The sequence below is a fragment of the Dapis purpurea BLCC-M126 genome, assembly GCF_050015975.1.
In the GTDB taxonomy this organism is placed as follows: domain Bacteria; phylum Cyanobacteriota; class Cyanobacteriia; order Cyanobacteriales; family Microcoleaceae; genus Trichodesmium.
In genome coordinates, this window is the sequence record NZ_JBNHER010000214.1 from 55849 (window position 1) to 96511 (window position 40663).

The 40663-nt window shown below is 35.6% G+C and carries 28 protein-coding genes; 17 read left to right on the plus strand and 11 right to left on the minus strand.

Features of this window, described 5'->3' with window-relative positions; all coding sequences use genetic code 11:
• Window positions 1-346: 346 nt before the first annotated feature.
• Entirely contained in the window at window positions 347-1522 is a 1176-nt protein-coding gene (locus tag ACP6PL_RS19010; protein WP_426546842.1) for a mechanosensitive ion channel protein MscS, read from the minus strand.
• Window positions 1523-1923: 401 nt separating this feature from the next.
• Here ACP6PL_RS19010 and ACP6PL_RS19015 point away from each other — a divergent pair, with 401 nt between their 5' ends.
• The 6 genes from ACP6PL_RS19015 to ACP6PL_RS19040 all read left to right on the plus strand — a co-directional run bounded on the left by ACP6PL_RS19015 (window position 1924) and on the right by ACP6PL_RS19040 (window position 14000).
• Window positions 1924-4929, plus strand: coding sequence for a plasmid replication protein, CyRepA1 family (locus tag ACP6PL_RS19015; RefSeq protein WP_426546843.1), 3006 nt, complete (start codon window positions 1924-1926; stop codon window positions 4927-4929).
• A gap of 36 nt (window positions 4930-4965) precedes the next feature.
• On the plus strand, window positions 4966-7017 hold the full coding sequence (locus ACP6PL_RS19020) for a DUF262 domain-containing protein (RefSeq protein ID WP_426546844.1): 2052 nt from the start codon (window positions 4966-4968) through the stop codon (window positions 7015-7017).
• A gap of 450 nt (window positions 7018-7467) precedes the next feature.
• Window positions 7468-8439 carry a LysR family transcriptional regulator gene (locus ACP6PL_RS19025; protein ID WP_426546845.1) on the plus strand — a complete coding sequence of 324 codons (972 nt, stop codon included), beginning with the start codon at window positions 7468-7470 and terminating at the stop codon, window positions 8437-8439.
• Between the two features lie 383 nt (window positions 8440-8822).
• Entirely contained in the window at window positions 8823-9884 is a 1062-nt protein-coding gene (locus ACP6PL_RS19030; protein WP_426546846.1) for an anthranilate phosphoribosyltransferase family protein, read from the plus strand.
• A gap of 301 nt (window positions 9885-10185) precedes the next feature.
• Window positions 10186-12030 carry a fatty acyl-AMP ligase gene (locus ACP6PL_RS19035; RefSeq protein ID WP_426546847.1) on the plus strand — a complete coding sequence of 615 codons (1845 nt, stop codon included), beginning with the start codon at window positions 10186-10188 and terminating at the stop codon, window positions 12028-12030.
• A 335-nt stretch (window positions 12031-12365) separates the two neighbouring features.
• Complete coding sequence (locus tag ACP6PL_RS19040; protein WP_426546848.1) at window positions 12366-14000, plus strand: aminotransferase class I/II-fold pyridoxal phosphate-dependent enzyme; 1635 nt, start codon at window positions 12366-12368, stop codon at window positions 13998-14000.
• Between the two features lie 389 nt (window positions 14001-14389).
• Here the strand turns inward: ACP6PL_RS19040 and ACP6PL_RS19045 are convergent, their stop codons facing one another.
• Window positions 14390-15799 carry an FAD-dependent oxidoreductase gene (locus ACP6PL_RS19045; RefSeq protein ID WP_426546849.1) on the minus strand — a complete coding sequence of 470 codons (1410 nt, stop codon included), beginning with the start codon at window positions 15797-15799 and terminating at the stop codon, window positions 14390-14392.
• A gap of 331 nt (window positions 15800-16130) precedes the next feature.
• Entirely contained in the window at window positions 16131-16370 is a 240-nt protein-coding gene (locus tag ACP6PL_RS19050; RefSeq protein WP_426546850.1) for a hypothetical protein, read from the minus strand.
• A 118-nt stretch (window positions 16371-16488) separates the two neighbouring features.
• Here ACP6PL_RS19050 and ACP6PL_RS19055 point away from each other — a divergent pair, with 118 nt between their 5' ends.
• Window positions 16489-16731 (plus strand): hypothetical protein, encoded by a 243-nt coding sequence (locus ACP6PL_RS19055; RefSeq protein ID WP_426546851.1) that lies wholly within the window; start codon window positions 16489-16491, stop codon window positions 16729-16731.
• Between the two features lie 351 nt (window positions 16732-17082).
• Here the strand turns inward: ACP6PL_RS19055 and ACP6PL_RS19060 are convergent, their stop codons facing one another.
• On the minus strand, window positions 17083-18165 hold the full coding sequence (locus ACP6PL_RS19060; RefSeq protein ID WP_426546852.1) for an NAD(P)/FAD-dependent oxidoreductase: 1083 nt from the start codon (window positions 18163-18165) through the stop codon (window positions 17083-17085).
• 130 nt (window positions 18166-18295) lie between these two features.
• On the opposite strand from ACP6PL_RS19060, the gene ACP6PL_RS19065 reads away from it, so the two are divergent.
• Both ACP6PL_RS19065 and ACP6PL_RS19070 read left to right on the plus strand, forming a co-directional pair.
• On the plus strand, window positions 18296-19117 hold the full coding sequence (locus ACP6PL_RS19065; protein WP_426546853.1) for a YaaW family protein: 822 nt from the start codon (window positions 18296-18298) through the stop codon (window positions 19115-19117).
• Window positions 19118-19336: 219 nt separating this feature from the next.
• Window positions 19337-20086: a hypothetical protein gene (locus ACP6PL_RS19070; protein ID WP_426546854.1), complete on the plus strand. Its 750-nt coding sequence runs from the start codon at window positions 19337-19339 to the stop codon at window positions 20084-20086.
• A gap of 578 nt (window positions 20087-20664) precedes the next feature.
• Here ACP6PL_RS19070 and ACP6PL_RS19075 read toward each other — a convergent pair.
• Window positions 20665-21423 (minus strand): DUF561 domain-containing protein, encoded by a 759-nt coding sequence (locus ACP6PL_RS19075; protein WP_426546855.1) that lies wholly within the window; start codon window positions 21421-21423, stop codon window positions 20665-20667.
• Between the two features lie 224 nt (window positions 21424-21647).
• Here ACP6PL_RS19075 and ACP6PL_RS19080 point away from each other — a divergent pair, with 224 nt between their 5' ends.
• From ACP6PL_RS19080 to ACP6PL_RS19090, 3 genes are all read left to right on the plus strand, one after another.
• Window positions 21648-22976: a cytosine deaminase gene (locus ACP6PL_RS19080; RefSeq protein WP_426546856.1), complete on the plus strand. Its 1329-nt coding sequence runs from the start codon at window positions 21648-21650 to the stop codon at window positions 22974-22976.
• A 168-nt stretch (window positions 22977-23144) separates the two neighbouring features.
• Window positions 23145-24014, plus strand: coding sequence for a DUF6714 family protein (locus tag ACP6PL_RS19085; protein WP_426546857.1), 870 nt, complete (start codon window positions 23145-23147; stop codon window positions 24012-24014).
• Between the two features lie 153 nt (window positions 24015-24167).
• A complete protein-coding gene (locus tag ACP6PL_RS19090) occupies window positions 24168-26270 on the plus strand; it encodes a pentapeptide repeat-containing protein (RefSeq protein WP_426546858.1) in 2103 nt (700 codons plus the stop codon).
• Window positions 26271-26630: 360 nt separating this feature from the next.
• Here the strand turns inward: ACP6PL_RS19090 and ACP6PL_RS19095 are convergent, their stop codons facing one another.
• Window positions 26631-27047 carry a helix-turn-helix domain-containing protein gene (locus ACP6PL_RS19095; protein WP_426546859.1) on the minus strand — a complete coding sequence of 139 codons (417 nt, stop codon included), beginning with the start codon at window positions 27045-27047 and terminating at the stop codon, window positions 26631-26633.
• Window positions 27022-27330 (minus strand): type II toxin-antitoxin system HigB family toxin, encoded by a 309-nt coding sequence (locus tag ACP6PL_RS19100; RefSeq protein WP_426546860.1) that lies wholly within the window; start codon window positions 27328-27330, stop codon window positions 27022-27024. The genes ACP6PL_RS19095 and ACP6PL_RS19100 overlap by 26 nt, the downstream gene beginning before the upstream one ends.
• A gap of 135 nt (window positions 27331-27465) precedes the next feature.
• Between ACP6PL_RS19100 and ACP6PL_RS19105 the strand changes: the two genes are divergently transcribed.
• A complete protein-coding gene (locus tag ACP6PL_RS19105; protein ID WP_426546861.1) occupies window positions 27466-28821 on the plus strand; it encodes an FAD-binding oxidoreductase in 1356 nt (451 codons plus the stop codon).
• Between the two features lie 526 nt (window positions 28822-29347).
• Here the strand turns inward: ACP6PL_RS19105 and ACP6PL_RS19110 are convergent.
• Window positions 29348-30763: an aldehyde dehydrogenase family protein gene (locus tag ACP6PL_RS19110; protein ID WP_426546862.1), complete on the minus strand. Its 1416-nt coding sequence runs from the start codon at window positions 30761-30763 to the stop codon at window positions 29348-29350.
• A gap of 443 nt (window positions 30764-31206) precedes the next feature.
• Here ACP6PL_RS19110 and ACP6PL_RS19115 point away from each other — a divergent pair, with 443 nt between their 5' ends.
• Entirely contained in the window at window positions 31207-32025 is an 819-nt protein-coding gene (locus ACP6PL_RS19115; protein ID WP_426546863.1) for a class I SAM-dependent methyltransferase, read from the plus strand.
• A 468-nt stretch (window positions 32026-32493) separates the two neighbouring features.
• Here ACP6PL_RS19115 and ACP6PL_RS19120 read toward each other — a convergent pair whose 3' ends face one another.
• The 3 genes from ACP6PL_RS19120 to ACP6PL_RS19130 all read right to left on the minus strand — a co-directional run bounded on the left by ACP6PL_RS19120 (window position 32494) and on the right by ACP6PL_RS19130 (window position 35501).
• The gene (locus ACP6PL_RS19120; RefSeq protein ID WP_426546864.1) at window positions 32494-33537 is read right to left on the minus strand and encodes a nitrilase-related carbon-nitrogen hydrolase; all 1044 of its coding nucleotides are present in this window, start codon (window positions 33535-33537) and stop codon (window positions 32494-32496) included.
• 445 nt (window positions 33538-33982) lie between these two features.
• Window positions 33983-34177, minus strand: a complete 195-nt coding sequence (locus tag ACP6PL_RS19125) for a hypothetical protein (protein ID WP_426546865.1) — start codon at window positions 34175-34177, stop codon at window positions 33983-33985.
• Window positions 34178-34406: 229 nt separating this feature from the next.
• A complete protein-coding gene (locus tag ACP6PL_RS19130; protein WP_426546866.1) occupies window positions 34407-35501 on the minus strand; it encodes a PstS family phosphate ABC transporter substrate-binding protein in 1095 nt (364 codons plus the stop codon).
• Between the two features lie 222 nt (window positions 35502-35723).
• On the opposite strand from ACP6PL_RS19130, the gene ACP6PL_RS19135 reads away from it, so the two are divergent.
• The 3 genes from ACP6PL_RS19135 to ACP6PL_RS19145 all read left to right on the plus strand — a co-directional run bounded on the left by ACP6PL_RS19135 (window position 35724) and on the right by ACP6PL_RS19145 (window position 40395).
• Window positions 35724-38099 carry a CBS domain-containing protein gene (locus ACP6PL_RS19135; RefSeq protein ID WP_426546867.1) on the plus strand — a complete coding sequence of 792 codons (2376 nt, stop codon included), beginning with the start codon at window positions 35724-35726 and terminating at the stop codon, window positions 38097-38099.
• Between the two features lie 293 nt (window positions 38100-38392).
• Window positions 38393-39580: a DUF4336 domain-containing protein gene (locus ACP6PL_RS19140; protein ID WP_426546868.1), complete on the plus strand. Its 1188-nt coding sequence runs from the start codon at window positions 38393-38395 to the stop codon at window positions 39578-39580.
• A gap of 92 nt (window positions 39581-39672) precedes the next feature.
• Window positions 39673-40395 (plus strand): response regulator, encoded by a 723-nt coding sequence (locus ACP6PL_RS19145; RefSeq protein ID WP_426546869.1) that lies wholly within the window; start codon window positions 39673-39675, stop codon window positions 40393-40395.
• The last annotated feature ends 268 nt before the right edge of the window (window positions 40396-40663 follow it).

A 40663-nucleotide genomic window follows, 5' to 3' on the forward strand; every position in this document is an offset into this window, starting at 1 on the left:
TTTCCCTGACTAAAATCTCGCAATAATCCGCCATAGCAATTCTGAAAAATCATCCCACAAACAGCAAAAGTAGAAATTTTACCAACCAGCTATCTATCAGGTTTTTCAAATTACTGAGGTAGAGTAATTTTTCTGATTTTCTATTCCCTGTTTCCCAAATTCCTGCTCCCGACTCCCTTCTTCAACGAACAGATATAGTCACAAATTTTCCCTGACTAAAATCTCACAATAATCTGCCATAGCAATTCTGAAAAATTATTCCATAAACAGCAAAAGTGGAAATTTTACCAACCACCTATCTATAGAGTTACTCAAATTACTGAGGTACAGTAATTTTTCTTCTTTTCTATTCCCTATTTCCAAAATTACTACTTGCTACTCCCCACTCCCCACTCCCTCTTTCAATACCTAAATTTTGACTATACTGCCAATTTTTATAAGTTTCTGTATCACTCAGAATATTCACATTAAATAAATCTATTCCCTCCTGCTCCAATAAAGCCAATATTGCCAAATTTAATTCGTCATAAGCTCTCGAATAATTCTCTATATCATTAGTAAATCCAATTACTCTAATGACACGAGCATTTCTTTCACATCCCTCAAATCTAACTGAACAAGAATCATATAAAATGTCAATTGATTTTGGTATTTCTCGAATTTTATCCCTGATATGAGCTACTTTTTTAGATGAAACACCATCAATTTTAATATACGACATAAAAGCTCCTGTCTTATTTTCAATTGGTTGTTGAGAGAAACTTTTGATGCTACCATCAATCATTTTAGAGTTAGGAATTTTCTGGGTAACTCCCTCATCGGGTATATAAATTGTTGTACTTCTCATACCTATATGTTGTACAGTACACTTCAGACCACTTGGCAGTAAAAGCCAGTGATTTACTCGATACAAAGCGTCAGTATAAATTACAATTGTCGCTACCCAATCAACAATAACATCCTTAAATAATAAGCCTAATGACAGACCAAAACCGCCGATTAAACCAAATATTGCAGTAGCAGAAGTTCCCAGTAATACTTCTCCTGCTTTTAAGGAAAAAATTACTATGGCAGTTAACCTAAATAATTTCGGAATATAGGGGCTAATAATATCATCCAATTCAGTTTCTGTTTGAGCTGATAAAATTCTCAAAACTTCTCCTAAAATTGGAGATGTACGGTAAATAATTAGTGCTACATTACCTACTATTGCTAAGTTAATAATTTCTGTGATTGTTTGATTGAATTGGGGGGAAATATAATCTGTCAGGATTAATTGTATAACCCTAAATCCCAGTAAATATATGAACCATCCGATAGGTTTTTTAATAACTATAATTAATCGATCGTCAAGGGTTGTTTTTGTATTACGAGTTAAATCCTCAATTCGCTTAATTACAATTATGCTTAATAATTGTTTTAAGGCTAATGTGGTTATTACAACCAAGACTATAAAAAATATTATTCTTACTGGTATATCCAGAATCGTGAGATTTTTGATGATTTGCCAAATTGCTTCCATAATTATCAGTAATGTTTTTCAGAAGGGTAGTTGGTTTTGAAGATATGTTATACAGTTATAAATAATGATTCTCCTGAATAGTAATGGTGAGAATATATATTTTTATATATTTTTTTCCCACACTTCTTATACCATTACTATGCACCACTATCTAAATAATTAGGTAGTAGTCAGGAGGGAGAATAAGATTTGGTATAAAACCTACAATTCCAGAACAATCAGACCTCTGCTATAAGAATAATAAATTTAAAAAGCTACCAATTATGATATAATAGAGGTTTATTCAAAAAATTAAATATTTATATAATCTGGTTGTTGATGCTAAGGAAAACTTTATCTACATATAGTGTATTTTTCTAATATAATAAAAACTTGTCACTATATATAGAGTGCATCATTCAATGAACCCAAATCCCCAACCACAAATTAATTATTTCCGAGAATGGACTAATAGCTGTGTTGATGACCAATTAATCCACCTCAATGTTGTGCCCTTAGAAGGACAACGACCTTATGAATTTTTATTTTATTCTGATGCCATTCCTCGACGCAATGATGGCCGAGTAACTAGCGAAATATTAAAGCGATACCAACATATTGAAGAAGGTGGATGGTGGTGTTCTGGAATTGATTTACTCTCAGGAGAAGAAGACCTTTGGGGTTGTTTCAAACCTAGTCAACCACGTCATACTTATGACCAAAAAAAGTTAATTAAATATGAACATCCTCCCAAAACTCCTACCAGTTTATTTGCTCTAAAAATTCCCCTACATTTATGGCAGAAAATAGCCAGTCGTTATCAATTAGAAATTCTTCCAGAAGATATTGATAATAATCAACCAGACCTCGGTTTTTGGGAGTGGTTTATCGCCCATCCTCAAATACCTTTATGTATTACTGAAGGAGCGAAAAAAGCAGGAACTTTACTAACAGCATCTTATGTAGCTATTGCTTTACCTGGAGTATTTGGTGGGTATCGAGTTTTGAGAGACGAATATGGAAATCGTATTGGCAAACCAAATTTAATTCCCCAGTTAGAAAAACTGATCGAGAATCATCGAGAAATTTATATTACATTTGACCAAGATACTAAACCTAAAACTATTAAAAATGTTAATGCTGCTATTAGAAAAACTGGATATTTACTCACAAAAAAAGGATGTAACGTTAAAGTAATTTCCTGGAATCCAGAATTAGGTAAAGGAGTTGATGATTTAATCGTTAATCAGGGAAAAAATATTTTTGATGAAGCTTATCAAAAGGCATTACCTTTAGAACTTTGGAAAGCTAAATCATTTAGTCGTCTCACATATCCCGTAAATTTGAGAGTTAATAGTCGCTATCTTTCCGAAGAGAATATTTTTGGTTCTGTTGGCAGTAATAATTTACATAAATTAGATAATCTTGATTTAGCTTATAGTACAAATTTTCCAGCCAAACTTGTAGGCATAAAATCTGCTAAAGGAACTGGAAAAACTAAGTTGTTAGAAAAAATAGTTGCTGAAGCTGTAGCTCGTAACCAAAAAGTTTTAGTTATCGGTCATCGGATACAATTAGTACAAGAATTATGTCAAAGGTTCGGACTGAAATATATTACAGAAATAGAGCCAGAATCTGACGATAAATTCTTAGGTATAGGTTTATGTATCGACTCCCTACATCCCAATTCCCAAGCAAACTTTAATCCGGAAACTTGGTCGGATGGAATAGTAATTATTGATGAAGTTGAACAAGTAATTTGGCATGGTTTAAACTCTAATACTTGTCGGCAAAGCAGAGTAGAAATTCTTAGATGTTTCAAAACATTAATGCAAAATGTTTTAGGAAATATAGGTCAAGTATTTATAGCCGATGCTGACCTAAGCGATATCTCCATAGATTATTTAGAAGCTTTAGCAGGAATAAAACTAGAACCCTTTATTATTCAAAATGATTGGTTACCTGGAGAAAAAGAAGCTTGGCAAATATTTAATTATCCAGAAACAACACCCAAAAGATTAATAGCAGATTTACACAAATATATCCGTGAAGGTGGCAAACCAATGGTTTGTTTATCAGCGCAAAAACTAACAAGTAAATGGGGGACTCGTGCCTTAGAAGCTTATTTCAAAAAACAGTTTCCCCAGTTAAAAATTCTGAGAATAGATTCCGAATCTTTAGCAGAACCAAATCATCCTGCTTATGGTTGTATTAAATCATTAAATCAAGTCTTACCAAAATATGATATTGTTTTAGCTTCTCCCTCAATTGAAACAGGAGTTAGTATCGATATTCAAGGGCATTTTACTTCCGTTTGGGGAATTGCTCAGGGGGTGCAAGGAGCAACATCTGTTTGTCAATCTTTGGGTAGAGTTCGTGAGAATATTCCCAGATATTTATGGGTGGCAAATTGTGGTTTTAATCAAGTCGGTAATGGTTCAACTTCTATAACTTCTTTGCTCAATTCAGAGCAAAGATTGACTCAACTAAATATTAGGTTATTACAACAATCAGATTTTGATAGTTTGGATGATTTAGAAGTAGGTTTTCAGGCAGAATCTTTTTTGTGTTGGGCAAAAATGGCGGTTCGTTTTAATGCTGGAATGAATCAATATCGAGAGTCTGTTTTAGAATCTTTACGAATAGAAGGGCATCAGATTAGAGAAATTTCTACAGAAGTTTTACCAGATCATTCAAAAGAAAAAAAATCTTCAGAAAATCATACAGAAATTAATGCCTTGCAGGAAGCTATAGCTACTGTAATTAAGCAAAATTATCAGACAGAATGTGAGGCGATCGCTACCGCAAAAAATATTAGTTTATCTGAGTATCAAAAACTCAAAAAAAGATTATCGAAACCAATTCAACAACAACGGGAACAACGGAAATTTGAATTAATGCTACGTTATAGCATTCCCATAACTGCTGAATTAGTTCAGAAAGATGATAGTGGGTGGTATGAACAGTTGCAACTGCATTATTTTATGACAGTAGGGCGACCATATTTAGCAGTGCGAGATAGGGAAGTAGCAAAAAAATTGTTGGAGTTGGGTAAAGGTAATATTTTTATTCCTGATTTTAATGATTGTTTATTAGGTGCAACTATTGGAGTAATGGAATTATTAAAAATACCCTCATTACTCAATGATAAACAACGGGAGTTGAAAAATATAGATCCAGATTTACAATTGTTAGGAAAAACAGCTTTGTCAAATCGAACAGAAATTAAAACTATATTAGGAATAGGATTAGCTGCCAACTCTAGTCCAATTACAATTGTCGGGCGTTTTTTGGATAAAATTGGTTATAGTTTGGAATTTTTACGAACAGAAACTCACCAGAAAAAACGATTCCGAATTTATCGTATTGTTAATCCTGATGATGGTAGATTTGAAATATTTCAGCAATGGTTGAGTGGAATAAAATAGGATAACTGAGTACCACTTTATAACTGGAAATTTAACATGGAAGACTCACTAAAATCTCTATCAAAACTATTTACAGAAAAATTGTACAGAATCCCCGATTATCAAAGAGGCTATGCTTGGACAGAAAAACAGCTAATGGATTTTTGGGGTGATTTAGACCAACTTGAAAAAGATAAAAAGCACTATTTAGGAGTTCTAACTTTAGAACAAGTGCCAGAAAAAACCTACCTTAAATGGGAAGACGACAATTGGATTATTAAAGATAAGAGTTACGAACCATACTATGTTGTTGATGGACAACAAAGGTTGACAACTGCGATTATTTTAATTCAGGTAATCATAGAATCACTTAAGGAAGAAGAAAAAATAAATTATGATTCTTCAAATAAAATTAGAAACAGGTATATTTTTGAGTCAAAAGACGAAGGGATATCTAGATCTTATATTTTTGGCTATGAGAAAGATAATCCAAGTTATGAATTTTTGAAGACCAGGATATTTCTTGAACAATCAAACTCTAGTGAAACTTTACAGGAAACAATTTATACTCATAACCTCAAATCTGCCAAGAATTTTTTTGCAGAAAATATCAAAAGCTTAACATTGGGAGATAAGGAAATTATATATCGTAAGCTTACTCAAAGTCTGTTATTTAATATTTATACAATTTCAAGTGATATAGATGTATTTGTGGCTTTTGAGACTATGAATAATAGGGGTCAACCTCTTTCATACTTAGAGTTGTTAAAGAATAGATTAATTTATCTTTCTACAAAATTTGAGGTTGAAGATTATGAAAAAAATAAACTAAGGAATAGCATTAATGAAACTTGGAAAACCATGTATCATTACCTTGGTAAGAATAAAAATAAAGCATTAGATGATGATATATTTCTATCAAATCACTTCCCAATTTACTTTGGAAAATCCTCACAATCAGATGATAAATATTTACTGCTTGGTTTTGATTTATTGTCAGCAAGTAATACCATTTATTTGGGCAAAAAAAGAGGATTTTATAGTACATATCTTTTGGAAAAAAAGTTTACCGTCAAGAGTTTGATTGAAGGGAAAAATAACAAATCAAAAAACAACAAATCTACTCAAGAAACATTAACGCTAACTGAGATTTACGATTATGTTCAAAATCTCAAAGAATCTGTAGAATTATGGTATAAAATTATTAATCCTAATGATAGTGACTTTAATACAGAAGAAAAACTATGGCTTGAGAAGCTAATTAAGCTTTCTAGAAATGATGATTTTTTTCCTGAAGCTCCCTTACTCATGGTATTTTTCCAAAAAGAAAAAGACTTAAGACAAAGAGTTAAACTTTTGAAAATTCTTGAAAAAATAGGTTTTCTCCAATTATTGAGTTATAGTCGCCACGAGTATGCTTTTTTATTTGTATATGAAGAATCTCCACTGAACATGATGAAATTAGCTACAGAACTTAGCAAAGGTGAAAAAAAACCGAAAAATATCATCGAGTCTCTGGAAGTTTTTCGGGATCGACTGATAAATAAGAAATATTTTGTATCAAGAATCAAAGGAGATTTTCAAAAATCTGGTTTTTATAACTGGCATGGCATCAAATATTTTTTGTATGAATATGAGCTTTCTCTAAAGGAACAATCAAAGACAAAACGCTATAAATTAAATTGGGATGACTTGAATTCTGAAGATGATAGTGATTTTAAAACTATAGAACATATTTATCCACAAAATCCTAGGAGAGATTGCTGGACTTCAAAATTTAATCATTATACTTCTCAAGAAAGAAAAATCTTAAGACAGTCTTTAGGAAACTTATTACCTTTGTCAAAGCCAAAAAACTCTAGCCTGGGAAATAGATGTTTTAAAGAAAAAGTTTCTAATGGCAAAAATATTGGATATAAATATGGTTCTTATTCAGAAATAGAAGTTAGTGAAAAGGATGATTGGACAGCAGAAGAAATATTAGAAAGGGGTCTTAAGTTATTGAATTTCATGGAGGAACGTTGGGGAATCAAGCTAGGAACTAGAAAGGATAAAATTGATTTTCTCAATTTAGGATTTGTAGAAGAAAAAGAAAAGGGAGAAACCTAATTATGCAAATACCTTACCCAGAAACTAAATTTGCTAGCTACATCAATAATAAAAATATTTTTCATAACACCTTAAAACCATGCAAATTCAACAAAAAAATAACTACACTTCCCCTGAATACCTAAACATTGAAACTAACTCACAAGCACGACACGAATAAATTAATGGTGAAATTATTCATATAACTGGTGGAACTCCAAATCATAATCAAATTGCCCTTAACTTCAGCGCATCTTTGGTGTTGCACAATTAGGAATGATGAAATCAGAAAGTAGATATTTTTAGGTAATTCTTTCCTCAATATATGGACAGTTGAAAATATATTATCATTCTTTAATGTGCAACCCCTAATTTTTCTGTGTTTCTCTACCAAAACTACATTTTTAGCTGTGTCTTTACAACAAATCTGCTATAATTTAAGACTACTAAAAAAAATACGATCAAAATTCCATGCGCCTAGAGCAGTTGCAAGCCTTTCTATGGGTTGCAGAAACAGGTAGCTTTCAAGAAGCAGCACTAAAATGTAACGTCACTCAATCAACAGTCAGTCGGCAAATACAAGCCTTAGAAACAGAAGTAGGTGCCCCCGTATTCCACCGTAGCAACCAAACCAAACTTACCCTAGCAGGAGAATGTTTGTGGCCTCATGCTCGGAAAATTTGCCAAGCTTGGGAAAATGCTACTCAAGAAATAGCCGAAATGCTAGCTGGAAAACAGCAAGAATTATGTGTCGCAGCTATTCACTCCGTCTGTGCTGCCTACCTCCCTCCAGTCTTAGAAAAATTTTGTCGCCACTATCCAGAAGTAAAATTACGGGTAACTGCTCTAGGAAGCGATCGCACCCTGAAAGTTCTCAAAGACGGTTTAGTAGATATCGCCATAGTAATGAATAACCGTTTATTCACTACCAGTCCTGAAATGATAATGGATGTGCTCTACACCGAACCCATAGAAGTATTAATGGCAGCAAAGCATCCCCTCACCGAATACGAACAAATACCCTGGGCGGAACTTATTCGCTACCCTCAAGTCGTCTTCAAAGATGGGTATGGAATGCAGAGATTAGTCAAAGAACAATTTGAGCGACTAGGAGCAACACTCAATGCAGTATTAGAGTTAAATACCCTTGATGCTTTCCGAGGAGTAGTGCGACAAGGAAATTTAATTGCTCTACTGCCCAGTTCAGCTTTAATAGATGCCAAACTTGACCCCACTTTGGCTATTAGAACAATAGGTATAACTCCTGCAACTTCTAAGGTATCATCAATAAAAGATTCTGTTTGGAGTCGTGAAGTGGTAGTAGTGACAACTAGCGATAGAATGGAAATTCCGCCAATAAAATATTTTTGGCAGTTAGTTAAAGAATTAATTCCAGGAGGAGTCAGGAAAGTTAAAAGTCAAAAGTCAAAAGTTAAAAGTTAAAAGTAATATCTGATTTAAAATCTTGATAATTAGTTATTAGGTGGTGGCGCATAGATGGTTATTATTTGATATTTGCGTAATATTATGTCCGATAGCATAGGTATTGTAAGGTAAGGAAGAACGAAGAAGGAAGAAAAAAAAAGGTTTAAAAGGTTTAAAAGCTGGAAAAAACTTAAATTTCCTTTAGATATTCACCCTAGCTTTTACGCAAACGATACCAGCGGACATGATATAAGTCCTATTAGCAATAAATAGAGGAAGTAAACATTAAAATGTCACTTATTTATTATGACGTTTTATATAGGTTTTATGAAGCAGCAGAATAGTTTTGATATCCTTTATAATTTAGAACTATCAACTAATTAACCGGAGAAATAAATCAGATGAGCGATCGCTTTCGAGAATTACTCAAAACTATTGGCAGTGGTACTCACACAGGGAAAAATTTAACTCGCCAAGAGGCAGCAGCAGCAATGGGGATGATGTTGTTAGGGGAAGCAACACCTGCCCAAATTGGTGCTTTTCTAATTGCTCACCGAATTAAACGCCCCACTGGTGAGGAGTTGGCAGGAATGTTAGATACCTATAACGAATTAGGGCCAAAACTTAAAAATCAACTATCTATGGGTACAGTAACAGTCTTAGGTTGTCCTTATGATGGGCGATCGCGAACTGCACCAGTCACCCCACTCACAGCTTTAATTTTAGCAACAGCAGGAGTGTTTGTTGTGATGCACGGTGGAGCGCGGATGCCGACAAAAGAAGGAATACCTTTTATTGAGATATGGCAAGGGTTGAGGGTTGAATGGGAAAAATTATCACTGATGCAGGTGCAACAGGTATTTGAGCAGACTGGTTTAGGGTTTGTTTATCTACCAGAACATTTTCCCCAGGCAGATGCTTTAGTAGAATACCGTCGAGATATTGGCAAACGGCCTCCTCTAGCAACGATGGAATTAATTTGGGCGCCTTTTGCAGGAGACGTTCATTTAGCTGCCGGATATGTTCATCCTCCCACAGAAGGTATGTTTCGCCAAGCTTTGGAATTAGAGGGCTTAAGGAATTATACGACAGTAAAAGGGTTAGAGGGAAGTTGCGATCTGCCACGCGATCGGACAGCTATTATTGGGGTGTCGATGCCATCTGGGGATAATGTCACATTTGAACGTCTGTTATTACATCCGAGTGACTATAGTTGTGGGGGAAAGGAAGTTGTATTAGGTTCAACTAGGGAGTTAGTAGAGGAGATGCAAGGAGTATTGGAGGGTAAGGCGAGTAAGTTAATGTCAGCAGCTATTTGGAATGGCGGTTTTTATTTGTGGCGTTGTGGAATTTGTACTGATCTTAATCAAGGTTTGTCCAAAGCAGAGAGTTTATTAAGCAGTGGTGAAGTTAGGGATAAGTTGAGAGAAATTAAAGCTAAATTCGGCGATAATTGGGAATAAAATGTAGTCTCAAATCTGACTTCAGGTAGATTTGTTGATTTTACTTATATTATATTTCCAAATGTACCCTCTATAAATCACTAAAAAAATGATTAAGACCGATAAAATTTTAATTAGGAGAATAAAAAAATAACCTATCTAGAGAGACACAATAGGAGGGATATTTTGCATCATTAATTAATATTGCAAAGTTACTTATGAATCTTATTGATTCCTGATTATTTCTAATTATCTGTATATCTGGGTTAAAATTTGTGTCGTGTCTTTCTGATTATCCTTGTCTTTTTATATCAAAAATAAAATGAATAGTTTAGATAAAAAATTTAAAACATTAGTAGATTTATTAAAAAACAGAGCTATCCAAAAGCCCGAACAAATAGGTTACAGCTTTTTAATAGATGGAGAAACAGACACAATTAGTCTTACCTATCAACAACTAGAACAACGTTCACGAGCGATCGCTGCCTATCTCCAATCAGTATGTCCACCAGGAGAAGTAGCCCTACTCCTCTATCAACCGGGACTAGAATATATTACCGCTTTTTTTGGATGTCTCTATGCAGGGGTCATAGCAGTCCCCGCATACCCTCCCAGACCAAATCGTTCCCTAGAGCGCATCCAAACAATTATTAGAGATAGCAAGGCCAAAATAGCTCTAACAACTCATTCTATCGTTTCCAGCCTAGAACGTCGCGCCTCAGAAACTCCAGAATTAGATAGTTTAGGTTGGTTAGCAACTGACCAGATCCCTGAGAGTTTTGCCGAGAAATGGCAAGAACCCACAATTAACGAAAATACCACCGCCTTCCTGCAATATACTTCTGGCTCCACGGCCACACCAAAAGGGGTAATGATTACTCATCAGAACCTTTTGCATAATTCCGGCCTAATTCATCAATGTTTTGGACATTCTCCTCAAAGTAAAGGAATAATCTGGCTACCTCCCTATCATGATATGGGTTTAATTGGTGGAATATTGCAACCCTTGTATGGAGGCTTTCCAGTAATTCTCATGTCTCCCTTAATGTTTCTCCAAAGTCCGGTGCGCTGGCTACAGGCTATTTCTCGATACCAAGGCACTACCAGTGGTGGGCCAAACTTTGCTTATGATTTGTGTGTCCGTAAAATTAAGCCCGAACAGATACAAACCTTAGATTTAAGTAGTTGGGAAGTAGCTTTTAACGGGGCTGAACCTATTAGTGCCGAAGTTTTAGAACGATTTACTAATACTTTTGCTGTCTGTGGTTTTCGCCGGGAAGCTTTTTATCCTTGCTATGGCATGGCGGAGGCCACCCTAATTATTTCTGGGGGTAATAAACTTTCTCCACCAGTGGAAACTACTATTGCGACTAGCGCATTAGAACAAAACCAGATCGTCTCAGTTTCTCAAACAGAAGGAACAAAAACATTAGTTGGTTGTGGTCAAACATTGCCAGATCAACAGATTAAAATTGTTCATCCAGAAAGATTGACTCTTTGTACTGAGGGAGAAGTAGGAGAAATTTGGGTTTCCGGGCCAAGTATTGCTCAGGGTTATTGGCATAAACCAGAAGAAACGAAGCAGACTTTTGAGGCTTATTTAGCTGAAGCACCCCGAAAAGAGCCATTTATGAGAACTGGAGATTTAGGGTTTCTCAAGGCAGGGGAATTATTTGTGACTGGTCGTCTAAAGGATGTGATTATTATTAATGGTCGGAATCATTACCCTCAAGATATTGAATGGACAGTCGAGCAAAGTCACCCCCTGATTAGACCAGGTTGTATTGCTAGCTTTTCTGTAGAAGTGGCAGGAGAAGAACGTTTAGTAGTAGTAGCCGAGGTAGAACGTAATTTTCGTCAACTACTTAACAAAAGTCAAAAGTCAAAAGTCAAAAGTCAAAAATATAACTATACTAATGAATCTGTTGGCTCGATAGCAATTGATTTTTTTAGTCAGCGTAATGGTAAGTCTGGGACAGAAAATTCTGATAACTCTCAGGACTTAATCAAATCTATCCAACGCTCTGTGTCAAGAAATCACGATTTACAGATTTATCGGATATTGTTGCTTAAACCAGGAGCTATTCCCAAAACTTCTAGTGGAAAGGTTCAGCGTTATGCCTGTCGCGAAGGCTTTTTAGCCGGAACTCTACAAATATTTGAATAATTCTGACTCCTGATAACTTCTAAGTTCCAATTTCTAACTTTTGACTTTTGACTTTTGACTTATAACTTCTGATGGCTGGTTCTCCCTACTTCGTATAAGATAATGGCACAATAACCATCATGCCTTCCCCAGTGTTTTTTTTGGGAGGGTCAATCAGTTGAAATAGTTAGCTATTTCAGGTAATTGTTACAACTCAAAAGTTGCTCCCCGTGACTCAGAAATTTGATTTCTGATTTTCCAGAGGGACTTTTTGACCCTAATTATGTGCCATTGCCTATTAAGCTACTAGAAAAAACTGAGTGATAAGTAATTTTAATGTGGTGCAGGAGTGAACAATGAAACTGTTGAACCAGCTTATGAATGAGCAGGACAGCCAACATCTGTCTTTAGTAAAAAATGATCCAGACCCTGCCTTGCAAGTCCCACAACTATCTCCAGTCAGAGAAAATATTAAGTCCTGGTTGGTCTCCCAATTAGCCGAACGGCTAGAGGTTGACACCAGTGAAATAGATATTGAGCGGGATTTTATTGATTATGGTCTTAACTCAATTGAAGTGGTCAATCTCTCTGGAGAACTAGAAAATCTTCTGGGTAGGCGACTGCCTCCTACCCTTTTATTAGATTATCCCACAATTGAGTCCTTAGCTGAATATTTAGTAGAGGACACCTCCGAGGATACCGGGCCAAATATTCACAAAAAATTAGAAGATGAGGTTGAGGTCTCAACTTATAATCCAACTACGGAAACTGAAGAAATTCCTTTAGAGTATTATAACTTTGACCTCTATCCAGAATATCTACAACTGCAAAAGAAATTAGCAGATATTAATTCTACTGGTATTGGTAATCCTTTCTTTATACCTCAAGAACGAATTAATAATAATACTACAGTTATTGGTGGTAGGGAACTGGTGAATTATGCTACCTATAATTATTTAGGTATGTGTGGCGACCCTTTTGTATCTAATGCTGCGAAGGAAGCTATTAATCATTATGGTACTTCCGTTTCTGCTAGTAGGTTATTATCAGGAGAAAAGCCATTACATCAGGAATTGGAAAGAGAAATTGCTGATTTTATTGGTGTAGAAGATAGTATTCTTTATGTTGGAGGTCATGCTACTAATGTAACGACTATTAGTCATTTGTTTGGGCAAAATGATTTAATTCTCCATGACTCTTTAAGTCACAATAGTATTTTCCAAGGTTGTTTATTATCAGGGGCAACTATTATTGCTTTCCCTCACAATGACTGGGAAGCTTTAGATAGGTTACTGCGCGATCGCCGTCATCGTTATAAGCGGGTACTTATTGCCATAGAAGGTGTGTATAGTACAGATGGTGATATTCCAGACTTACCAAAATTTATTGAGATTAAAAAACATTACAAAACTTTTTTGATGGTAGATGAAGCTCACTCTATCGGCACTATTGGCAAACATGGTCGTGGTATTAGTGAGTATTTTGGGGTTAACCCTAATAATGTTGATTTATGGATGGGTACTCTGAGTAAATCTTTTGCTAGTTGCGGTGGTTATATTGCTGGTAGTAAAGCATTAGTAGAATATCTTAAATATACTTCTCCAGGATTTGTTTATAGTGTAGGTATTTCTCCACCAGATACAGCATCAGTATTAGCTGCTATTCAGTTGTTGAAGAGGGAACCCGAAAGAGTGGCAAGACTACAAGAAATGTCTCGACTATTTTTGGAGTCCGCTCGTGAACGAGGGTTGAATACTGGTATGAGTAAAGATTCTCCGGTTATACCTATTATTGTAGGTGAATCTATTAAGTCGGTTATGTTATCCCAAAATTTATTTAAGCGAGGGATTAATGTTCCGTTTATGTTTTACCCATCTGTGCCACAAAATGCAGCTCGACTACGCTTTTTTATCACTTGTAATCATACAGAGGAGCAAATTCGCTTCACTATAGATGCTCTTGCTGAAGAGCTTAGTTTAATGGGTGTTTAGGGGTGTTGCTGAATTAAGGGATGAATATTAAGTGGGATAGGCATCCTGCCTGTCCCAAAATATCAGGAACGGGCAAGATGCCCATTCCACAAAACTATTAAAATCATCCCGCATTTATGCAACGCCTGTTTAGGAGCTAACTGATGGCTAATATTAAGTCTAGATAATTAGACATAATACTGTAGGTTGGGTTGAGCTAAGTGCGAAACCCAACAATAGTTATTAGCTATTCTGAAAAATGAAAGTTATATCAAATCCGTTAGCATCGTTTGTGTAAAAGCTGGGGAAATATCTACCATATTTAATTTTTCCTTCTCTTAAAGCTTCTTCCTTCTTCCTTCTTCCTTACCTTCGGTATACAATACTAATGCTACCGGACATGATTTTATTTAACAAAGCAGTTTGGGAATAATTTGCTCTTGGTGTTTTGGCTCAAGTTTTTGATAGTTTTTGATGATTTGTCCCAATATTTTTGCCATCACATCAGGGTGAAATAGAATTTTCGGAGAGTGAGTTAGCTGCATAACTTCTACATATTTTTGGTAAATTTCTGGGCATTCTACTGACAGCATTACAACCTGGTCTAAATATTGCTGCATTAATCTTGTCATCCAGTCTGGTTTACTACCTTCTGTTTCTTGCCAGCGCAAGTCTTCTCCAGTTGCCATTAACCAGGGAATAGTTGTAACTTGAGCAAGTTTTTTCTGGAAACCCTTGGTTAAACCTTCGAGACTTGGATAGTTTTCCAGACATTCGTCGAGAGTGATCGCTCCCAAAGCACCTACAGTCATACCTTGACCATAAACAGGATTAAAGGAACAGACTGCATCTCCTACCGCAACAATACCATCTGGCAACTTTGATAATTTCTCGTAATGACGCAAGCGATTTTCTGTGCGTCGATAGACATGGACTGGGGAAATTGGTTGAGCTTCTTGAAGAAATTTGTAGATGATGGGGTTTCTTAGACTACGGGCAAATTCTAAGAAACCAACTTCATCGGTAGGAGGATAATCTTTGTTTACACCCCACAAAGTAGTCACCCAACAATTGTTTTCTACTGAACAGAGGACCCCACCACGACGATCGCTTGGTGGTTTTGGTGCTACTGCTAATGCCTTCCAATCTGTCTGCAAACCCTCTGGCACCTGATACCATCGACTGCTATACCCCAAAAAAGAATTGATAACAGTTTCTTCAGGAGATTGATACCCTAAAGCAGTTAACCATTTAGGTAGAGAAGAATTTCGCCCACTAGCATCCACAACTAGATCGGCAGTTAAATCTTGTATCTGAGAATTTGATTTGAGTCGTACCCCTGTAACTCTGTTACTAACTTTACTGAGTAAACCTGTTACCTGAGTCTTTTCTAGAAATTGCAGATTATCATAAGTAGCTAATTTCTGGCGTACCATCCACTCTAACAGATGCCGACTACAAAGATAACTTTTTAACTCAGAATGAAAGCGAGGTTGCCAACCAAACAAATTATACCAAGGAAATTCGGCTGTCCAATCAATTTCAAGCGCTCCTGCTGTTTCCAATTCTCCTAGTAAACCAGGAAACAGTTGCTCTAAAATCTGTTTCCCTTTGCATAATAGCACATGGACATGATTGCTTTGAGGTACTCCTGGTCGATATTGGGGATGTTCGGGAAAGCGATCGCGTTCTATTATTGTTACTTGTTCAAAATGGTTTGTTAATACCCGCCCTGCTAGTAAGCCTGCCATACTTCCACCGATAACCACTGCATGATTACCTTTGGTTGGTTTTGGCTGGGAAATATATTTTTTTTTCATAATTTGTCATTTTTATTGGATAATTTTGCTAAAAATTTTACTATTTAAAGTCTTTATTTTACAATGAAATATAGAGTTTGACAAGATTAGACTATTATACCATTTTAAAAAAAGAATGCTCTACTTACTCAAGACTTCAATTATTAAGTAATAAATAAGTAATAGCACTGTTTTTAACAATTACTTTATAAAAAGTGAAGATATCTTATATGATGTCCAGATAATTAGTGATGAAAAAGTTTTTGTTTGTAGTTGGGCTTTAGCCCGAACTGTAGATAGGGCTAAAGCCCAACTACAAGCTTTAATTATAACTATTCAACCGGACATAATATTACATCTGAAAATTATCAACTTCTCCCTGACATATCCACGCTCCCCAAAAATAGGGATGAGCTAATGGTTTACTGTCAATTTCCAGATTATTTCCTAAGTTTAATTCAGCTAAAATATCCGGACATAATTTACTTTCTTGTAACTCTCCAATAGTAATATTAATAATATATTGCTGCGCTTCTTTCAATGCTTGGCTACGACCACTACCTGCTTTTAAATAATCTAAAAATTGCTCCATTAATAACATATTTGGGCTTTGTTTGTACGCTCTACAAACTCATTATTAATGTTTTACTGCCAGCGACGGCAAATTCACGACGGAACCCGAAAACTCCTTCTCCCGTTTGCACTATCAAATGAGACATAAAACCAGTCTCATACGTCATTTTATTTTAGTGTTTGTTGCCTATACTTTTATTATTTATCAGCAATTCATGGGTGGCCTGAGAAAACGTTATGCTCATAAGCCTTTAACCAATTTCACGGAAACTTTGGAAGCATTTCTCACGGGTATTTCTTACAACTTTTTTTGTTGGCTACAAGAAAGTCAAGACATTGTTGCTCAATATAAAGCAAATCTAGGATTTGTTTGGGGGTAATTCAGATATAATTGCTTTCCTATAAACGTATAGAGTGATTTTCATTTACTTTTTTTTTAAATCCAGATAAGGTTGTCTGTTTCATGGCAGAACATTGTTAAGTAAACGCTAGATTATACAATGACTTGAAAATATTTTACTTTATCTTTTTCCAAAAGTCCAGATAGCTAACTCAATATCCTGAAAATATACCTCAGCATAATTCCAAATGTTATTAACTTATTGATGTGGGCGTTTAACTCGAATCAATTGAGCTCTTTCGGGCAAATGATGTACAGGATAAATGGTAAAAATATTGTAGTGCAGGCATTTTGCCCGCGAGGGTGTAATGAGAAGCGCTGTAATTATCAATTATCCATTAATGAACCCCATCTGACTCAACCAATTTGCTGCAGCTAACCCAGAAGCAAAAGCATCCTCAATATTATTCCCACCACACCAGTCACCAGCACCCACTAATGGCAATGGCATTTCTGTAGTCAAACAAGAAACACTTAAAGCTTGACGACATAAAGCATAACCCCATTGGTGAACTTGCAACCATTCTGGGTTACTTAACCACGGCAACAACTTTTGTGCTGTATGCTCTAGTAATTCCTTCCCTACTGGTTGTAAGTCTGGGGTGTCAAGGTGGGTAGTCGCAAATTTAGCGCTACTTTGAATCACAAATACAGGTTGAGTAGGATGGAGTCTTTTACTACTATCAACACCTACCCAGTCGAGATATTCATCATTGGGGAAAGCGATCGCTCGCCATTCTGGTAAATTTTTCTGTAATTCTGGAGAATATCCTGCCATCACAGAAATACAAGGATCGTATTCTACAAAACGCAGATGCTCAAGAAATTCAGGCTGTATTTCCGCAACAGGTTTTTCCAAAATCATTAAAGCTTGGGGCGTAGGGATAGCTAAAACTACAGCTTTCGCCATTACTTCTGTTGGTTTTTCGGTAGCAGCATCATTAGTAATTTCCAGAGTCAAACACCAATTTTTTTCCGCTATTGGTTGCATAGTTTGTACTCGCCGACTAAACCAAATGTCTAAACCTTGGGCAAGAAATTTTCCTACAGAGTTCATTCCCTGGGGCGCAATATAACAATTTTTGGGAATAGGGAGTAGTAGTCCCTGGGGTTGAGTTAGTTCATAAATTTTATCTGTCCAAAGTTCGAGAATTGGCTCAGTATCGGGGCTATTTTTTTGACTTTTGAGATTATTAATTAATTGTGGCAAAAATTTACCTGTCGGTTCCAGGTAACGTACTCCATGATCGGCGCGACTTCCTGAGACTCGGCGAGTTGCCATGCGACCCCCCACTCCCCTAGATTTTTCCAACACCACTACCGAATAACCAGCTTTCTGTAGTTCTTGAGCGCAGACTAAACCAGCGATCCCTGCACCAATGACGGCAATATCAAATTTTTGCGACTTGTTCATAATTTTTAAGATTAAAATAAATATTTTATGTTATAATAATTAATTGGTTAATCTTAATCTTAAAGTTGGCTTTAGTTAAACTAAATTAAAGTATAATCATAGTGCTTTGTGTGCGTGGAGGGAATGTAAGTTGGATGAACTAACAGCAGCACTGGAATTGGCAACAGAAGAGGAGTTACAACAGTTAACAGGACTTTTGTTTGGGCGCGGGATCAATCCTTTGGATTATTTCCAGACTCCTCTACCAATAGATGTACAAAGTCGCGATCGCGAAGCTTGGTTAGATGCACTAGACCAGAGATTTCGTTATCTGGCAGCCGATGGTATGACAGTATTACGGGGACATACCCAGAAAGTAAGTTATCGGCAAGCTTTAATTAAGGTCTGTAGCTATCTAAAGATTCCCTATTCTCAAAAGCTTTCAACCACAGATTTAGAAGCAGAGGTATTTCTCCATGTTTTAGGTCGAACCTGGAAACGTTTGCCTCGATCCCAACAAGATATCTTAGCTCAAAATATACAAAATTCTCTGGCTGAATGTAATTTTCCTCAGCCTCTACCAATATCAATACAAAAAGATCCATTAAATTTACTCTTTAAAGGTAGTACCGCTTTTGCAGTCAGTTCGGTATTGAAACCAATATTACTAAAGCAGTTAGCTCGTCAATTCGCTATTCATTTTGCTAAATATGAAGTGGCAAAAGCAGCATTAGTCAAAGGCGGAGCAACAGCAGCAGCTCAGTTTCAAAGTCACGTCACTATGCAAATGGCTAATCGAGGGATGGCTCTTAGTGCAGCTCGTTACGGCGCAGTACGGACAGCTTTAGGATTTTTAGGGCCGATGTTGTGGACTTGGTTTTTGGCCGATTTGGGTTGGAGAGCGATCGCCACAAATTATGGTCGTGTGATTCCTGCTGTTTTTGTTTTGGCCCAAATTCGGTTGTTAAATTAGCAAGGATGTGTTAAATGTTAGGTTTTAGTTTAGAGTTATATAAAGTTCTAACGTAATTTAATAATTATAGATTTTGGTTGAATAAAATAGCAGTCAAATTAAGTCGAGCAATTAGAGAAAATTTCTATTAGAGTAATTGAACTAGAAGACAAAATTATAGTAGGATAAATTCCAGATTGTTAACCCTTGTTTTAATTACCAGTTTTTAGGAGAACAGAAATGAGTCTGAATATTCAAGGTGTAGTTAGTTCTATTAAGGAAGAGCTAGCTCCCCAGTTCGAGGAAAAATTACGCAGTTATTTAGTACAACAAGATCGAGACTGGTTAATTGAGCAAATTATACGTTTAACTTTAGATTCTTTCTATATAAAAAAGAAAGATATTAAAGCTATTCAAGAACAAAAAGCTCTAGAGCGACTTTCAAGAATAGAACGCCTCAAAGACATGGCACTGGATAGAGAAAAATTAAATGATTTTCTCAAAAAGTATGATAAAAGAAATCGCAGTCAACTAATAGAAGATGGCTATTTAATTAATAATCCTCCCGAAAAAGGAACTGACTTAATAACAGAAAAATATCGGAGTAATCAGGGAAATGAATTACTAATTCTAGCTAAAGATATACTTTTTGCACTACTATTTGGAGAAGAAAGTAATCATGTTCAATTTACTAGAATTGAACAGGAATTATTAACATTAACTGTACCCAGGTTCAAATCTAAATCATTAAATTTTATGAAGGCAACAACAGAAATTAGTGGTTTGGGCACCTGGCAAGATCCGGATAGTGTATCTAATGATTCACGAGCAGATAATATTATTTTGCAGGTCGAGTATGGAGAAATAGAAGGAGAATTAATCGGCAATGGTATTGTAACTTGCTTAAGCTTAATCAATAATCTAGAAATTAATGAGCAAATTCTCTATGCAAGAATGATAAATGTTGAAGAAAGTACCTTAATTACTTAAATTTATTAGGACTTATGCAAAATAAGGTATTTCTGTAATTGCGAGCGACTGTATCTAGCACAATTAAATTTTTTGTGACTACCATTCATCTCTAATTTGTTGTTGATATTTCATACCATTTATCAAAAGTAATGCTATAGTTGGAAACTGCCCAAATAACCATCAAAATAACAAATATTATTGAATACTTATATCACGTCAATAAATAGTATTTATAAATATAAATTCCAAGTATAGCAAAGTTTTTGAGAATTGGTATCAGAGGGTCTATACTAAGTTTGATTGCGCCTCCATACTTAGCTAAGTCTACATTTTGTAGTTCTGTTTTTAACTTAGAAGCAGCCAATAACTTTTCAATTTATTGCCAGTCTTGATAGTCAATCAAAACTTCTACAGGACGCATGGTTTCATCGGTAACTATTTTCTTTTTAAAATTTATCATAATTTTCTCCTATCTATGGATAAACTATTCCTCACAGACTTTTTGATTTGAATAGGAACGTTGTATGCAACGTCCCTACAGGGTTATCATTTTTTAGTGTAGTTCATTAACCTGAAAACTCTCCAAGTCAAGCAAATTAAACAGACATTACATCTGCTTTTACATGACTAACAGTTGCCAAAGCTTCCACTAAACTACGAACAGCAGCAACCATCGCCACTTCATTGTTCAATTTATTAATAGCACTACCAACACCAACACCAGCAGCACCAGCAGCGATCGCTAATGGAGCAGTAACATTAGAAATGCCAGAAGCACACAACACAGGTATACTTACCGCACGAGAAATTTCATAAGCGGCTGCAATAGTAGGAGCAGCTTTTTCAATTAATCCCAAAGTTCCAGGGTGAGTTGGTTTAGCAATGACAGCACCTTCAGTTTGAATAATATCAGCACCTGCTTTTACTAACTCAGTAGCTAGTTGTACTTGGCGATCTAATTCTAAAAGATGAGGAACAGTTACAGAAAGAGTAATATTAGGTAAAAGTTTGCGAGTTTCTTGAGTTAACTGTAAAACTTCCTCTGCTTCAAAGCGCATTCCTTGAGCATAAAATGCTTCATAGTTACCAATTTCAATTAAGTCAGCACCCGCTTCTACTGCTGGTACAAATTTAGCAGCTTCAATGGCAGACACACAAATAGGTAAGTTGGTTAAATTGCGTGCCATTTCTACTAAGCTAGGATCGGCAGCAATATCAAGAAAGGTTGCTCCACCTAAAGTTGCCGCTTTAACTGTTGCTGCGACTCTATCTTTATCAAAATTAGTCAAACCACTAATAACTTTTAGAGCTTGGCCATTTTTTAATGCAGTCTGTAATCTAGATTCAGTCATCATTGAACTTAATCCTTTAATCTATAATTTTCTCTACATTATTGTGCCACGGAGATAGTCCCTGTAGTAGCGTGTCTAGACTAAAATTGTGGGTAAAAAAACTTAATCCCCTAATCCCATTCCCTTGCAGGGAAGGGGAAATAATCTGCCTTATCCTTGTAGGAGATGGGTTTGGGGAACGGTCTTAATCAAACTAATAAATACTCATAAATTTAATAATTACATATATGAACAATCAACAATTTTCAGTAATCCCTGATACTTCTAACTATTGGTTAAAAAATGCTCATGTACCTGTGTGTCTTATAGAAACTGACTCAGAGATATCAAGTGACACTAGGGAAGGTTTGTCTTTAGTAAATATAGAAATTAAAAACGGAATCATCACACAAATTGTCCATTCCTCGGCAAAGTTATCTTCAACTGGGGACATTCCTACTGTTGACCTGAAAGGTGGTATGGTATGGCCATGTTTTGTGGATATGCACACCCATCTAGATAAAGGACATATTTGGGTGCGATCGCCTAACTTAGATGGTAGTTTTAATGGTGCTTTGGATGCGGGTGCTAGGGATGCGGGAAAATATTGGAATGCTGAAGACATTTATCGGCGGATGGAATTTGGTCTCAAATGTAGTTATGCTCATGGTACAAAGGCTATTCGGACTCATCTTGACTGTTTTGGAGAACAGGTAAATATTAGTTTGGAGGTATTTCAAACATTACAAAAAGAGTGGGAAGGTAAATTAATATTGCAACCTGTTTCTTTGGTTACTGGGGATTATTATCTTACTGAAGCTGGAGAAAAATTAGCCGATCAAATTGCTGATGTTGGTGGGATATTAGGAGCGGTTCCATTTATGAGTTCAGATGTAGATAATCAATTAGATAGATTATTTAGTCTGGCGAAAGAAAGACAATTAGATTTAGACTTACATACTGATGAAAATGGAGACCCTAATTCTAGGGTTTTACATAAGGTTGCTGAGAAGGCAATTAGTCATCAATTTTCTGGGAAAATTATCTGCGGACATTGTTGTAGTTTAGCTGTACAAACTCCTGAAAAAGTAATAGAAACTTTGGAGTTAGTTAACGAAGCTGGTATTAGTATTGTTAGTCTGCCAATGTGTAATCTTTATCTGCAAAATAGGCAAGATAATTATACTCCGAGATGGCGGGGTGTGACTTTATTACATGAATTGAAAAAACAGGTAATTTCTGTTGCTCTTGCCAGTGATAATTGTCGCGATCCATTTTTTGGATTTGGCGACCATGATGTTTTGGAAGTGTTTAATATGTCGGTGAGAATTGCTCATTTAGATATGCCTTATGGAGATTGGCCGAATGCTGTGACTAAGACTCCTGCCGATTTAATTGGTTTGCCTAATATTGGTAGAATTAAAGTTGGGTTGTCTGCCGATTTAATTCTGTTTAAAGGTAGGAATTTTAGCGAACTTTTATCACGGTCTCAACATGATAGGGTGGTGTTGAGAAATGGTCGAGTTATTGATACAACTTTACCTGATTATTGTGAATTAGATAGTTTGTTTGAATAGGATAAAAATTTACGGGAGTAATAGGAGGAAAATTTACGGGAGCAAGATGCTCCCACTATTAAACAATTGAATTTTGACAGATGTAGGTTGGGTTTTGCTGCGCAACATGTAAAGCGACAGCGCAACCCAACATATACTTGATCTAATCATAAAAATCGAAAAAGTTTGATGAATAAACCGAAAATAACAAAATTTTATCCTTGCCCTTGTTGTGGTTATTTAACTCTAGAAAAACCACCACCAGGAACATATCAAATCTGCCCAGTTTGTTTTTGGGAAGATACTAATAATTTTGAGGAATGGGGCACAAATTATTGTACTTTGAGACAAGCACAGCAAAATTTTAATCGTTGGGGAGTTTGTGAAGAAGAATGGGGATATTTGGTAAGAAATCCGACTGAAAGTGAAGCTAGACTGCCTAATTGGAAAACTTTAGACGAAAAATTAGAGATTTTTAAACAACAAGTTATTCAGGCTATTCAGGAAGCATTTGCTGGAGTCAAGCTAGAGGATGGAATTACTTTAATTGAAGCTCGGATGATTGATGATTATATGTTTAATGTTTCTCTAAAAAAAGAAGATAAGTACGATCGACGGCAACAACAAATTTACCATAATATTCTAGCTAAAAATGGAGGAGTATATATTTCCCAAGATTTAGTTAAAAATTTATCTGTTGAAGAATTATTACCCAATAATTGGCAGGATACTAATGATAAGTTAATTGAAAATTTATCTGATATTTTAAGCTTTTTCGATGAAAAAGGCTATCGTTTCTATCTACCTGCTTATATTTTATGGACAATCAATAATTATGAGACCTCCAATAGCACTTCTATTGACTCTACAATGTTTTCTTTAATTCCATCCTCTTTTAATCTATCTCGTAGAGAATTTTTTACCAGGGAACAATCAAAAGCAATTTGTAAATTTTTACGTTTTATGAGTATTGATGATAATTACGGTCAATATAATACTTTTGAATCATTAGAATATTGGGGGCAATTTTGTCAACCTTTAGATGATGAAGTTGAATAAGTTATTAAGTAGGAATTTCTAAGAAAAACAAACAGGATATGAGGAGGAAATGTAGTAATCAATTTTATCTAATATTATATTGTTAGAAGTTTTAAAACCAGTGGTCATTTTTCCAATTTTCCTTTACTAAATCCTTATTAATAGATACAAAATATGAATCGACGCAAACGTAAAATATTACAACGATATCAACAAGGTGAACGGAATTTCCAAGGAGCTAATCTTAGAGGTCTGTCTTTTAAGGGAAAAGATTTGTCTCATGCAGATTTCAGTTTTGCTGATATTCGGGGTACTAATTTTCGTGGGGCAAATCTAACGGGGGCGAAGTTTTGTGGAGCTAAGGCAGGGTTACAGAAACGTTGGGTGGTAGTTTTGCTTGCTAGTTCTTTTGTTTTAGTTGGTATATCACTTTTTTTGAATTCACTCATTTCAAATTTGATATTGCAAATATTTCAGTCAAGTAACTTAGAACCTCAAATTTATCGTTTGGTATCCTTAATTCCAATTATTACACTCTGGATAGCGTTTATTTGTCAAGGAATAGAAAACGCCTTCGTCCTAGTTGGAGGCTTTGCTGTAGCCGCAGGCATGGTTGGATTTATCGTTGGAGCCGGAGCCTTCGTCTTCGCCGGAACCTTTGCCTTAGCCTTAGGTGGAGCCTTCGCCGGAACCCTAGCCTTTATCCTAGCCTTCGCCGGAGCGGGATCCTTAGCCTTAGCCTTCACTGTAGCCTTAGCCTTATATGCATCTTTAGGCCCCTTGATCGAAGCCGGAGACTTCGTCACAGTTGAAGCATTACCACAAACTCTTTTCAGTTTTTACCTTGTTTATCGAGCAACAGAAGGAGATGAAAAATATGTTTTTATTGTTAACACAGCTATTGCTTTTGCTGCCATAGGTGGAACATCTTTTGGAGATGCAAATTTAACCGATGCTGACTTTACTAATGCGACTCTCAAAAGTACAGATTTTAGAGGAGCGAACATAACCCATGCTTGTTGGAAAAACACTATAAAACTCGACTGCATACGACCAGGAAAAACTTATCTAAAATATGCCAAAGTCAGAGAGTTAGTAAAAACTGGTGAAAGTGAAAATATAAACTTAAATCGCTTTGACCTCCAAGGAATTAATCTTAAAGGAGCCAACCTAAAAAATGCCAGTTTCATAGAAGCAAATCTCAACTTAGCCAACCTTCAAAATACAAACCTTTCTCGTGCCAAATTAGTAGGAACATTTTTAGACCAAGCTAACCTCACAGGCGCAACTTTAACCGGAGCTTTTCTTGAAGACTGGGGGATAACAACCACAACTAAACTAGATGGTATCAAATGCGATTATGTTTATATGCGTCTGCCTCCAGATAAACGACCAGACTTTCTCAAACTTCCACCAGAAGAAAGTTTGGATGAGCGTCTGCGCCGAAAACCTGCCGATGAAGATAAATATTTTGAAGAAGGAGAATTTGCAGAGTTTATCAAACCTTTAGTGAATACCTTAGACCTTTATCATAATCAAGGAGTAGACCCCCGAATAGCTGCATATTCATTTGAGAAACTACAAAAAGACCATCCAGAAGCAGAAATAAAAATGCGTTCTATGGAGGTTCGAGGGGAAAATAATGACAAATTATTGATTAGAGCTGACACTACACTTGAAGCTGACCATTCAGTTTTAGATAAAGAATATTTCAATACTTATAATGAGTTAAAAGCACTTTCAGGAGAACAACTTCGAGCAGTATTGGCACAGAGAGAAAAGGATATTGAATGGTATAAAGGTGTATTAAGTGCAGCAGTTAATCGCCCTAGTGTTAATATAGGAAAGTATAGTAGTAAAGGAGATACAAAAATGGCAGAAAGTAGTGGAGACCAAATTCATGCTCGTGAAATTCATGGAGCAGTTAGCAACAAAGGAGAAATTTATGGTTTAGCTGGTAGCGGAGGAGAGATTAAAGATTCTGCAAAAATTGCTCGTACAATTTATGAATCTCAGGAACCAAATTTAGCACAAGCAGCAAAAGATATTCAAGAATTATTAGAGCAACTAGATGAAACTTACTCATCAGATACAACGGCAGGGAAAATGAAAATTGCTACAGAAGTAATTACACAAATTGATAATAATTCAACTAAAGCAGAAAGAATATTCAGTGCGATAAAAGCTGGTGGAGTTTCTGCCGTTGAACAATTACTAAATCATCCTGCTAGTAGCTTTGTTATTGCAGCATTGGAAGATTGGCAAAAGACTAAATAAATTAAATAATTTTATTAGTTATTGTAATATAATATGCCGATAATCAGCGATAAAAAAGTTTTTGTTTGTAGTAGGGCTTTAGCCCGAAGTATAGATAGGGCTGAAGCCCTACTACGAACTTTAATTATAAACTCAAACGTAGATAATATTAAGTCATTGCGACTGGAACGGAGCGGAAGGAAGCAATCTCCTAGACTCTTGAGATTGCTATCCTGACGGACTGCTTCGCAAACGCTTCGCTCGCAATGACGGTTTTCATTCGGATTATATATAACATTATAAATTAAATAATTTGGTTATTTATTGTAAGTCATTGCGACTGGAACAGATTCCTTAGATGGCTTCCTATCGTCGCAATGACTACTTTTCATTATCTATCAATAAAGATGGAGAAATATGGAAAAAATTAGCTAGTTCTTGAATTTGATTTTCTGATAGTTTACATTTGCTATTCAATATTTCTAATACCATAAATTCATTGCCAAAAATAGGAACTAAATCTTGAGGAGAAAGTTGAAATTCTTCTAATAAAGCTTTCAGAAGTTCAACACCTCGAATAGTAGGAATTGGTTCGTGTTCTTCTTCATATTCATAGACTAACATTCCTAAAACTTTTAGATAGTCGCGATCTTCTTTTGTTAGGGAACCTTTGTCTAAAATAGAATTAATCCGATTTTGAGTAGCTATTAATTCAGTTTCGTTAGTTATGGGGCGAGGGGGAAATGTAGTAATTAATTCTAGATAATAATTGTTAGGAGTTTTGAAACCAGTCGTCATTTTTCCAATTTTCCTTGTCGTATTCGGAGTGCGTTAGTACAGCGCGAATAAAAATTATTTTGTACTCGTAATCAATGTAAGTAATGAGTCGATAATTATTTCCTCCAATATTAAAGACAGTAAAATTTCCAACTAAGTCTGCTGAAGGAAAGATTTGCCGTAAATCATTAAAGTTTTGAAACTCTGCATCTGATACCCTATTATACCATAGCAAAAGTCCAGGTTTAGCATTAGAATGTTTTTCCCAGTATTCTCTCAGTGTCCTCCGACTGATAATACGCATAAAGAGCGATCGCTACTTATTGATGTTATTCAATTATATCACAATATCTTTCAAAAAACTTCTTATTATCACAGCAACTACTTTTGAAGCAATTCTATATAATAATGTTAAAATAATCTTTTACTCAAAATTCCAATGACAACAACTAAAACAATACAAATAAATTGGGATGCCCTAGCATCAGAACTAACAGATATCGAAATTATTACCGAGCCAAATCAAGTAATTAAACTTTCCTTAGACTATTATCATTTCAGCCCTGTTTTACAATCGCAACTGAAAGATAAAAAGGCTGATTTAATTGTACGTCCTACCAATGAAGCAGAGGTTTTACAAATAGCTAAAACTTGTGTTAAATATCAAGTACCTTTAACAGTTAGAGGTGCCGGAACTGGTAACTACGGACAATGTATTCCTTTGGAGGGAGGGGTAGTTCTCGACACTACAAAAATGAATAATATTAATTGGATTAAACCTGGTTTATCTTGCGTCGAACCAGGAGTAAAATTAGTTGCTTTAGATAAAAAAGCCAGAGAAATTGGTTGGGAAATCAGGATGTTTCCCTCAACTTATCGCATCGCTACAATTGGTGGATTTATTGGTGGTGGTAGTAGTGGAATAGGTTCAATTAATTATGGTGGATTGAGAGATAGAGGTAATGTTTCTGCTGTCCGAGTTGTTACGATGGAAGACGAACCAAGAGTTATAGAATTGCGCGGCGATGATGTACAAAAAGTTAATCATGCTTATGGAACAAATGGAATTATTACTCAATTAGAAATACCTTTGGCTCCTAGTTATCCTTGGGCAGAATTAATTGTGACTTTTGATGATTTTATGACCTGTGCAAAATTTGCTCAAGCATTGGGAGATAGTGATGGAATTGTCAAAAAATTAATTACAATTTTTGCTTGGCCGATACCTAGTTTTTTTGCTGGTTTAAAAAATTCAATTCCTGAAGGAAAACATTGTGCTTTTTTGATGGTATCTGAATATAGTTTAGAATCTTTGCAAGATTTGCTTAAAGAATTTAAGGGCGAAATTTGTTATGAAAAAACTGGTGAAGAGGCAAGTAAAGGTACACCGATATATGAGTTTACTTGGAATCATACAACTTTACACGCTCGGAGTGTAGATACAAATTTGACTTATTTACAAAGTGGTTTTCCAAGTGATAAAAATCTGGCATTTGTAGAAAAAATGTATCGGCATTTTGGCGATGAAGTAATCATGCACTTAGAGTTTATGAAAATGGATGGTAAAACTACACCAGTCGGTTTACAAATTGTTCGTTATAGTTCGGAAGAAAGGTTGAATGAAATTATTGAATATCACGAGGAAAATGGGGTAATGATTTTTAATCCTCATACCTATATTTTGGAAGATGGAGGAATGAAAACTACAGACTTTGAACAGTTAGAATTTAAGCAAAAAGTAGACCCTTATGGTTTATTAAATCCTGGAAAAATGAAAGCGTGGTTAGATAATTGATAATTAATAATGGATAATTGATAATTAAATAAACAAGATTTCCGCACTTGGTTCAATCCTCTCGGTTTTAACCAAAGATAATTAATAATTACAGTGCTTCCTATTCATCCTTATTTATAACTATTCAACCAGACATAATATTAGCGCGTATCTACAAAAAAAATAGCCCCTAAGTATATAGGGACTACAACTTAATGAAACACACACAAACACATACATAAATAAAAGTAGAAGAAATTATTGATATTTTTTTTGAGGTACTCCTTAATTGCTAATCTCTATGTTTTAATCATCTCCTAAATTTTGGCGAAGTGGGATAATGTGCATGAGTCATCACAAAAAACCTTGTTCCTGTGAGTGGACGTGCAAAAAAATGCACGTTATATCATGTCTGGTTGAATAGTTATAAATAAATGAGGGACAAGTCAGGAGTCAGGAGGAGAGGGAATTACAAACATGAGCGTAGTTACAACGATTGGAGAATTTTTTTATGTCCAATCAAGCGGATTTGATATTACGCTTGGTATTAATCAAACCACCAAGGATTAGGAACAGAATTTACTTTAGTTAAAATCGCTTTTTTCCGCAAAAATCTTTTCATACCATCAGCACCCATTCGGGAATTACCTAAACCAGAAAACTTAAAAGAATTTTTTTCTCCTTCATTTATTAACGCTGTTAAACCTGCATCATTAATACTAATTCCACCAGCATTTATCTGATTAGCAACTGCTAAAGCTTCAGTTTCAGAACCTCCAAATACAGCAGCACTTAAACCATAAATCGTATCATTTGCTAACCTAATTGCTTCTTCGACAGTAGCAAAAGACATAACTGGTATTATCGGTCCAAAAGTTTCCTCAGTCATTATTTTCATACTATGATTTACTTGACTTAAAACCGTAGGTAAACACCAGAAACCACCATCTAACTTTTCTACATTTCCTCCACAATGAATAACTGCACCTTTGCTCACTGCATCTTCTAAATGTTCGGTAATAATATCTGCCTGTTTATCTGAAATAATCGGTCCAATTTCTCCAGATTCAATATTAGGATAATTTAACTTCAGACTTTTGGCTTTTTCGGTAATTTTAGTAATAAATTCTGTAAAAATTGACTCGGCTACATAAATACGTTCAATCGATAAACATGACTGTCCTGCATTAACAACTGAACCCCATAAAAGTGCCGATGTTGCTAACTCTAAATCTGCTGACTCAAGAACTATTGCTGGATCTTTTCCTCCTAATTCTAAACAAGCTGGAATAAATTTTTTTGCCGCTGCTTCGGCAACTTTTTTACCTGTGGCAACACTACCAGTAAAACAAATAAAATCTACATATTCTATTAAATTTGCACCAGTTTCTCCAGCTCCTTCAATAAAAGTAAAAATATCCTGCAACAATGGAATAGTAGCTATAGTTTCTAACAAAGGTTGAATAAATCTAGGAGTAATTTCACTCGGTTTAATTATAACAGCACAACCAGCAAGTAGAGCTGGAATTGCATCTATTAAAGATAACAATAGGGGGAAATTCCAGGGGCTAATAATACCAACTAACTGATAAGGAATTAACTGATTTTGCAGTTGAATAAATGGAATTGTTGTAGTTTTTGTTTCCCCAGTTGCTAATAGTTCTGGTGCTAAGTTGCACCATCTATCTATACTATTAATTACAGAGTCAATTTCTATTCTTGATTCTATGAGTCTACCTGTGTCATTGACTAATGCTTTGGTTAACTTTTCTTGGTCAGCTAAAATAGATTTTTTCCACTGTTTAATTGTCTCAACTCGTTTTTCTATTCCTAACTGTTGCCACTCAATTTGTGCTTTGCGTAAACTGACACATTTAGCAGCAATTTCTGCTGCTGTTGAAGGAGTAATAAAATAATCTATTTTTCCTGTCCGTGGGTTGCGCACTTGAACTTGATTAACCATAAACTATGCTTCTTTTTTTTGATTTAGTAAATTTTAGGAATTACGAGCATATTATACCAATTTCATCAAACAATATGACAAAATTGTGCTTATTAGAAACAGGGTATGCCATTTCAGTTATCAGTTATCAGTTGTCAACAAGTATCTACTAAATTGGGGTTGCTGATTAGGTAATGCTCTTCAAGATTTATAAACTTTACAACTATAGTTTTTTAATAGATTTTTAAGATAAAAGCATGACGCATTTACCAGGGCCAATAAATTAGTATATACTATAGCAATCCTATTTTATTGGTGGTAAAAATATTATTGCTTTTTAGGTTTAAATGCCTAACAGATTATCCATTTTTAAAGAGATAATTATCAATTATTCATTATCCATTATTAATTAATGAATGTAGTATGATAGAGTGAAAAAAAACTGTCCAAATCAGATCAAATAAATGACTAATTTAGCCAAAGAATTTAGAGAATTTGAATATAATGCGTGGCAACAATCTGTAGACCAATATGATAATTCTTTTGGTTCTCTAACCAATCAAATGATTCAACCACTTCTGAATGCTGTGAACCCCCAAACAGGAACTAAAATACTTGATGTTGCTACTGGACCTGGTTATGTAGCTGCGGGTGCTGCTAAACTTCAATGTCAGGCGATCGGATTAGATTTTTCTGATGCGATGTTAAAGAAGGCTAAACAACTTAATCCTGACCTAGAATTTATCCAAGGAGAAGCCGAATCTTTACCTTTTAAAAATGAAGAATTTGATGCTGTTGTGATGAATTTTGGCATCTTACACTTGGCTGAACCTCAAAAAGCAATTAATGAAGCATTTCGAGTGCTGCGTCATCCAGGAAAATTTGCTTTTACTGTCTGGGATGTCATGGATAAATGTATTGGAATGAAGTTAGTTTATGAAGCAATTCAAGCTTATGGTAATTTAGAAGTAGATCTTCCTGAAGGACCTCCATTCTTTTATTTTAGTGAAGAACAAAACTGTATTTCTGCATTACAAAATGCAGGTTTTTCTCATCTTTTAGTAAGTAAATTTTCTTTGACTTGGGAATTAACAAATGCTGATGAATTGCTTGATGCTTTTTATCAAGGCACGGCAAGAACAGGTGGTTTGCTTCGCAATCAAACTGAGGAAAATCTTGCAAATATTAGGACTAATATTCGTCAAACATCACAGCCTTATTTTGATAAAAATAAATTGGTTTTACCTATGTCTGCTTTAGTAGCATCAGGAACAAAATTATGACTAATTTAGTAGGATTTTGAAATACAAATTTTATTGGGTAATTTCATTAATGGATAATGAATAATTGATAATTGATAATTATCTCTGGTTAAAACCGTGAGGGAATATGTATAAGGAAATATTATTTCCTCTCTTGGTCGATTGGATATGGGGAGGAGACCTTGCCATCCCATCCTAGGTCATGCTCCGCAAACGACCGCTTTTTTTCCCATGAAAGGGGAGGGTTTTAACCTGAATTATTTAATCCCCATTCCTTAATTATTAATTATAAGGAGGCTAGCTGTTAACAGCTATTGCTTTTAGTAGGCATTCAAAACTTTATTAATTGAGCCAGAATTAAATCTTACTACAAAATACTTTAAAGTCTATATTTATTTAAACTCCGTCCTTAAAAGGAGTGTCTTATTCTGCTTGATCTGACTGTTAATAGCTGAATGCTTACATTATTAATTATTAATTGTTGAAGTATTAGATAATATCCTGTTTTGCCAACTCTTCAATAGTTGCAACTTGAGTTTCAATAAAATGTTTTCGTTCCACAACTCCACTATCCATAGTATTAGGAGGATAACCATGAAACTGACGATAACTTTCTGCATAAGCATCCCACCGTTGTCTTGCTAATAAATTTTTCATTCCCACTTGATGGCGATAGTTGCGCAGAGCAGTAATATCAATTTCTGCATAAGCTGCCATACTTTCCCCTTGCCCAGTTTCTGCTAATACTAAACCTCGATAGTCGAGAATTTTGGAACCCCCATCAACCGAAGCTTCAGCAATAGGAGTATTGGCAATACCAGCAGTATTAGCAGAGACAACATACATCATATTCTCCACAGCACGGGAAACTTTTGCTGCTTCTTTAGGCGATCGCGCTTGCCCATAAATTTCCGAGGTAGGATGGAGTAAAATTTCTGCCCCCCGCATCGCCAAACATCGCGTCACTTCTGGGAATAAAATTTCATCAGAGGCGACAGCAGCAAGATTACCGATCGCTGTTTTCGCCACAGGAAACACACCCTCTAAACCGTAACAGTCAAGATATTTATCCCAAACATCGTGGGGAGTAGGAGCAAACATGGAGTTGAGACGACGATAGCGTAATACCATATTGCCACTGGGGTCAAAAACAAAGCAATTTTGAAAATATAGTTCGGGAAAATTGGGGTCAAGTTCGTAAGCATTGCCTGCCAGAAAAATAGCATTCTTTTGGGCAATTTCTCCCAGGCGATCATAAAGTGGGTCATTCATTTCTAAACAAGCTTTGTCCGCCCAACTTTTCAAAGACTCCGCCATCGGGAAACTTGTAAGGAAATATTCTGGTAACTGGACTAATTTACAGTTAGGCCCAATAAATGCTTTACTAGCAGCTATTTGTTGGCCGATGCGATTAATAGTTTGTTCGATGAGCGATCGCGCTTCTGAGCGGTCATTGGCCTTATTTACAGCCTCAGCCTTAACTTGGAGGGCCAAAGCTTGGAAAGGGGGTATTTGGTGAATGGATTTTGTCATAATTTACTAACTAATACCAATTTCAAAAAATATTGCTATGTTAACCTTTTCTAAAAGTCCTATTTAGGGTTTGCTGAAAAAGTCTTATGGGTGAGGGTAGGAGTCAGGAGTCACGAGGAGTGGGAAATTTAGAGGAGGCAGAAGGAAGAATTATCCCTGGATTTTTCTGCCTCGCGTCAACCAAAATCTTAACTTTTTGCAGGTATAGACAACAAAAACCTTGTACTTTTTGAGGACCGAGAAAGGCTAAAACCTTTATCTGTCAATGCTTTTATATTTAATCAGCAAACCCTATTTAAACCCTTGTGCCAGCAAAAGTCCTAAAGCTGATAACTGGTAACTGGTAACTGATAACTGATAAAAAGGGGCGTAAAATATTACGCCCCAGCAAAATATATAACTGTAGTTAAAGTGTAAGAACGAAAAATAGTCTACTCAAGATAGCTTAGGAAGCTGGATCTTGATCTTGATTTATTTGCCGTTCTATAGTCTGAATGGCCGCATTAAGTCCAGCCAGTCTGGTTTCTAGGTCATCTCGCATCCACTTGAGGAATTTGAGTTTATTCTCCTGCTGGGCCTTACGAGATTCTGGTTGAAAAAAGTCCCAACCACAGCAGGACTTAGCAAAGAATGGAAACATGGACAATACTCTCAACTCATCCTTACTTAATATTTTGAAACAAAAATTCTGGAATAGTAAGGAATAATTACCTAAATTCAGAAGTTAGAAGTTAGAAGTCAGAGGTTAGATAGGAGGGAAAGTCGTCAGATTGGCGATATACAGAAATTAATTTCTTGCTGTGATTATATTTGAGAAGCATTCAGAATCTTTCCGCCAGTAATGGGAACCACTTTACTTTTGACTTTTTTTAACTGCCACCCATCTCCTTTATTTCTTTTTCAGACAAATATTTTTCAGTAAGCTTAACACCAACGGCAGATTCTCCTTCAAAAACTGAGCCAGTAGTCAGTTCTTCAAGACGCTTCTTTACTTTTACTTGTATAATTCCTGATATAGGAACATAACCCACTTTAGAAATAATCTCTTTGTTAGTCACATCTATTTGGTAATCAACAAAAGCTTGAACAGGAGGCATTGTTTCTAGGGAATTTTTATTCACATATAAAAATAATGGACGAGATAGGGGAGTATAAGCACCATTAGCGATCGTCTCCTGACTTGGTTCGATACATTGACCACTACTATTCTCAATACTAATCAATTTCAAAACATCTTTGTTATTTTCATAATAGGCAAGACTAAGGAAACCCAAACTACCCCAGTCAGATTCGACGCCCTGAATAATAATATTATCATCTTCGCTAGCTTTAAAGTCCTTTCGGCTTTTACCTGCTGCTCCAACAACAGCATCAGTAAAGTAATCATAAGTGCCAGAGTCAGTATCAGGAGCATAAAGACGCAGGGGTTCTTCGGGAAACTTCTCACGAATTTGTTTCCAGTTGGTAATTTTATCAGCATCATCAGGCTGCCAAATTTTTTTTAATTCCTCTATAGTTAGACAGTCTGACCAGTCATTGTACTGGTTGGCAATAATAGAAATAGCATCAAAGGCAATAGGAATTTCAACGAACTCTATTCCGTTTGCCCGACACAGATCGATCTCAGACTTTTTAATGGGACGGGAAGCATTTGATATATCCGTGTCCCCAATACAGAACTTTTTCAGTCCAGAACCAGAACTAGATATTCCCACAATTACCTCAAGATCAGGATTATCCTGCATAAAATTTTGAGCCATTGTATCGGAGATGGGAAAAATGGTACTTGAACCATCAACTAGAACATAGCTTCTTATCTCTTCTTCTTCTGAAGTTACTGCTGCGGAGGGAGTCTCAATAAGTTCTGTTTTCTTCTCCCCACCCACACAGGCAGTTACTAGCAGGAGTAAGGCTAATGTAAAATAATGAAGATACTTGTATCTTAATTGAATTCCCAAGTTCATAGATTTTTTTGATAATGGTGTTTTTATTTAACAATACAATATATAATTTTATCACTGGTAAATATTGATGAAAAATTAATTTTTTCCTAAAATTTAGATTGGATTTTTAGGTAGTAACTACCATTGTCATAGAACTACCTAAAGAAAAGAAACTCTGAATTTAACTCAAAAATCTAGATAATATTTTAACTTACTCTTACCTAAAAATCAGGAAATATAATTATGATTGCTCAATCTAGTATGTATTCATCACCTCTACAACAAGCTATTGACCGTCATCCCTTAACTGTGACTCCAGAAACTCCTCTGGTAGATGTACTCAAACTAATGAGCAAGTTACATAATAGTTGTGCTTTGCCCAATGTGAATACATCTGAAAATGAGCAGGTCGATCAATCAATATTATTAAACCAAGAAAAAGCCACAAGTGTTTTAGTAGTAAAAAATATATCTGTTGAGCAAGAACAAAAGCATAATTCACAATCTTCTCTATTAGGCATATTTACTGCCAGTGATCTTGTCAAATTAATTGCTACCAATAAATTTAATAATCTACAAAAATTATCAGAAGATGTGCATATTAGCGAGGTAATGACATCTAATGTTATTACTCTCAAAGAATCAGACGATCAAGATTTATTTACAGCTTTGTCTCTGTTCCGGAAACATAAAGTTAGTCATCTACCAGTCCTAGATAGTAAAAGTCAAATAGTTGGTGTTGTGACACCAGAAAAAATTCGCCAAGTCCTACAACCTTCTAACATGCTGAGATCAAGACGAGTAAATGAAGTAAAAAATGATAGTGTTACAGTAACAATCTCAGGAACAGCATCATTGTTGAAAGTTAGTCAACTGATGGCAGAAAATAAAGTGAATAGTGTAATTATTACACAGAAGAAAAAAGTGCAAACACAAAGTATCGAAAAACCGATTGGTATAATTGCTAATGATGAGATTGCACAAGCCTATTTTATTGATATGGATTTGGCAAAAGTACCTGTAAAGAAGGTAATGAAAACTCAAATGAATTTTCTGCAACCAACAGATTCTCTATGGGATGCTCATAAAAAAATGTTGCAGGCACAAGTGCAACTATTGATAGTATGTAGCGAACAAGGAGAGTTACTGGGAACAGTAAATCAGACAAGTTTACTTCAAGTCTTAGATCCGACAGTAATGTTTGGATTAGTCAGAAAATTACGAGCTGATGTCAATCAACTACAAGCAGAAAAATTTGAGTTGTTACATAACCGAAATGCAGAACTAGAAAAAGAAGTTCAAGCCCGAACAGCAGAAATACAGGAACAGTTAGAGCGCGATCGCCTCTTGGCCAAAATTGCTCTCAGGATTCATCAATCCTTAAATCTAGATGAAATAATTAATGCTGCCGTTACAGAAGTGCAACAATTTTTGAAAGCTGATCGAGTGGTACTATTTGAAGTCAAATCTCCAAAAGTAACGAAGATAGTTGCTGAGTCAGTAGATAATAGTTGCCATTCTTGGATGGGCGATCGAGCTTCTTCTGAATGCTTAATGTCAAGTCTAAAAATTAAGAAAAATAAGATTCAGGCAATTGCAGATATTGAGCAAACAGATTTAGCTATAGAACAAATTACGAATTTGCAAAAAAAGCAGGTAAAATCTTTCTTGATAGTACCCATTTCTCAAGATGGGCAATTATGGGGAATTATGTGTACTCAAGAATACTCAGGCATTCGAGATTGGCAACCATCTGAAATTGATTTATTGCAGCAAATAGCAACCCAGTTAGCGATCGGTATCCAACAAGCTCAACTTTATGAACAAGTACAAACTCTCAACACAGACTTAGAAAGACAAGTACAAGAGCGTACTGCCGAATTGGAACAAAAAGTCAAAGAATTAGAGCAACTTAATATTCTCAAAGATGATTTTTTAAGTACTGTTTCCCACGAATTGAGAACACCTCTATCAAATATGAAAATGGCTATTCATATGCTGAAAGTATTCCCTATTTCAGAAAAGGGTGAAAGATATTTGAATGTTTTAGATACAGAATGTAAAAGAGAAATTGAATTAATCACCGATCTATTAGATTTACAGCGCCTAGAAGCAGGTACAGAATCCGTTGCTTTAGATACAATAGATTTAACAATTTGGCTTCCTACTATCATGGAACCTTTTAAATCACGGGTGAAAGAACGGCAACAAATTCTCAATACTACATATCCTAAACAACTACCTAAGATCCGTTCTAATAACAATAGTTTAGGCAGAATTTTAGCAGAACTTCTGAATAATGCTTGCAAGTATACTGAAGATGGTGGCGAAATCAAATTTTCAATTGAATATAACCAGAAAAAAAATAGTAAAATAAGCCCATCAGAAACTCCTGCTCCCATCAAATTTATAGTTAGTAATCCATCAGAAATTCCTGAATCCGAGTTACCTAAAATATTCACTAAATTTTATCGAGTGCCTAATGCCGATCCTTGGAAACAAGGTGGCACAGGTTTGGGTTTAGCTCTAGTAAAAAAATTAGTAGAACAGTTGAATGGAAATTTATTTGTCACCAGCAGTAATGGTTGGACAACTTTTACCGTAGAAATGCCCGCTTGAAGTCAAAAGTCAAAACTTAGAAATTAGAAATTAGAAGCTAAAGTCACAGCAATAATCACGGCAACAAACCCAGTTTCTTATTTAGGTGCTTCAGCAGTTAACAATTAATAATTACTTCTTCCTAAAAAGGAGAAGATTGACACTATTTGGAAAAATTTTGATTTTTTCCCCTTAAAAAGGGTAGGCTTTAAACCAAGGTATTTAGTTAATAATTATTAATTATTAATTATTAATTATTAATTATTCGGTAAGTCCTGATAAATTAATAACTGTAGTCAATAACTGCATTAAAGGTGCGTTCAGGGAAAAAAATACAACAGCAGAATTCTAACTCTAAGGATTGGTCATGGCCACTATGGCCAATTTTACCCTTATATCCCTATGGGCAACGGCGGACGTTAAGAAAAGAAATAGTTAAAGATACAATCTGGACTTTTGATCAACTTCAAGGTATCTTCTATGTCACTGTGCCAATTAGGATGACAGTAGTCAGAATGATTGGAGGCGGTTTGTTTGTCTATGCCCCAATAGCACCAACCAGGGAATGCGTCCGCCTTGTCAATGAATTGGTAGAAAAATATGGAGAAGTTCGCTACATTATTTTACCAACTATTTCTGGCTTAGAACATAAAGTATATGTGGGACCATTTGCGAGAAAATTTCCCACGGCAGAAGTTTTTGTCACGCCCAACCAATGGAGTTTTCCTCTAAATTTACCCTTGAGTTGGTTGGGTTTGCCAAGAAACCGCACCTACCTACTCCCTGCTAACAGTGGAGATGCACCTTTTGCAGCAGAATTTGACTACGCGACTCTTGGACCTCTTGATATTGGTTTGAGACCTTTTGCAGAAGTAGTATTCTGGCATAGTCCATCCCAAACCTTACTGGCAGTTGATACTGTTTTATCTGTACCTGCTGAACCGCCGGAGGTTTTGCATTTAGATCCCTATCCTTTATTATTTCATGCTAAAGATGATGTGTTTGATGTGGTAGAAGATACTCCGACAAATAGATGTATAGGGTGGCAAAAAATATGTTTGTTTGCATTGTATTTTCAGGTGGATGCTTTAGATGTAGTTCCTACTGGGGAAATATTGAAGAATGTGGGAAAAGCAGGCGATCGCTCGAAGCGTGCATATTTTGGTATCTTACCGTGGCGGTGGAAGTCTGACTGGCAGCGTTCTTTTACACAATTACGACAGGATGGGCGGTTATTAGTAGCGCCCATATTGCAAACTCTGATTTTAAATCGCGATCCAAAAAAGGTAATGGAGTGGGTTGAGAAGGTGGCAAGTTGGAATTTTCGGCAGATTATTCCTTGTCATTTTGATGCACCTATTCAGGCAAGTGGGTATGAGTTTAGGCAAGGGTTTAGTTTTTTAGAAAAAGATAGTGGCGGGTATTTACCAGAGACAGATTTACAATTTTTGAAACAATTAGATGATAAGCTTACAAAAATAGGGGTTTTACGTCAAAGCTGAAGAGCATTTTCTTATTTTCCCTATATATATAATAAATCAAAACTGATTTATAAACAACCGTACAAGTTTATCTTAAACAAAAAGGAATTACGATGAACGTAATCAGAGTTGTTTTGATTGAAAAGCATGACTTAAGTCGTACTGGGTTAGTAGCTGCATTGCAGATGTCTGAAGGTATCAAAGTAGTCGGAGATGCAGCTTATGGCCAAGAAGGTTTAAAAATTGTGCAGGCAACTCAGCCAGATGTGGTAATAGTTGCTCTGAATCTACCTGATATGGATGGAATTGAACTGACTCAAAAGTTGAAAGAATTAAATGGAAATCTCGAAGACTTACAAACAAAAGTCTTAGTCTTAACAACAAAAGATAGTGAAGATACTGTAATAGCTGCTTTTAGTGCTGGTGCAGATTCATATAGTCTCAAAGATGTCAGTTTTAGTAATTTACTTCAGGCTATTCAGGTTACTAATGAAGGTAATAATTGGATCGATCCGGCGATCGCTAGTATGGTAATTAAGCAAGCTCAGGAAACTTCCGATCATAATTCTCCAACTTCTCAACCAATAATAAAACTAAATGAAATGGACTGTGCGCCAGGAGGAGATGGAATAATTCAGATAGATCCTCTAACAGAAAGAGAATTAGAAGTATTACAGCTAATAGTTTCTGGATGTAGCAATGCTCAAATTGCTGAGAAGCTTTATATAACTACCGGAACTGTCAAAACCCATGTCCGTAGTATTTTAAATAAGCTATGTGCTAACGATCGCACTCAAGCAGCAGTCCGTGCTTTGCGTTCCGGTTTAGTTAGTTAAGCTCGATCAATTTTCCATTACATTAATAGTTATGGTTTCTATCTGCATTAGTCACAGATGTCAGGTTAGTCTAAGAGTTTGAATAAAAGTTTTTTCTAATCAATGCTTTCCTATTTAAAACTCACCCCAACTAATTCTTGACTTATCTTAGCTTGAAAAAGACTTTATCTATTCAGGGAAAAGTATTCAATACATTTTCCTTGAATTATTATAAAACATTACCGAATTATTAATTATTAATTGTTAATTAAATAATTGTGGTTTAAAG

Coding starts and splice junctions, on each gene's coding strand:
- ACP6PL_RS19075 (WP_426546855.1), bottom strand. CDS start 21,423: ATGATGACTGAATCTAGATTACAGACTGCATTAAAAAATGGCCAAGCT.
- ACP6PL_RS19105 (WP_426546861.1), top strand. CDS start 27,466: ATGACAACAACTAAAACAATACAAATAAATTGGGATGCCCTAGCATCA.
- ACP6PL_RS19090 (WP_426546858.1), top strand. CDS start 24,168: ATGAATCGACGCAAACGTAAAATATTACAACGATATCAACAAGGTGAA.
- ACP6PL_RS19135 (WP_426546867.1), top strand. CDS start 35,724: ATGATTGCTCAATCTAGTATGTATTCATCACCTCTACAACAAGCTATT.
- ACP6PL_RS19120 (WP_426546864.1), bottom strand. CDS start 33,537: ATGACAAAATCCATTCACCAAATACCCCCTTTCCAAGCTTTGGCCCTC.
- ACP6PL_RS19130 (WP_426546866.1), bottom strand. CDS start 35,501: ATGAACTTGGGAATTCAATTAAGATACAAGTATCTTCATTATTTTACA.
- ACP6PL_RS19115 (WP_426546863.1), top strand. CDS start 31,207: ATGACTAATTTAGCCAAAGAATTTAGAGAATTTGAATATAATGCGTGG.
- ACP6PL_RS19080 (WP_426546856.1), top strand. CDS start 21,648: ATGAACAATCAACAATTTTCAGTAATCCCTGATACTTCTAACTATTGG.
- ACP6PL_RS19110 (WP_426546862.1), bottom strand. CDS start 30,763: ATGGTTAATCAAGTTCAAGTGCGCAACCCACGGACAGGAAAAATAGAT.
- ACP6PL_RS19060 (WP_426546852.1), bottom strand. CDS start 18,165: ATGAACAAGTCGCAAAAATTTGATATTGCCGTCATTGGTGCAGGGATC.
- ACP6PL_RS19040 (WP_426546848.1), top strand. CDS start 12,366: ATGAAACTGTTGAACCAGCTTATGAATGAGCAGGACAGCCAACATCTG.
- ACP6PL_RS19100 (WP_426546860.1), bottom strand. CDS start 27,330: ATGCGTATTATCAGTCGGAGGACACTGAGAGAATACTGGGAAAAACAT.
- ACP6PL_RS19095 (WP_426546859.1), bottom strand. CDS start 27,047: ATGACGACTGGTTTCAAAACTCCTAACAATTATTATCTAGAATTAATT.
- ACP6PL_RS19145 (WP_426546869.1), top strand. CDS start 39,673: ATGAACGTAATCAGAGTTGTTTTGATTGAAAAGCATGACTTAAGTCGT.
- ACP6PL_RS19035 (WP_426546847.1), top strand. CDS start 10,186: ATGAATAGTTTAGATAAAAAATTTAAAACATTAGTAGATTTATTAAAA.
- ACP6PL_RS19070 (WP_426546854.1), top strand. CDS start 19,337: ATGAGTCTGAATATTCAAGGTGTAGTTAGTTCTATTAAGGAAGAGCTA.
- ACP6PL_RS19055 (WP_426546851.1), top strand. CDS start 16,489: ATGAGACATAAAACCAGTCTCATACGTCATTTTATTTTAGTGTTTGTT.
- ACP6PL_RS19030 (WP_426546846.1), top strand. CDS start 8,823: ATGAGCGATCGCTTTCGAGAATTACTCAAAACTATTGGCAGTGGTACT.
- ACP6PL_RS19015 (WP_426546843.1), top strand. CDS start 1,924: ATGAACCCAAATCCCCAACCACAAATTAATTATTTCCGAGAATGGACT.
- ACP6PL_RS19125 (WP_426546865.1), bottom strand. CDS start 34,177: ATGTTTCCATTCTTTGCTAAGTCCTGCTGTGGTTGGGACTTTTTTCAA.
- ACP6PL_RS19010 (WP_426546842.1), bottom strand. CDS start 1,522: ATGGAAGCAATTTGGCAAATCATCAAAAATCTCACGATTCTGGATATA.
- ACP6PL_RS19045 (WP_426546849.1), bottom strand. CDS start 15,799: ATGAAAAAAAAATATATTTCCCAGCCAAAACCAACCAAAGGTAATCAT.
- ACP6PL_RS19025 (WP_426546845.1), top strand. CDS start 7,468: ATGCGCCTAGAGCAGTTGCAAGCCTTTCTATGGGTTGCAGAAACAGGT.
- ACP6PL_RS19050 (WP_426546850.1), bottom strand. CDS start 16,370: ATGGAGCAATTTTTAGATTATTTAAAAGCAGGTAGTGGTCGTAGCCAA.
- ACP6PL_RS19020 (WP_426546844.1), top strand. CDS start 4,966: ATGGAAGACTCACTAAAATCTCTATCAAAACTATTTACAGAAAAATTG.
- ACP6PL_RS19085 (WP_426546857.1), top strand. CDS start 23,145: ATGAATAAACCGAAAATAACAAAATTTTATCCTTGCCCTTGTTGTGGT.